This is a genomic window from Luteibacter sp. W1I16, assembly GCF_050434905.1.
Lineage (GTDB): Bacteria > Pseudomonadota > Gammaproteobacteria > Xanthomonadales > Rhodanobacteraceae > Luteibacter.
Genome location: NZ_JBNDJJ010000001.1, coordinates 57,672 through 114,865, shown reverse-complemented (window position 1 = coordinate 114,865; position 57,194 = coordinate 57,672). Strand labels below are relative to the sequence as shown.

General features: G+C 64.6%; 51 protein-coding genes (2 of these 51 cut by a window edge). 25 read left to right on the top strand and 26 right to left on the bottom strand.

The genetic code is table 11. The features are described 5' to 3' along the window. Nucleotides 1-345: the 3' end of a substrate-binding domain-containing protein gene (locus QFZ41_RS00500; protein WP_429196873.1), read on the top strand. The gene continues 471 nt to the left of window position 1, outside the view; the window shows 345 of its 816 coding nt (coding positions 472-816); the start codon falls outside the window, past its left edge; the stop codon is at nt 343-345. Here QFZ41_RS00500 and QFZ41_RS00495 read toward each other — a convergent pair. Beyond that, nucleotides 342-1,988, bottom strand: coding sequence for an ABC1 kinase family protein (locus QFZ41_RS00495; RefSeq protein WP_429196871.1), 1,647 nt, complete (start codon nt 1,986-1,988; stop codon nt 342-344). The two genes, QFZ41_RS00500 and QFZ41_RS00495, sit on opposite strands and share 4 nt — an antisense overlap. A gap of 207 nt (nt 1,989-2,195) precedes the next feature. Between QFZ41_RS00495 and QFZ41_RS00490 the strand changes: the two genes are divergently transcribed. The 4 genes from QFZ41_RS00490 (at nt 2,196) to QFZ41_RS00475 (ending at nt 4,436) form a co-directional block, all read left to right on the top strand. After that, complete coding sequence (locus tag QFZ41_RS00490; RefSeq protein WP_429196869.1) at nt 2,196-2,453, top strand: hypothetical protein; 258 nt, start codon at nt 2,196-2,198, stop codon at nt 2,451-2,453. An 89-nt stretch (nt 2,454-2,542) separates the two neighbouring features. Next, nucleotides 2,543-3,049 carry a ferritin-like domain-containing protein gene (locus tag QFZ41_RS00485; protein WP_429196867.1) on the top strand — a complete coding sequence of 169 codons (507 nt, stop codon included), beginning with the start codon at nt 2,543-2,545 and terminating at the stop codon, nt 3,047-3,049. 68 nt (nt 3,050-3,117) lie between these two features. Beyond that, a complete protein-coding gene (locus tag QFZ41_RS00480) occupies nt 3,118-4,110 on the top strand; it encodes a chemotaxis protein CheB (protein ID WP_429196865.1) in 993 nt (330 codons plus the stop codon). Nucleotides 4,111-4,127: 17 nt separating this feature from the next. After that, entirely contained in the window at nt 4,128-4,436 is a 309-nt protein-coding gene (locus QFZ41_RS00475) for a DUF3247 family protein (protein WP_429196863.1), read from the top strand. Between the two features lie 14 nt (nt 4,437-4,450). Here QFZ41_RS00475 and QFZ41_RS00470 read toward each other — a convergent pair whose 3' ends face one another. From QFZ41_RS00470 to QFZ41_RS00450, 5 genes are all read right to left on the bottom strand, one after another. Further along, complete coding sequence (locus QFZ41_RS00470; RefSeq protein ID WP_429196861.1) at nt 4,451-6,577, bottom strand: amylo-alpha-1,6-glucosidase; 2,127 nt, start codon at nt 6,575-6,577, stop codon at nt 4,451-4,453. Nucleotides 6,578-6,584: 7 nt separating this feature from the next. Further along, the gene (locus QFZ41_RS00465; protein ID WP_429196859.1) at nt 6,585-7,649 is read right to left on the bottom strand and encodes a glycosyltransferase family 4 protein; all 1,065 of its coding nucleotides are present in this window, start codon (nt 7,647-7,649) and stop codon (nt 6,585-6,587) included. Between the two features lie 22 nt (nt 7,650-7,671). Continuing rightward, on the bottom strand, nt 7,672-8,058 hold the full coding sequence (gene sdhD / locus QFZ41_RS00460) for a succinate dehydrogenase, hydrophobic membrane anchor protein (protein ID WP_429196857.1): 387 nt from the start codon (nt 8,056-8,058) through the stop codon (nt 7,672-7,674). 1 nt (nt 8,059) lies between these two features. After that, the gene (locus QFZ41_RS00455; RefSeq protein WP_429196855.1) at nt 8,060-8,614 is read right to left on the bottom strand and encodes a host attachment protein; all 555 of its coding nucleotides are present in this window, start codon (nt 8,612-8,614) and stop codon (nt 8,060-8,062) included. Between the two features lie 101 nt (nt 8,615-8,715). Then, complete coding sequence (locus tag QFZ41_RS00450; protein ID WP_429196853.1) at nt 8,716-9,102, bottom strand: hypothetical protein; 387 nt, start codon at nt 9,100-9,102, stop codon at nt 8,716-8,718. Nucleotides 9,103-9,328: 226 nt separating this feature from the next. On the opposite strand from QFZ41_RS00450, the gene QFZ41_RS00445 reads away from it, so the two are divergent. From QFZ41_RS00445 to QFZ41_RS00435, 3 genes are all read left to right on the top strand, one after another. Beyond that, complete coding sequence (locus tag QFZ41_RS00445) at nt 9,329-10,144, top strand: SAM-dependent methyltransferase (RefSeq protein ID WP_429196851.1); 816 nt, start codon at nt 9,329-9,331, stop codon at nt 10,142-10,144. A gap of 65 nt (nt 10,145-10,209) precedes the next feature. Continuing rightward, nucleotides 10,210-10,497 (top strand): hypothetical protein, encoded by a 288-nt coding sequence (locus QFZ41_RS00440; protein ID WP_429196849.1) that lies wholly within the window; start codon nt 10,210-10,212, stop codon nt 10,495-10,497. 10 nt (nt 10,498-10,507) lie between these two features. Beyond that, nucleotides 10,508-12,283, top strand: a complete 1,776-nt coding sequence (locus QFZ41_RS00435) for a GGDEF domain-containing protein (protein WP_429196847.1) — start codon at nt 10,508-10,510, stop codon at nt 12,281-12,283. Nucleotides 12,284-12,287: 4 nt separating this feature from the next. Here QFZ41_RS00435 and QFZ41_RS00430 read toward each other — a convergent pair whose 3' ends face one another. The 3 genes from QFZ41_RS00430 to QFZ41_RS00420 all read right to left on the bottom strand — a co-directional run bounded on the left by QFZ41_RS00430 (nt 12,288) and on the right by QFZ41_RS00420 (nt 17,748). Continuing rightward, nucleotides 12,288-14,498 (bottom strand): TonB-dependent receptor, encoded by a 2,211-nt coding sequence (locus QFZ41_RS00430; protein WP_429196845.1) that lies wholly within the window; start codon nt 14,496-14,498, stop codon nt 12,288-12,290. A gap of 231 nt (nt 14,499-14,729) precedes the next feature. Further along, nucleotides 14,730-15,503, bottom strand: coding sequence for a 3-keto-disaccharide hydrolase (locus QFZ41_RS00425; RefSeq protein ID WP_429196843.1), 774 nt, complete (start codon nt 15,501-15,503; stop codon nt 14,730-14,732). Nucleotides 15,504-15,585: 82 nt separating this feature from the next. Beyond that, nucleotides 15,586-17,748, bottom strand: coding sequence for a TonB-dependent siderophore receptor (locus tag QFZ41_RS00420; RefSeq protein WP_429196841.1), 2,163 nt, complete (start codon nt 17,746-17,748; stop codon nt 15,586-15,588). A 126-nt stretch (nt 17,749-17,874) separates the two neighbouring features. Between QFZ41_RS00420 and QFZ41_RS00415 the strand changes: the two genes are divergently transcribed. Together QFZ41_RS00415 and QFZ41_RS00410 are read left to right on the top strand one after the other, a co-directional pair. Beyond that, the gene (locus QFZ41_RS00415; RefSeq protein ID WP_426284614.1) at nt 17,875-18,411 is read left to right on the top strand and encodes a YaeQ family protein; all 537 of its coding nucleotides are present in this window, start codon (nt 17,875-17,877) and stop codon (nt 18,409-18,411) included. 199 nt (nt 18,412-18,610) lie between these two features. Next, on the top strand, nt 18,611-19,921 hold the full coding sequence (locus tag QFZ41_RS00410) for an epoxide hydrolase family protein (RefSeq protein WP_429196838.1): 1,311 nt from the start codon (nt 18,611-18,613) through the stop codon (nt 19,919-19,921). Here QFZ41_RS00410 and QFZ41_RS00405 read toward each other — a convergent pair. Both QFZ41_RS00405 and QFZ41_RS00400 read right to left on the bottom strand, forming a co-directional pair. Further along, nucleotides 19,890-20,297: a hypothetical protein gene (locus QFZ41_RS00405; protein ID WP_429196836.1), complete on the bottom strand. Its 408-nt coding sequence runs from the start codon at nt 20,295-20,297 to the stop codon at nt 19,890-19,892. The genes QFZ41_RS00410 and QFZ41_RS00405 overlap by 32 nt on opposite strands. Next, on the bottom strand, nt 20,294-20,893 hold the full coding sequence (locus QFZ41_RS00400; protein WP_429196834.1) for an RNA polymerase sigma factor: 600 nt from the start codon (nt 20,891-20,893) through the stop codon (nt 20,294-20,296). The genes QFZ41_RS00405 and QFZ41_RS00400 overlap by 4 nt, the downstream gene beginning before the upstream one ends. 110 nt (nt 20,894-21,003) lie before the next feature. Here QFZ41_RS00400 and QFZ41_RS00395 point away from each other — a divergent pair, with 110 nt between their 5' ends. Together QFZ41_RS00395 and QFZ41_RS00390 are read left to right on the top strand one after the other, a co-directional pair. After that, the gene (locus QFZ41_RS00395) at nt 21,004-21,342 is read left to right on the top strand and encodes a hypothetical protein (protein WP_429196832.1); all 339 of its coding nucleotides are present in this window, start codon (nt 21,004-21,006) and stop codon (nt 21,340-21,342) included. Further along, nucleotides 21,339-22,844: a serine hydrolase domain-containing protein gene (locus tag QFZ41_RS00390; RefSeq protein ID WP_429196830.1), complete on the top strand. Its 1,506-nt coding sequence runs from the start codon at nt 21,339-21,341 to the stop codon at nt 22,842-22,844. Before QFZ41_RS00395 ends, QFZ41_RS00390 begins: the two co-directional genes overlap by 4 nt. Nucleotides 22,845-22,849: 5 nt before the next feature. Here the strand turns inward: QFZ41_RS00390 and QFZ41_RS00385 are convergent, their stop codons facing one another. Beyond that, entirely contained in the window at nt 22,850-23,416 is a 567-nt protein-coding gene (locus QFZ41_RS00385; RefSeq protein ID WP_429196828.1) for a DUF924 family protein, read from the bottom strand. A 163-nt stretch (nt 23,417-23,579) separates the two neighbouring features. Between QFZ41_RS00385 and QFZ41_RS00380 the strand changes: the two genes are divergently transcribed. Continuing rightward, on the top strand, nt 23,580-23,846 hold the full coding sequence (locus tag QFZ41_RS00380; protein WP_429196826.1) for a hypothetical protein: 267 nt from the start codon (nt 23,580-23,582) through the stop codon (nt 23,844-23,846). Nucleotides 23,847-23,855: 9 nt separating this feature from the next. After that, the gene (locus QFZ41_RS00375; protein ID WP_429196824.1) at nt 23,856-24,782 is read left to right on the top strand and encodes a Dyp-type peroxidase; all 927 of its coding nucleotides are present in this window, start codon (nt 23,856-23,858) and stop codon (nt 24,780-24,782) included. 12 nt (nt 24,783-24,794) lie between these two features. On the opposite strand, the gene QFZ41_RS00370 is transcribed toward QFZ41_RS00375, so the two are convergent. From QFZ41_RS00370 to QFZ41_RS00355, 4 genes are read right to left on the bottom strand one after another with little or no spacing between them, the layout of a single operon-like run. Next, nucleotides 24,795-25,163: a DUF488 domain-containing protein gene (locus QFZ41_RS00370; RefSeq protein WP_429196822.1), complete on the bottom strand. Its 369-nt coding sequence runs from the start codon at nt 25,161-25,163 to the stop codon at nt 24,795-24,797. 21 nt (nt 25,164-25,184) lie between these two features. Beyond that, the gene (locus QFZ41_RS00365; protein WP_429196820.1) at nt 25,185-26,312 is read right to left on the bottom strand and encodes an ABC transporter substrate-binding protein; all 1,128 of its coding nucleotides are present in this window, start codon (nt 26,310-26,312) and stop codon (nt 25,185-25,187) included. Then, complete coding sequence (locus tag QFZ41_RS00360; RefSeq protein ID WP_429196818.1) at nt 26,309-27,697, bottom strand: sensor histidine kinase; 1,389 nt, start codon at nt 27,695-27,697, stop codon at nt 26,309-26,311. Before QFZ41_RS00360 ends, QFZ41_RS00365 begins: the two co-directional genes overlap by 4 nt. After that, a complete protein-coding gene (locus tag QFZ41_RS00355; protein ID WP_429196816.1) occupies nt 27,690-28,373 on the bottom strand; it encodes a response regulator transcription factor in 684 nt (227 codons plus the stop codon). Before QFZ41_RS00355 ends, QFZ41_RS00360 begins: the two co-directional genes overlap by 8 nt. A gap of 149 nt (nt 28,374-28,522) precedes the next feature. On the opposite strand from QFZ41_RS00355, the gene QFZ41_RS00350 reads away from it, so the two are divergent. The 3 genes from QFZ41_RS00350 to phbB are packed head-to-tail and all read left to right on the top strand — an operon-like array spanning nt 28,523 to nt 31,833. Continuing rightward, nucleotides 28,523-29,725 (top strand): OprO/OprP family phosphate-selective porin, encoded by a 1,203-nt coding sequence (locus QFZ41_RS00350; RefSeq protein ID WP_429196814.1) that lies wholly within the window; start codon nt 28,523-28,525, stop codon nt 29,723-29,725. A gap of 10 nt (nt 29,726-29,735) precedes the next feature. Beyond that, nucleotides 29,736-31,073, top strand: coding sequence for a CitMHS family transporter (locus tag QFZ41_RS00345; RefSeq protein ID WP_429196812.1), 1,338 nt, complete (start codon nt 29,736-29,738; stop codon nt 31,071-31,073). Between the two features lie 19 nt (nt 31,074-31,092). Next, nucleotides 31,093-31,833 (top strand): acetoacetyl-CoA reductase, encoded by a 741-nt coding sequence (gene phbB / locus QFZ41_RS00340; protein WP_429196810.1) that lies wholly within the window; start codon nt 31,093-31,095, stop codon nt 31,831-31,833. Nucleotides 31,834-31,845: 12 nt separating this feature from the next. Here phbB and QFZ41_RS00335 read toward each other — a convergent pair whose 3' ends face one another. After that, nucleotides 31,846-33,870 carry a M13 family metallopeptidase gene (locus QFZ41_RS00335; protein WP_429196808.1) on the bottom strand — a complete coding sequence of 675 codons (2,025 nt, stop codon included), beginning with the start codon at nt 33,868-33,870 and terminating at the stop codon, nt 31,846-31,848. A gap of 112 nt (nt 33,871-33,982) precedes the next feature. Here QFZ41_RS00335 and QFZ41_RS00330 point away from each other — a divergent pair, with 112 nt between their 5' ends. Beyond that, entirely contained in the window at nt 33,983-35,683 is a 1,701-nt protein-coding gene (locus QFZ41_RS00330) for a DUF3300 domain-containing protein (protein ID WP_429196806.1), read from the top strand. A gap of 78 nt (nt 35,684-35,761) precedes the next feature. On the opposite strand, the gene QFZ41_RS00325 is transcribed toward QFZ41_RS00330, so the two are convergent. Together QFZ41_RS00325 and QFZ41_RS00320 are read right to left on the bottom strand one after the other, a co-directional pair. Then, the gene (locus QFZ41_RS00325) at nt 35,762-36,763 is read right to left on the bottom strand and encodes an NADP-dependent oxidoreductase (RefSeq protein ID WP_429196804.1); all 1,002 of its coding nucleotides are present in this window, start codon (nt 36,761-36,763) and stop codon (nt 35,762-35,764) included. A gap of 125 nt (nt 36,764-36,888) precedes the next feature. Next, a complete protein-coding gene (locus QFZ41_RS00320; protein WP_429196802.1) occupies nt 36,889-37,839 on the bottom strand; it encodes a glycosyltransferase family 2 protein in 951 nt (316 codons plus the stop codon). 101 nt (nt 37,840-37,940) lie between these two features. Here QFZ41_RS00320 and QFZ41_RS00315 point away from each other — a divergent pair, with 101 nt between their 5' ends. Both QFZ41_RS00315 and QFZ41_RS00310 read left to right on the top strand, forming a co-directional pair. Next, nucleotides 37,941-38,765, top strand: a complete 825-nt coding sequence (locus QFZ41_RS00315; RefSeq protein ID WP_429196800.1) for an alpha/beta fold hydrolase — start codon at nt 37,941-37,943, stop codon at nt 38,763-38,765. 32 nt (nt 38,766-38,797) lie between these two features. Further along, nucleotides 38,798-39,448 (top strand): DsbA family oxidoreductase, encoded by a 651-nt coding sequence (locus tag QFZ41_RS00310; protein WP_429196798.1) that lies wholly within the window; start codon nt 38,798-38,800, stop codon nt 39,446-39,448. On the opposite strand, the gene QFZ41_RS00305 is transcribed toward QFZ41_RS00310, so the two are convergent. Then, nucleotides 39,438-40,979, bottom strand: coding sequence for an MGH1-like glycoside hydrolase domain-containing protein (locus QFZ41_RS00305; RefSeq protein ID WP_429196796.1), 1,542 nt, complete (start codon nt 40,977-40,979; stop codon nt 39,438-39,440). The two genes, QFZ41_RS00310 and QFZ41_RS00305, sit on opposite strands and share 11 nt — an antisense overlap. A 208-nt stretch (nt 40,980-41,187) precedes the next feature. Between QFZ41_RS00305 and QFZ41_RS00300 the strand changes: the two genes are divergently transcribed. Then, nucleotides 41,188-41,727, top strand: a complete 540-nt coding sequence (locus QFZ41_RS00300; RefSeq protein WP_429196794.1) for an energy transducer TonB — start codon at nt 41,188-41,190, stop codon at nt 41,725-41,727. Nucleotides 41,728-41,731: 4 nt separating this feature from the next. Here QFZ41_RS00300 and QFZ41_RS00295 read toward each other — a convergent pair whose 3' ends face one another. Next, a complete protein-coding gene (locus QFZ41_RS00295) occupies nt 41,732-42,868 on the bottom strand; it encodes an FAD-dependent monooxygenase (RefSeq protein ID WP_429196792.1) in 1,137 nt (378 codons plus the stop codon). An 89-nt stretch (nt 42,869-42,957) separates the two neighbouring features. Further along, complete coding sequence (locus QFZ41_RS00290; RefSeq protein WP_429196790.1) at nt 42,958-45,267, bottom strand: TonB-dependent receptor; 2,310 nt, start codon at nt 45,265-45,267, stop codon at nt 42,958-42,960. Between the two features lie 256 nt (nt 45,268-45,523). Between QFZ41_RS00290 and QFZ41_RS00285 the strand changes: the two genes are divergently transcribed. Then, nucleotides 45,524-45,973 (top strand): YybH family protein, encoded by a 450-nt coding sequence (locus QFZ41_RS00285; RefSeq protein ID WP_429196788.1) that lies wholly within the window; start codon nt 45,524-45,526, stop codon nt 45,971-45,973. Between the two features lie 2 nt (nt 45,974-45,975). Beyond that, nucleotides 45,976-46,554 (top strand): helix-turn-helix domain-containing protein, encoded by a 579-nt coding sequence (locus QFZ41_RS00280; RefSeq protein ID WP_429196786.1) that lies wholly within the window; start codon nt 45,976-45,978, stop codon nt 46,552-46,554. Between the two features lie 54 nt (nt 46,555-46,608). On the opposite strand, the gene QFZ41_RS00275 is transcribed toward QFZ41_RS00280, so the two are convergent. Next, nucleotides 46,609-48,399: a peptide-N4-asparagine amidase gene (locus tag QFZ41_RS00275; RefSeq protein WP_429196784.1), complete on the bottom strand. Its 1,791-nt coding sequence runs from the start codon at nt 48,397-48,399 to the stop codon at nt 46,609-46,611. Nucleotides 48,400-48,751: 352 nt separating this feature from the next. On the opposite strand from QFZ41_RS00275, the gene QFZ41_RS00270 reads away from it, so the two are divergent. Continuing rightward, complete coding sequence (locus QFZ41_RS00270; protein ID WP_429196782.1) at nt 48,752-51,712, top strand: TonB-dependent receptor domain-containing protein; 2,961 nt, start codon at nt 48,752-48,754, stop codon at nt 51,710-51,712. Nucleotides 51,713-51,987: 275 nt separating this feature from the next. Then, nucleotides 51,988-52,434 (top strand): hypothetical protein, encoded by a 447-nt coding sequence (locus QFZ41_RS00265; RefSeq protein WP_429196780.1) that lies wholly within the window; start codon nt 51,988-51,990, stop codon nt 52,432-52,434. Between the two features lie 66 nt (nt 52,435-52,500). Here the strand turns inward: QFZ41_RS00265 and QFZ41_RS00260 are convergent, their stop codons facing one another. From QFZ41_RS00260 to QFZ41_RS00250, 3 genes are all read right to left on the bottom strand, one after another. After that, entirely contained in the window at nt 52,501-53,319 is an 819-nt protein-coding gene (locus tag QFZ41_RS00260) for a hypothetical protein (RefSeq protein WP_429196778.1), read from the bottom strand. Nucleotides 53,320-53,376: 57 nt separating this feature from the next. Beyond that, complete coding sequence (locus tag QFZ41_RS00255; protein ID WP_429196776.1) at nt 53,377-56,259, bottom strand: beta-galactosidase; 2,883 nt, start codon at nt 56,257-56,259, stop codon at nt 53,377-53,379. A 65-nt stretch (nt 56,260-56,324) separates the two neighbouring features. Further along, nucleotides 56,325-57,194: the 3' portion of an MFS transporter gene (locus tag QFZ41_RS00250; RefSeq protein ID WP_429200155.1), read on the bottom strand. Its footprint extends 624 nt past the window's final position; only the last 870 of its 1,494 coding nucleotides appear in the window; its start codon lies beyond the right edge, outside the window; the stop codon is at nt 56,325-56,327.

The following is a 57,194-nucleotide window of genomic DNA, read 5'->3' as shown; positions in this document are numbered from 1 at the left end:
CGTGGTTACCCGGTCTACGGCAACTACGCGAACCCCAACCCGCCCGCGGCGATCGTCGACGCGGTGGCGCGCGGCGATATCGATGTCGCCGTGGCCTGGGGACCCATGGCGGGGTACTTCGCCCGACATGAAGCCGTGCCACTCCAGGTCGGGCCCGTGTCGCCCTGGCTGGACGGCCCGCAGTGGCCCATGGTGTTCGATATCTCCATGGGCGTGAGGAAGGACGATATCGACCTGCGCCGACGCCTCGACGACGCGCTGGAACGGCACCGCGCGGAGATCGATCGCCTGCTGCGTTCCTATGGCGTACCCCTGGTGGAGGAGCCGGGCGCGCCGTCGTCCTAGCTTCGGCCCGCACGCCGTATCGTGCCCTTGCGCGTCGCTACACGGTCGACCCGCCACGCGTTCACGATCAGCGCGAGGCCGAGCAGGGCGGCCAGGCCGAACAGCACCGCCGCCCATGTCGGCAGGTCGTGCGCGCCGTTGCGCGTGAGCAGCGCGGCGCCGATGATCAACGCGGAGGAGATCAGGCCGACGCTGATGCGGTTCGCGATCTTCTGCAGGTTTTCGATCAGGTGCGATTCCTCCAGCCCGTCGACGCGGATACGCAGGTCGTTGTCCGCCAGCGTATCGACGAAGCGGGACAGCTTCGAGGGCACTCCGTGACCCAGCGCGTAGACATCGAGCGCCATGGCGGCGACGCCGGTCCTGGAGGCATGGTCGCTGAACTGCTTCACGAGCAGCGACTCCAGTTGTTCCTCGACGATCCGCCGCGTCGGCAAGGAAGGATCGAGCGCGCAGAGTGTCGCTTCGAGGTTGATCAGCGTCTTTCCCAGCACGCTCAGTTCCGGTGGCGGCTGCAAGCCACATTCCGCGCCCCGGGAGGTGAGGTCCAGCAGCAGCGAGCCTTCGGCAAAGGCGCGGTCTTCGCCACGTGCCGCATAACGGCCGACCAGGCTGCGCACGGCGCGGCGGTAACGCTGCCGGTCATAGTCGGGAAGGCGCCTTCCCATCGACTCGCACAGGTCGGCCACGATGTCGCCGTCGCTGTTGATCGCATGCAGCATGATCCGCAGCAGGGTGACCCGTGCCGTCCGCGACAGATAGGTGATCATGCCGGCATCGATCACCGCGAGCCGCCCGTCGTCGTCGATCAGCACGTTGCCCGGATGCGGATCGGCATGGACGCGGCCCTGCGCGAACACCTGGTCGAGGTAGGCCCGCATCAATGCCTCGCCGAGCACGCGTCCCTGGTCGGCGCCCGCTGTCCCTGGCGCGACCTTGCGCCCGCTGATCAGGTCCATGGTGAGCACGCGGCGGGTACTGAGATGGCGGTGCGGCGTGGGTACCGTGAGGGAAGGGTAATCGGAGAAGACCCGGCCCAGTGCGTCGAGGTTGTCCGCCTCGGCGAGGAAATCCAGTTCCTCCGCCAGGGCGTCGCGCAGGGCGGCCACCCAGTCTTCGATGCCGAGCCGGCGGCCTGCGTCGGTATAGCCTTCTGCCAGCCGCGCGACCCTGGCCAGGAGGTCGAGGTCGGAGGCGACATCCGCCTCGATACCGGGGCGCTGCACCTTCACGGCGACACGGGTGCCGTCGCGCAGGCACGCGGCGTGGACCTGGGCAAGCGAACCGGCGGCGAGCGGCATCGCCTCGAAGCTCGCATATAGCGTGTCCACGGGCGCCCCCAGTTCCTGTTCGATCATCGCTTCGATGTCGCGCGTGGGGACTTCCACGACCGCGTCCTGTATGCGTTGCAAGGCGACCAGGTAGGGCGGGGCGACGAGGTCCGGCCGCGTGGACAGCGCTTGCGCCAGCTTGATGAAGGCCGGTCCCAGTGATTCGATGTCCCGGGCGAATTGCTCGGGAGAGGCATCGGCACGCTCGGGCTCCGTGGCGATGGGATCCGTCGGGGAGCGGAGCACGCCCGCGCGCCGGTACTTGAGGACGAAGGTAGCGATCTGCCGGTAGCGCCGGGTCGATGCCAGCATGGGAGTCTCCGCGAGGGCGCCGGGCCGCGCCGTGGAGTCCCATCTTCCGCGCCGCCGGTGATGCCACGGTGGACGCCGCCGCGTAAGAGTTACCAGCCAGCGCGGAAAGTCTTACCGCCACGGTTGCCGGGTCACCTGACTGAAGCGCGCTCCCCGGCGCTTTCAAGGGCCCGGGGGCCTTGGCACGAGGTTTGAATGCAAGGTGGCATGGACAACGAAACGCATACCCCCATCATGCTTTACCTCCCCCTTGCCCAGCGGAACAACGCGTTTCCCTGGGAGGTCTTCCACGACACCCATCGCATGGGTACCTTCGCCACGCAGGACGAAGGCTTCCGGCATGCCCTCCGGTTGGCCGACAGCCTCGGCCGTCGAACCGGCCGGCGCGTTCGACTGAAGGTCGAAGGTGACAATGGCGTGTGGGAAACGGTCGACGCCTTCGTTCCCGGAAGCGTGGAGGCGTAGCACGTATGCGAGGCATTCACGCGGCGCATCTGATCGCATGACATGCCCCTCCCTAGCATTGGTGCTTTCCAACCAGCGCGGAGACCACCATGGCGGTAAAAACGATCGAAGACCTCTTCATCCATGAGCTTTCGGATATCTACAGCGCCGAGAAGCAGTTGACCAAGGCACTGCCGCGCCTCGCCCGTGCCGCCACGGCGCCGGAGCTGAAACAGGCATTCGAAACGCACCTGGAGGAGACCCAGGGGCAGGTGGAACGCATCGACCAGATCGTCGAGGCGCTCGGCATCCGTCTCAAACGGATCAAGTGCGCGGCGATGGAAGGCCTTGTGGAGGAAGGCAAGGAAGTGATCGACGAGGTCGAAGCCGGCCCGTTGCGCGACGCGGCGTTGATCGGTGGTGCGCAGAAGGTCGAGCACTATGAGATCGCCTCGTACGGCACGCTGTCGGCCCTTGCCAAGCAGCTCGGCTACAAGGACGCGATTCCCCTTCTGCAGGCGACACTGAAGGAAGAAAAGGCGACCGACGAGAAGCTGACGATACTTGCCGAGCAAGCGGGCAACCAGCGCGCCGCCGAGAAGTCACGGGCCGCCTGATCCACCGAACCACATGTCACGCCCCGCGGTGCTCCGAGGAGAGGCCGCGGGGCCAACCGGAGAACCGCGTGGTTTCGCCTCCGCTCGTTGTGATGGGCGCGTCGACCGGAGGCGTCGAGGCCTTGAGGTCGGTCTGCGCCGGCCTTCCCGCCGGTTTTCCCGCCGCGGTGCTTGTCGTGCTCCACGTGGATGCCCATGCCAGCATCCTGCCGAGCATCCTTTCGCAACGGGCGGTGTTGCCGGTGGCGCACGCGTTCGACGGTGAACCCATCGAGGCGGGCCGGATCTATGTCGCTCCGCCGGACTATCACATGCTCGTCGACGGGGCGGCCATCGTCCTGGATCGCGGACCGAAGGAGCACCACACCCGTCCGGCCCTCGATCCCTTGTTTCGCAGCGCGGCCGAGCACGCCGGTGCGCGGGTGATCGCGGTGGTGCTCACCGGCGATCTCAATGACGGGACAGCAGGCGTGCACTACGTGAAACGCGCCGGTGGCACGGCGATCGTCCAGGACCCCGACGAAGCGGTGGCACCCGCCATGCCGCTAGGCGCGCTGCGCCACGCCAGGGTCGACCACCGGCTGCCCCTTACGGATATCCCGGTCTTTCTTTCTCGTTGGGCGGTCGAGCAGGGCCTTCCGGCAGTCGCCCCCGGGAGGGGGCATGCCATGGCCAAGCTTCCGCCAAGACCGGATGCCGATCCGCATTCGACCGACCGCACCCCCTTCGTCTGCCCTTCCTGCAAAGGTTCGTTGATGCGCGGGGACGATGACGGCCTGCAAGAGTTCCGCTGCTACGTGGGGCATCGGTTCACCCTGGAGACCCTGGCGCATGCCCAGGGCCAGTCCACGGATGAATCACTGTGGTCGTCGTACCGTGCGTTGTGCGAAAAGGCGATGCTCCTGCACTTGCTTGCCGAGGATGCGCGGAGCGTGGGCGAGGAAGAGCGCGCGGCGATGTACGCCGACAATGCCAGGGAAGCGGAGCGCCTGGCGGTCATCGCCCTGGAACTGACCCGGCGCGCCGCGGGAACGCTGGCCGAACCCGATCCGGAACGTTGACAGAGGAGTTGGAAACCATGGGACGCATCGCACGCACCGTGTTCACGCAACCAGGTGACATCCAGCGCATCGAGCGATGGGTGGAAGAACTCGCCATCAATGCGCGCGTTCGCGTACATGTCGCCGAAGGCGAGCCGGTGGAAGGCATCGTCGCGGTGACGCCGACGGTCCAGGTATTCAAGACGGCGGACGACGAGGAGGGCATCAATGGCACCGTAAAGCTCGAGGACCCGCGGCAACCCGGATGGAGCGGCCTGGTGTGGCTGGGCGACATCACCCGTGTGGAACACCTGGACTCCGTCACCATGGGGGCGACGAAGGCCTGACCCGCCCCCGGGGCTCAGGCGCGCATGTCGACCGTGACCGTCCGCGGGCCCTCCTGTTCTTCCACGAACGCGACGATGCGCGTATCGATGCGCCGGAAGGAGAGGTCGAGACGCTGTCCGCCGACGTCGAGGCCACGCAGCCGCAGGCGGTCGATGCCAGAGGGCAGCGCGGGCCGCTCCACCAGGACACGACCCCGTTTGCCGTCGATGCGCAAGCCGAGGCACGCCTGGAGCAGCATGAACACCGAGCCCGAGGCCCACGCTTGCGGCAGGCACGCGACGGGATAGGCGACGGGCGGCTGCCCCGCGCTGCGTTCGAAACCGCAGAACAACTCCGGCAGGCGCATGCCGAAATGCGAGGCCGCCTCGAACAGGTCCGAGAGCAACCGCACCACGCCTTCGCGCTCCCCGTAGCGCGACATGCCCGACGCGCAGACGGCGACATCGTGCGGCCATACCGACCCGTTGTGGTACGACATCGGGTTGAAGCGGACGGTATCGACGGCGAGCGTGCGCACGCCCCAGCCGCTGTCGAGCGGACGCGACAGCAGCTGCCGCGCGACGGCCTCCGCGCGATGCCGGCGGGGCAGGCCCACGAAAAGGAGGTGACCCGCATTGGAACTGCGCACCGCGCATGGACGTCCCGTGCCGTCGAGGGCGAGCGCGTAGAAGCTCGCGTCCTCCATCCAGAACATCCGTTCCACCGTCCTGCGCATCGTCTGCGCACGCTGTCGCCAGTGCGGGACCGCTGCCGCGTCGTCCATCCATTCCGCCAGTTCGGCCATGTCGCGATAGGCGCGATAGGCGTAGCCCTGCACCTCGACGAGAGCGATCGGTCCCTCCACGTGCGACCCGTCCGCGTGGAATACCGAGTCGTGGCTGTCCTTCCAGCCCTGGTTCACCAGGCCGGTGGCTTCGCCGCGCGCATACGCGATGAGCCCGTGGGGATGCGCGGCCGCGCGGGCTTCGAGCCAGCCCGCGGCCGCGTTCAGCGCGGGCCATACCGACTGGATGAATGCCTTGTCGCCTGTGCGCCGCGCATAGGCACCGGCCAGCATGACGAACAGCGGTGTCGTATCGACGCCGCCGTAGTACCGGCCGAAAGGCAGTTCGTTGGCGGCGGCCATCTCGCCTTTGCGCGTCTCGTGCATGATCTTGCCCGGCTCGGAATCGCGGAAAGCCGAGGTTTCGTGCGCCTGGTTTTCGGCCAGGTACGCGAGCACGCCCCTGGCCAGCCCCGGGTCGAACCAGAGCGTCTGCATCGACGTGATGATCGCGTCCCGGCCGAACGGCGTGGAGAACCAGGGAATCCCGGCATAGGGGTAGGGACCGGTAGGCATGTCCGTGGTGAGCAGGGCGAGGTCCGCCCGGGATTTGTCCAGCCACGACTGGAACGGACGTCCCGACGTCAGCAGGCGTGCACCGCGCTGCCGTCGTAGCCGCAGGCTTCGCCACGCACGGGCCGCGGATTGTCGAAAGCGCGCGCGCGAGGGTTCGGCGTGATCCGGCCCGACTTCCATGTAGAGCGTCCACCCGCCGCGCGGTGCGAGCGCGATATCGAACTCGGCGCAGCGCTCGTCGAGCCGGTGTGGCGGTTCGGAGTAGTCGATCGATACCGACCGCGTCACGTCGTCGAGTCCGCGATAGCGAAGGCCGACGCCGCGCTCGTGCAGGTCGGGCGTCATGCCTTCCCCGCGCCTGGCGCGCCGTTGGCCACGCACCTCGAACATGTCCCGGAAGTCCGCGCCAAAACCGAGCCGCAGCGTGGCGCCGGCGGCCAGGTCGCTGTAGTTCGCGAGTTGGATCCGTTCGAAGATCCGGCCAGCCCAGATGAAGCGCTTGCGCTCGATGTGCATGACCGCTTTCGGTGTGGGATTCTCGCCCAGCGACGGTAGCGGCTCGTTGGTCATGTGGGCCGTGAAGTAAAGGTTGTCCTGGCTCACGCCGCTGGACAGAAGCGAAGGCCGTTCGCCCGCCAGGGTGAGGGTGAGTTCGGAGAGCACGCGCGTGTCTTCGCGAAAGAGGCCGTCCGCGGCGCCGGAGACGTCGCCACGGGCATCGGCCACGAGGAAGGTATCGCCTTCCTTCAGCGCGAACTGGGAGAGCGGAGCGGGCTCCTTTTCTTTTACCGAAGTGTCCATGGGATCCTCAGGCACGTTGCAGGAGGGTGTCTTTGCGCGCCGGTCCATCGAGCAGCCTTTCGTACAGATCGACGTAGCGGAGCGCCATGGCGCGTGCGGTGAAGCGCCGTTCGAAAACCTGCCGGATGTGGCGACGGTCCAGCGATGCGGCGCGGAAGACGGCTTCGACGGCTTCGTCCCTGCCGTCGACGACGAAACCGGTCACCCCCTCGTCCACCACCTCGGGGACCGCGCCGAACGGTGTCGCGATGACCGGCGTTCCGCAGGCCATGGCTTCGATCATCACCAATCCGAACGGTTCCGGCCAGTCGATGGGAAAAAGGAGGGCGCGGGCGTTGCCGAGGAAGGCCGGCTTCTCCGCATCGCCGATCTCGCCGATGAAGTCGATGCCCGGCAGTCCCAGCAAGGGGCGGATCGACTGCTCGAAATAGTCGCGGTCGGCATGGTCGACCTTGGCGGCGATCTTCAGCGGCATGTTCGCTGCGCGGGCGATGGCCACGGCGCGATCCAGGCCTTTTTCGGGCGAGGCCCTGCCGAGGAAAGCGAGGTAATCGCCGGCGGGTTCGTCCACGAAGCGGTACGGCGCCGGGTCCAGTCCATGCGGAACGTTGCCGGCCCAATGGGCCGATGCGATGGGCGCACGTTGCGAGAGGGAGATCGACGCCAGCGGGTACATCGTCCACCGGGCATACGCACCCGTGAGGTCGTCGATGTCCAGCCGCCCATGCACGGTCGTCAGGGTGCGCTCCGCGAGCGCCTCGAACAAGGGAAAGTGCAGCAGTTCCAGGTGAAAATGCAGGATGTCGAATTCGTCGCCGCGCGAACGCACGTGATCCAGCATGCACAGGTGAGACGCCAGTTCCGACTTCAGTGGCGCGGGATCGAGACGTACCGCGCAGGTCCGGCCGGGAACCAGGCGGGCGCGCGTCATGGCATCCGCCGCGGCGAACAGGGTCACGTCATGGCCGAGTTCGACGAGTGCGTTGCAAAGATGCGCCACGACGCGCTCGGTGCCGCCATAAAGCCGTGGGGGAACGGCTTCCGTCAATGGCGATATCTGCGCGATTTTCATCGGCCACCGGTCGATGTACCGCCTACCGCGCGATCGCGATGCGGACGATCGACAGGACCGAAAGGACCGCCACGAGGAGCAGCACCAGCCGGGTCAGGATCACCGACCAGAAACCCAGCCAGTGGGTGTGGATATAGTCTTCGTAGATGTTGCGCAGGCCCAGTTCGGTATGCCAGCAGACGAGGATGATGAAGCTCGCCATCAGGGTGGCATTCACCGGATGGCCGATCGACGCGCGCACGGTCGCGTAATCGGAGCGGAGCAGGGTCAGCACGAGGATCACGAACCAGACCGATAGCGCGGCCAGCGCGATCGAGGTGAACTGCATTGCCATCCAGGCGCCGGCGCCCGACTTCGCCGATCCGATGTTCCGTGCACGTTTGAGCGGATTGCGCAGATCGCTCGTCATGTCAGTGCCGTATGTCGTCGTTGCCGGAGCGCACTTCCTGCGCGGCACGCGGTTCCAGCTTGCGCGGCGCGCCTTCGCGTTCGGGGAAGAGGCGGCGGGTCAGTTCCGTGGTGTTGAGATGGGTCAGGTCCTTGGCGAGGTCGTCGACCTGGGTGTCGGCCACCGCGGCATCCAGCTGCGCGCGGATCAGCCCGAGGAAACGTGGTGCGGCCACGATGCGGAGCTGGGCGAAGCGCTTTTGCTGGCGTCGTTCGGTGAGCGTGGCGGCCACACGCCGTGCGAAACGCTCGGCCTCCAGGTGAAGTTCTGACTCCCCGGCCGAGGCGGTGACCGTGCCGGTACCCAGGGCGGGCGCACCGCCGGCTCCGCCGGCGATGCTGGGAGCGCGGCGGCCGTGGGCATCGTCGCGTAAGGCCGCTTCGCGATTGGGGGCGTCGTCGCGCAGCGTTTCCACTTCGTGAAGGAGTCCTTGCCCGGGCAGCTCTAAGAATCGCGCGGTCTTCTCGTCCGCTACGACGACCCAGGTAGTGTCCTTCGACGAGGAACGGTTGTTCATGGTGTCTCCAAACGTTTTCGAAGTCGCCGGACGATGCTGATACTTGGCCGGCGGAGGGCGCGCGCACGATGCCTAAGCCCGGCTTCACGTCGCTGAACGGGTCAGCTGGCCAGGCTGTGTTCGGCGAGGACGAGGGCCCGGTCGACCGCCAGCAAGAGTTCGCCGCGCGTGAACGGCTTCAGCAGCCGGGAGGCATAGCAGGGCGCGCCCGTCAGATCGGCCTGGGCATCCGACAGCATCAGGACCGTCGGCAGCATGCCGAGCATGTCGCGGCAATCCGCAAGATAGGAGCCGACGGCATCCTGGGCATGGGCGGGGACGCAGGCGACCAGCAGTTGCGGGCAGCGACTCTCCGACAGGCGCGCGGCGCCGAGGTGGGTCGTGGCGACCACCGCCTCATAGCCCATCTCGACCAATGCCTCCTTCACCACCCAGGCGAGGTCGGCCATCGGTTCGATGATCACGGCGAGCGGACGGCCGCCGCTCAAGAAAAACGCTCCGCCGCAGCGGGTACGAAGAGATGCACGTCGGGACCCCTATAGGAACGTGGCCCTTCGATGGACCACCGGTTCAGCGTGCACTTCACTTTGCAGCGGATTTGCCTAGGAAGATCACCGCGATGCTGATGTTGCTGAACGGGCATCGCGTCGCCTGGAGGCCGGGGAAGGGCGGAACGGAAGTACCGCCGCTCACGAATTGGCCTACTATCGCGCGATGAACACATCGCCTTCACCCCGCGGCAGGCTCGCATGCGTCGGCATGGGCATGACCCTGGGCTCGCATCTGACACCGCTGGCCCGCAGTCATATCGAGCAGGCGGATGTGGTGTTCGCGGCGCTATCCGACGGCATCGTCGAGGCATGGCTGCGGCGCATGCATGAGGACGTGCGCAGCCTTCAGCCCTATTACGAGGAAGGCAAGTCACGCATGACGACCTACCGCCAGTGGGTCGACGTGATGATGACCGAAGTGCGCTCCGGCAAGCAGGTTTGCGGCGTCTTCTACGGCCATCCGGGTATCTTCGCCTGGTCGCCGCACAAGGCGGTCGAGGTCGCCCGTTCAGAAGGATTCGTGGCACACATGGAGCCTGGCATTTCGGCCGAGGATTGCCTGTACGCCGACCTCGGCATCGATCCGGGCCGCTTCGGTTGCCAGCACTTCGAAGCCAGCCAGTTGCTGTTCTACGAGCGCCGCATCGACCCAACGGGTTACCTGGTGCTATGGCAGGTCGGCGTCGTCGGCGACCGGTCGCTGGCACGGCTGCACACCGGAGGTGCTTACCGCCAGGTGCTCGTGGACGTGCTGAGCCGCGACTATCCCCTGGATCACGAGATCATCGTCTACCGCGGGGCGACGCTACCGATCCAGAAGCCGGGCATACGCTGCATTCTCCTGCGGGACCTTCCCCATGTATCCCTGACGCCCGAGGAAACGGTGGTGCTTCCGCCCGCATCCGTCCTGAAGGCGAACCTGGCCGTTCGCGAGAGGCTGGCCACCCTCGACGCGATGCAGGCACCGGGTCATCCGTAAAGAAGTAGGGGTGGCTGCCGTCACAGTGCTCAATCGCAGCGCTGGCGGCATGGCAGGGATATGAGATGAAGGACACGATCGAGTTGCTGGAAGCCATCGGGTGCGATGCATCACTGCGCCATGCGCCCACGGACGAGCTGGTGGGGGTTCTCGAACGTGCCGGGGCGTCCACCGCCCTGAGCGCCGCCGTGGCGACCGGTGACAGCGCACGGCTGGCCGACGAGTTCGGGCACCTGCTGATGCACATGCCACAGATATCGCAAGTTCCAGGCTGCGAGGACGACGAGGTCGAGGAGCAGGTGCCCCACGATGACGGCCCGGACGACCGCGAAGCACCTTCGCAGGACGTATAGGCTGAAACGCATGCCCAGCACGAGCGGTCGCGTCCGGTACTGGCCCCTGAGGTGGGGCCTGCTGGCGTGCGCGCTCTGGCACCTTCCGGTCGTCGCCGCGACGCCTCCGGGCGATCCCGCGGCCTTCCTGATCGAGACCGAAAGCCTGCGCACGAAGGACCATCCGCAGTTCGTGCGGCGGCTCGCTGAGATCCGGCCCGAAGTGCCGCGACTTGCCCCTGCGGCGCTATGGCATTTTCGCTATCTGGATGCATGGGAAACCATGTTCGAGGGCGATTACGCCAAGTCGGAGGCGCTGCTGCACGAGGTCATCGACCAGTCCGGCGATGCGACGCTCGCTGCCAAGTCGTCGGCCTTGCTATTGACCAACCTCGGCGCGAACCGTCGCTACGAGGAAGCCTTCGCCTTGGCCAACCGGCTGACGACAGGCCTGCCGGCGGTGAAGGATTCACTGGCGCGGTCGATGCTGCTGATGAACCTGTCGCAGATGTTCAACCTGGCCGGGCAGACCGACCTCGCCATCCAGTACGCCGACATGATGGAGCGTGCGACGCCAGCGGGCGACTCGCTGTGCTATCCGCGCTCGCTCCGCGTGGCCGCGCTGAACGACGGCAAGCGCCTCGGTTCGTCCAGCCCCGAGTTGTCGCGGGCGATCGACACGTGTGCCACCGCGGGGCAGCAGGTGATCGCCAACACCATGCGCCTGGTGCTTATCGACCGGCTGCTCGACGAACACCAGGCGCGCAAGGCTCTTGCGCTGCTCGATACCATCGCACCGCGCATCCGCGAAAATCAGTATTACCCACACATTCTCTCGTCGCAGGTGCAGCGCGCGAAGGCCTACGAGGAACTCGGCGACGACCCGCGAGCAAAGACCGCCGCGCTCGCCGCCGTGGCCCTGGTCGCCCCCAGCGATCTGAGCGAGTGGGCGAGGGATGCCTATGGCGTGCTTTACGGCGTCGCGAAGCGCCAGGGGGACAGCGCGGCAGCGCTTTCGTACTACGAGCAGTACGTCATCCAGGACAAGGGCTACCTCAACGACATCACTGCGAGGGGGCTCGCATTCGAGTTGAGCAAGCAGCACCTTCTCGTTCAGAAACTGGAGACGGAACGGCTGGCCAGGCAGAACAGCATCCTGCGCCTGCAGAAGGCCTTGGAGACCAAGGCCGTGGAGACCAGCCGGCTCTATATCGTCCTGCTGCTGTTGTTCCTGGCGTCGGTCGTGTTCTGGCTGTTGCGGATCAAGCGCTCGCAGCTTCGGTTCCGCAAGCTGTCATGGCACGACGGCCTGACCGGCATCTTCAATCGCCAGCATTTCATGAACGAGGCCGGGCGCAACCTGCGTTTGCTGGAGAAGCGTAAGTGGGATGCCTGCCTGGTCTTCATCGACCTGGATCATTTCAAGCAGATCAACGACACGCATGGCCATGCCATGGGCGATCTCGTGCTGAAGCATGCCGTGGCCATCTGCCAGCAACAGTTGCGTCCGGGTGACGTGTTCGGCCGCTTGGGCGGCGAGGAATTCGGCATGCTGCTGGTGGGCTGTCCGGCCGAGCGGGGCCTGCCCATCGTCGAGCGCCTACGCATGGCCATCGAGGCATCGCCGGTCACCGAGGAGGGAACCGTGATCCCGTTCTCCACGAGTGCCGGCCTGGCCGCCACGGCGACCTCGGGCTACGACCTGCAACGGCTATGCAGGGAGGCCGACATCGCGCTGTACAAAGCCAAGCGCGGCGGGCGCAACCGCGTGGTGGCGGGGGCGCCCGACAGCGTCGCCGAATCCTAGGCGATCAGAGGTCGAACGAAGCCGAGACGTAAAACGTGCGCGGCGTGCCCTGGGTCAGGTAACCGCCGTTCGCCGATACCCAATAGCCCTTGTTGGTCACGTTCTGCACGGTGAGGCGGAAGGTCACCGGCACGCCTTCGAGGTGCGCCGTGGTGCGGGCGCCGATGTCGTAGGTGGTCCAGGCCGGTACGTCCAGCGTGTTGGCCGTATCGAGGTATTGCTTGCCGGTGCGCACGGCGCGGGCGCTGAGGGTGACGTCCGGGGTATGCGGGACATCCCACTCCACGCCCGCATTGGCCTGGAAGCGCGGCACGCCGATGCCGTCGTTGCCATCGTTCAGGCCGCCCTGGGTCTTCACGAGTTCCGGTTTGATGTAGTTGGCACCACCCAGCACGCGCACGCCGTCGACTGGCTGGCCGAAGAAGCTCCACTCGATGCCGCGATTACGCTGCTCGCCATCCACCACGAAGGTGTTCCCTGCGTTGACATACGCGCTGGGCTGTTTGATCTGGAACAGGCCGAGGCTGCTGCCGATCGTGCCCGCGTCCCACTTCACGCCGATCTCGTTCTGCTTGGATTTATAGGGGGCGAAGACCTGGCCCGCATTGGTGACCGGCCGGTTGTTGAAGGTTTCCGGCGCCTGGTCGCCCTGGGTCAGCGCCTCGATGTGGTTGGCGTAGATCGACCACTGGTCGGCAAGACGGAAGTTCACGCCGGCGACGGGGCTGGTCGTGTACTGCTGGTATTCCGAATTCTTCGCGCCCTCGACGCCGTCGACCGCATAGGCATAGCCGATGGTGTGCAGTTTCTGGCGGCGGGCGCCCAGCGTCACCTGCAGGCGGTCGTCCATGAAGCCGAGCGTGTCGGACACGGCGAGGCTGCGAAGCTGCGTGCGGCCGGTGATACCGGGATCGCTGATGGGGCCGACGTTGTACGCGAAGTCCGGCACCGGAGCATAGGTGGGCGAATAGATATTGGTACGGATCGGATCGAGCGATCCGGCATAGGCCGCCTTCTTGCGGAAGCTCAACGCCGAGAAACCGACGTTCACGCGGTGGGTGACCTCGCCGGTGTCGAAATGCGCGTTGAAACCCGCTTCGCCCGTGGCCGTGTCCGCGATATACGGCACGGTGAACCGCGTTTCGGTCGCGTTGCCGGCGGTGTCCACGAGAGTGGGGCTCACATAGTCGCCGAACTCGTTGCCATGGTGCGCACCCGCGGCCACGTAGCCCGTGAGCCAGGGCGTGAAGTCGTATTCGGCGCGGACGACGCCGAAGGTGTCTTCCAGCGAGGAGTTGGACCAGGGCTGGGCGTAATTGGTTTTCGCCGAGGGCGCACGCGGCACGCGGTCGAGACCACTGGCGAAGACGACGGCGCGGCCCCCCGTGATCACCTGTTTCTGATAGCCGAGATCGGTGGTGATGCGCAATTTCTCGCCCTGGTAATCGAAGGCGACCGAAGCGGCCGTGACGCGGCGCTGCTCCCCGTCGATGGCGGTGTTGCCGTCACGATGTACGGCATTCACGCGCACGCCGAAGGCATCGCCAGCGCCGAAGCGGCGGCCGATATCCACGCTGCCGCCCACCTGGCTGTCGCTGCCCCAATCCAGGCCGACGCGGGTGACCGGCTGCGCTTCCGCGCGCTTCGGCGCGATGTTGATGCTTCCGCCGACGCCGGAACCGGACGGGCTGATGCCGTTGAGGAAGGCGCTGGCACCCTTGAACACTTCCACGCGGCTGACCAGTTCCGGCGCGAGCAGCTGGCGGGGCAGCAGGCCGTAAAGACCATCGAACGCGATGTCGTCGCTATAGACCTGGAAACCACGGATGGTGAAGGTCTGCGAGAAATTGCCATAACCGAAACCGGTGCGCACGGCGGGATCGTTGGAGACCACGTCGCCGAGGGTGCGCGCCTGCTGGTTGCGGATCAGCGTGTCCGTGTAACTGGTGATCGCAAAGGGCACGTTCATCGAGTCCTGGTTGCCCAGCACGCCGAACCGTCCACCGCGCGCTACCTGGCCACCGGCGTATTCCGCGGTGGGCGCCGCGACATTGGCCTCCACCTGCACACCCGAGAGGGTGGTGCTGTTGTCGCGGGCTTTCTGCTGCGCATCGGTATCGTCGGCGGCATGCGCCGACGTGGCGAGCAGGACGCCGGCGAGGGCGGCCGAAACGGAGAGGGTGAGGACGTGGCGGCGGAAGGGGACGGCGGACATGGAACTCCCAGCGAGCATCGATGGCGTGAATGCGAATGTAAATGCGAACCAATCGCAATTATCGCGCACTCTCGACGTGCTGCATAGCAGGTGGGAAGCGGGCTGGCCCGCGATTCGTCACCCACGGGCGGACGAGCGAGGGGCGATAAGCTTCGCCCAATCGAGCCAAGGCTTCCTTCGCCAGCAAGAAGGTCGAGGCATCGCGGGCGAGCCCGCTTCCCACCCCTTTATTCAGTTCAGCGGGCGAACCCATATGTTGCGAAAGCTCAGGGGCGGCGAAGGGTCGCCGTGAGCCTGTAGCTTGATCGCAGCCTCGGCGTAGGGCGTGTACCTGGGCTTGCCGACGTGGAAGGTTTCGCCAGCGAGTCGCACATGGTTCTGCACCAGCACGCCGTTATGGAAAAGTGTCACATAGGCGGGCGATTCGACGGCACCGCCGGCGCTGAAAACGGGCGCCGTCCAGATCAGGTCATAGGTCTGCCACTCACCGGGCGGACGCATCGCGTTGACCAGGGGAGCGGCCTGCTTGTAGATGCTCGCCGCTTGTCCGTTGACGTAGGTCGCGTTCTTCCATGAATCCATGATCTGGATCTCGTAGCCCTCGTCGCCGGGCCCCGTGGAGGCGAGGAATACGCCGCTGTTGCCGCGCTCCTGGCCCTCGCCGGTGATGTCCTTGGGCACCTGCCATTCCAGGTGCAACTGGTAGTTTCTGAACCGTCGCCGGGTCTGGATGTTGCCGGACGCCTTATCGACCGTCACCACGCCGTCGTGCACCTTCCAGCGCGCGGCCGAATGGTCCTTCGATGATTCCCATTGGCTCAGGTCGCGGCCATCGAACAGCACGATGGCGTCGGACGGTGGCGCGCCGGCCGGTCCGGGCGTCACCACCTTCGGTACGGGCTCCCACTGCTCGGTCGCCTTGGGATCGGTCTGTGCCGGTGAGGACGAGGGAAGGGCCGCCGCCAGCACGAAGAGCAGCGGGACAGTAGCGCTTTGCCAATTCACGGGATTAGTCCTCCGGGCGGATAGGGAGCCAGCCGTCGATCATGACGGCTGGCGGCGCGCGGGGGAAGATCGCCTCGTGACGTCAGAAGAACCGGTAGTTGAAGCTCACCGTGAAGCTGCTCGGCGGTGCGTAGTAGAGGTTGCTGAATTCATCGAGCACGAAGTACTTCCGGTTCAGGAGATTGTCCGCGTTCACCTGCACCGAAGCCTGCTTGCCGATCGCGTAGCGGGCCATCGCACCGAGCAGCATCACCGAGGATTGATCGAGCCGTTGCGGACCGTTCGGACCATCGACCTGGGCGTGGCTGGCCGATTGCCAGTTGGCGCCCCCGCCGATCGTCAAGCCGTTCCATGCGCCGGGCAGGCGATACGTGGTGAACAGGCGGATCAAGGTCCGCGGCAACGCCGTACGCAACGCGCCACCATTCCGCGGCGCTTTCACGTTGAAGTGTGACCAGCCGAACGTGCCGTTCCAGGATTCCGACATATCGCCCGAGACTTCGAATTCATAGCCACGTGACTTCGTCCCGTTCACCGCGTTGTATGCCTGCGTCCGCCCGTCAGGCAGGTACTCGCCCACCGCGGCCTCCGCCACGTTGTCCTGGCGCGTCTCGAACAGGGTCAACGAGGTGTTCAAGGCACCATCGAAATGACGGCCCTTGAGGCCGACCTCGCGGCTGCTGCCAAGCACGGGGTCGAGGAAGCTGCCGTCGGCGCGGCGGTTGCTCTGCGGATCGAATATCTGCGTGTAGCTCGCGAACGCGGAGTAGGTGCCGTCGATGTCGTAGATCAGGCCGGCATACGGCACCGTCTTCGTATGCTCGTGGTGATACACGCCACTGGTGCTGTCGTTGGTGTCGTTCTTCCAGCGGCTGTAACGGGCGCCCAGGATGAGTTTCAGCGGGTCGGCCAGGGAGAGGCGAGCCGCCGTGTAGATGCCGCCCTGATCGGTATGCGTGGCGCTGTAAGGCGTCTTGTCGACGGCGAAGTCGGGATAGGGATAGCTGCCGTTCCATTGCAGGAAGTTGCCGACGCCCGGCAGGTCGCCATGTTCACGTTCCCACGAATCCTGCGTGTAGTGCGACCCGCTGACGCCGACCACCAGTTCGTGCTCCCGGCCCCATGCCTGGAACGGCCCGGACGCGTAGACGTCGAGCAGGTTCTGTCGGCCGGCATCGGTGCCCCGGTAGGCAAAGGGCGCGATGCCTTCACCAGTCCCACGGTTGGGAAACCCGTAGACATAGAACAGCGCATCGTCGCCGTCGGTTTCGCGGCGGCTCGCCATGACCCGCAACTGCCAGCCGTTGTCGAAGCTGTGCTTGAGGTCGGCGAAGGCGGTGCGGGTCGTGTTGTCCCAGTAGGTCCAGTCGGCCGCGCTAGTGAACCCGCGCGGCCATTCGATGAAGCCACCGGTGTCGTCGAAGACGGGATACGAACCCCAGGTGACACCTTTCGGCGTGGTGCGCTGATAGTCGTAGCCGAGGCTGAGCACGGTATCGGTGCCCAAGTCGGCATCGACCACGCCATAGAACACGCTCTTCTTGGTGCTGTAGCGGTCGAGGTACGAATCGCCGTCCTCGTAGGCCGCCACCACGCGGCCACGCACGCTGCCGGAGGCGTTCAGCGGCGAGGAGATGTCGAACGTGCCGCGGCGCGTATCCCACGACCCATAGCTGAGGGAAGCGTCCGCCTGGAGCGTGCGGCTGTCGGCACGCTTGCGAACGAAGTTGATCATGGCGGACGGACTGCCCGCGCCGCTCATGAGGCCGGTGGCACCGCGTACCACCTCGACGCGTTCGTAGATGGCGGTATCCAGGCTGCCGTCGGCGGAGCTGGAGTTGAGGCCGGCGGCGATGGGCACGCCATCGTAGGCCATGTTCTCGATCTGAAAGCCGCGTGCGTAGAACACCACGCGTTCGGTGTCGTAGGCGCTCGACGAAACGCCCGTGGTGTTATCCAGCACCTCGCGCACGTTGGTCAGGTTCTGGTCTTCGATGCGTTGCTCGGTGACGACGCTGATCGATTGCGGCGTGTCCTGCGGCGTCAACGACAGACGGGTGGCGGCGGAACTCTGTTCGGCGGCATAGGAGGGTGCACGCTGGCCCTTGACGGCGACGGCATCGAGCGTGGTGGCGGCATCCGGGGCGTTGGTCGCCGATTGCGCGAACGCCCCGAGAGGCAATGCCGTGGACAGGCAAAAAGCGAGCACGGCCGGCCGCGTCCGGTGGAAGTGGGTCGGGAACATGAGGGAGCCCCTAGGCATTGGACGAAGGGCACCGATGGGGCCCGCGTGGTTCAGTCGACTGGCTCGCTAGGGGCTGGCTGGTCGTATCGCGGTGGTATTCTACATAATTCCTACAGGCTTCAACCCATGGCACTCAAATCCACGGTCTTCAAGGCCGACCTGCAGGTCAGCGACATGGACCGGCATTACTACCAGGCCCATGCGTTGACCATCGCCCAGCATCCGTCCGAGACCGACGAGCGGATGATGGTCCGGGTGCTCGCGTTCGCGTTGAACGCGGACGACGCCCTGGTCTTCGGCAAGGGGCTCAGTTCGGACGACGAGCCCGACCTGTGGCGCAAGGAGCTGACTGGCGAGGTCGACCTGTGGATCGAGATCGGCCAGCCTGACGAACAGCGCATCCGACGTGCCGCGGGCCGTTCGAAGCGCGTGATCGTCTATACCTACAGCGGGCGCAGTGCAGAGGTGTGGTGGAAGAAGACCTCAGCCGCCGTCGCACGCACGAAGAACGTCTCGGTGATCGACGTCGCGCCGTCCACCGTGGAAGCGCTGGCCGCGTTGACACAGCGCTCGATGCAGATCCAGTTCATGGTGCAGGATGGCCAGGCCCAGGTCATCGGCGGCGATGCCGTGGTTCCGGTGGAACTGACGACGCTGGCCTGACGCCGTGCGCCGCGTCGAGCGGCCCGCACCCGGTATGACGCGCTAATACCTTTAGATGTAGTGCTTCGTCAAGGGGCGCTTGCTAAGCTCGCGAGCGCCGGCTACCGCCGCTCACGGACCAGCGGATCTCGAACCACGGAACCTGTCCATTCCCATTGCGTTCCCGCCCATCGCGCGGAACCGTCGGAGGAGTGTTGTCATGTCGTCAGAGTTCGCTTCATTCGGTCGTTGGCATTTCCTCACCGCGTCAGCCATTCTCGGCGCGGCAAGCATCATCCTTCCTTCCGCGGCGCACGCCGCCACGCCGCCCGGGGAAAGCGCCTCGATCCGGCCCTTTCCGAAGGTGCATATCCCCGATGAAACCCTCGCGGACCTGCGCCGGCGGATCGCCGCGACCAAGTGGCCCAAGAAGGAGACGGTGACCGACGCGACCCAGGGCGTGCAGTTGGCCACCATGCAGAAGCTGGCCGCGTACTGGCAGTCCGATTACGACTGGCGCAAGGTAGAGGCGAGGTTGAACGCCTTGCCGCAATTCGTGACCACCATCGACGGCGTGGACATCCATTTCATCCATGTCCGCTCGAAGAACAAGAACGCGTTGCCGGTCATCATCACGCACGGATGGCCGGGCTCGATCATCGAGCAGCTGAAGGTCATCGATCCGTTGACCAACCCGACGGCGCATGGCGGCAGCGCGTCGGACGCGTTCGACGTGGTGATCCCCTCCTTGCCTGGCTATGGCTTTTCGGGGCAGCCCGCCACGACCGGCTGGGATCCCCAGCACATCGCCCGGGCATGGACCGTGCTGATGAAACGCCTCGGCTATAAGCACTTCGTCGCCCAGGGCGGCGACTGGGGCGACGCGGTGTCCGAGCAGATGGCGGTTCAGGCGCCACCCGAGCTCCTGGCGATCCACACCAACATGCCCGCCACCGTGCCGGACGATATCGCCAAGGCGCTCTCGGCGGGAGGACCGCCGCCGGCCGGCCTGTCCGCCGATGAAAAGAACGCGTACGAACAACTCGATTTCTTCTACAAGCATGGCCTCGGCTACGCCCAGGAGATGACGAACCGGCCGCAAACCCTGTACGCCATCGAGGATTCTCCGGTGGGTCTCGCCGCCTGGATGCTCGACCACGACGCGCGCAGCTATGAGTTGATCACCCGCGTGTTCGACGGGCAGACCGAAGGCCTGTCGCGTGACGACATCCTCGACAACGTGACGCTCTACTGGGTCACGAACACGGCCGTCTCATCGGCGCGGTTGTATTGGGAAAACAAGCTCGCCTTCTTCGAGCCGAAGCACCTGACGATACCGGTCGCGGTAAGCGTCTTCCCCGACGAGATCTACGCGGCGCCGAAGAGCTGGGCGGAAAAGGCGTTCCCGAAGCTCATTCACTTCAACCGGCTGCCCAAGGGCGGGCACTTCGCGGCCTGGGAACAACCGGCGATGTTCGTCCAGGAGCTGAGGACGTCGTTCAAGTCGGTCCGTCAGGACGGCGCGCGATAACGGCCAGCTGGCGGGACAGCCAGGACAACGCCACGCAGGCGAGTCCCGCCAGCACCCAGCCCGATGCCGGTCCGCCGGCTTGCTGGAATACCTGCCAGTAACGCGTGCCGTAGATCACGGCCGCGGCGACCAGGGCGACGGCGAACACGGCCACAAGCACGCGTGAGAGCGGTCGCTCGATGCCGCCTTCATAGCGCGCGATGCGAGCCGCGGCCCTTGCGACGAAGTCGCCTGGCGGGGCGCCGACGGGGTGCGAAAGCACGGCGCGGGCCACCTTGCGGTACTCCAGGGCGAGCGGGTCGAGGTCGATGGGGGCCTGGCCGCGCGCCGCGCGCAGGCCGCGTTCCTGGGCTTCCCACTCTCGTTCGTCGTTCATGCTCGTATTCCCATGCGTGATTCCAGTATCTCCCGCAGCATCCGGCGGCTGCGGAAAAGATGACTCTTGATGGTGCCGTCGGCCATGCCGGTCACCCGGGCGATCTCGCCGATCGGCATTTCTTCCAGATGGTAAAGCGTCAGCAGCGTCCGTTGCACCGGCGGCAGGGATTCAATGGCCGCATGCAGCCGGGTGCCCATTTCCTCGTCCGCTACGGTGGCTTCGAGGTCGAAGCCGTCGCCGACCCGTTCCGCCAGCGGGACCCCTTCCTCATCGCCCGACGCCTCGACCAAGGGAATGCGCTTGCGCTCGAGGTGCCGCTTGGCCACGGAGTACGCCACCTGGGCGATCCAAGACTTCAAGGCACTGTCGCCGCGGTACTGGTGCAGCGATTGGTGGATGCGAAGGAAGACCTCCTGGCAAAGCTCGCGGGTGTCGTCCGGGTGCCTGACCATGCGGTCCACCACATGCCAGCAGAGGTTCTGGTACTCGCGCACCAGCCGTTCGAACGCCCCGGGCTTGCCGGACAGGACATCGCCGACCAGGGCGAGGTCGGTGGCGATCGCGTCGGCGAGGGGAGGGGGCTGGATGGTCATTCCCTAATAGGGATACGTCGTGCAGGCCTCCGGTTGCAATCGAATCCTGCAACCGGAGGCGGCCGGGCCGTATCTCCTTGGGTGTACCCATCCCACAGGAACACCGTCCCATGGACTTCACGCTCCTCATCCCGATCACCATGTTCGTCTGCATCGCCTATTCGGTGAAGGTCGTCGTCGATGCCTATACCCGCCGCCGGATCGTCGAATCGCGCGGATCGGAAGACATGGTGCGTTCGTTGCTCGAAGGCGAAGCCATGCGGCGGCGCCAGGCTTCGTTGCACTGGGGCTGCGTCCTCGTCGCCCTGGCACTCGGCTTCGGCCTCGTCGAAGTGACTGGTGTGGATCACGCGACGCCGGGCGTCATCGGTTTGCTGCTGGGGGCGACGGGCCTGGGCAACCTCGCCTATTACGTGTTCGAGCGCCGCGGGGCCAAGGCCAGCGCATGAACCGCTTCCTCGCGCTCGGAACCCTGGTGCTGGCGGCGATGCCGATCGTTTCGCGGGCCAGCCCGCCGCCCGATTTCGCTCCGCTAGCGGCGCTCATCCAGCAGACGAAAGGCGCGACCGCCTTGCCCTCGGGAACGGCCATCGCCGTCATCAGGCATGGCAAGGTCATCTACGAAGGCTATTTCGGATACGCGGATATCGCGGCGCGGACGCCGGTCACCCGCGACACGGCGTTCTACATCGCTTCGGCGACCAAGCCGTTCTTCGCCCTGAACGCGCTGCTCCAGGAGGACGCCGGCCAGCTGGACATGCGCATGTCGTTGCACGACATGTTTCCCGAAGCACGCTTCGCAGGCTTCGACGCCAGCGCGGTGACCGTGAAGGATCTCCTGGTACATACCTCGGGAGTGGACAACCAACCGCTGGTTTGGGCGACGGCATACAGCGGTATCCACGACGCGAAGTCGCTACGGGGCCTGGTTTCCGTTTCGTATCCCGACGAAAAAGCGGCTCGTGGAACCTTCAAGTACACCAACGTGGGATACAACATCCTCAGTGTCTGGCTCGACGGCCACATGGCGGAGCCGTGGCAGGACCAACTGGAACGGAACCTCCTGCATCCGCTCGGCATGCGGCGAACGTCGGCCCATATCTCCAGGGCCCGGGCCGCGGGCTGGACGCTGGCGAAGCCCTATTCGTTCGCCAGTGCCAAGCCGGACCAGCCCTTGTACATCGCCAAGTCGGACACGACCATGCACGCGGCGGGTGGGCTGGTGTCCACGGCGCCGGACCTCGCGACGTTCCTGATCGCCCAGCTCGGCTCGGGACAGCGGCAGGCCGTGCCGCGCCGGGTCATTCGCCGGTCGCACGAGCCCCAGGCCGCCTTGACGGCGAAGTACATGGACTTCCCGCGCACCGGCTACGCGTGGGGCTGGTACACGGGCGAGTACAAGGGAAGGACGATGCTGCACCACTTCGGCGGATTCGCGGGTTTCCACGCGCACCTGTCGTTCATGCCGGACGAAGGCATCGCATTGGTCGTGCTGAACAACGAGGATGTTCTCGGCGCGCAGGTGACCAGCCTCATCGCCGATTATGTCTACGGAACCCTGCTGGGCGAGCCGGATGTCACGGCGACGGTGTCGCGGCGGTTCGATGCCTTGCGGACGAAGGCCGCGGAGGTATCCCTCACGGCAGCCCGGCAGAGGGCGGCGATCCAGGCGCGCGCCTGGGCGCTGTCCCGGCCACGCGCGGAATATGCTGGCACCTATTCCAACGACCTGCTGGGCGACATGACTGTCCAGGTCGACGAGGACCGCGGGATGGTCATCCGCTGGGGCAACGTGCAGGCGGTCGCCGCCGGGGGTGAAGCACCGGACCGGGTGCGCGTGGAGTTCGCGCCGAACTCGGGCGACTTCCTCGACTTCCGTACGGAGAACGGTGCGGTGACCGGAATCTCTTTCGAGCGAATGGTTTTCAGGAAGTCGCCTGCGGAAGGCTGACCGCGCTATCCGGCAAACCCGCCACCGTCGAGGAAGGCCTGTTCTTCCGGCGTCGTCTCGCGCCCCAACTCATGATTGCGATGCGGAAAGCGGCCGAAGCGCTCGATGATGTCGTGGTGAACCTGCGCATAGGACAGGTAGTTTCCGCCCAGCTTGGCGAACAACCGCACGGAGAGCCGCTGGTCGGCCATGTCTTCGGAATGCTCGAAGGGCAGGTAGCAGAAGGCCCGCAGTTCGGCGTCGACCTGGTCATCGAAGCCATGCTGAATCATGTGCCGCGCAACGAATCGTGCGAGCGGGTCGGTGGCGTACATGTGCGCGCAAGCGCGGAAGGCGTTGCGGGGAAACTGGTCGAGGAGGATCACCAGGGCGAAGCAGCCGTCGGCGCTTTCCAACCACGCGTCGAGCTCACGCCGTGCCGCGGCCATGTGCGCGGCGAGGAAGTGATCGCGAAAGATCCGGTCGAAGGCGGCATCGCTGGCGAACCATCGGTCGTAACCGGCGTCGCGCCAGAAACCCAGGACACGTTCCGGTGTTTCCGGTGGCGCGAGGACGGGAAGGGTGTCGGTCATGTCGGTCACCTGCTCATGGATGAGAGAAGCTTACCGGCAAATGCGCGGGTGGGGCTGTCGACTGTTGCGCCGCGAGCAACGCGATGTATACGTTGCCGGATATACCGTGCCGGCCGCAAACGACTTAACATCCCGGGGCCATGAGCACGCACCGGAGAGACCGATGAACGAGTCGTTCGCCAAAGATATCGCACCACTTTTCACCGACGGCGACGCCCGCTGCATGGGAGGCATGGGCGTCAGGCTGCGCGAGTTCGACTATATGGCCGACCCGAAGGGCGATGCGGTGTATCCGGATCATGCCAATGCCCGCCATGTGCTCGCCCGTCTGAATGGCGCCGAGACGCCGCGGATGCCGCCTGGGGGTGAACCGTGGGACGAGGAGAAGATCGGGCGGTTCGAGTCCTGGATGCGCGCATGGTTGCCGTGAGGCGGGCCGGTGGCTGATACGGTCGTTTCCCAGCCTGTCGCCGCGAAGCTCACCCACGCCGCGATCTTCCTCGTCGTGACGCTGGGCCCCGACCCGCGCGGTGACGAGGCCGTCCGCGAACTCTGCGGTGACATGGCGTCCCTGCTGCGCGGGATCGGTTTCCGCCATCCCGATCGCCGTCTTTCCTGCGTCATGGGCTTCGGCTCGGCGGCGTGGGACCGGCTGTTCGGCACGCCTCGCCCGGCCTCCTTGCATCCGTTCCGGGAACTACAGGGCGTGCACCACGCACCGTCGACACCTGGCGATCTGCTGTTTCATATCCGGGCGACGCACATGGATCTGTGCTTCGAACTGGCCAGCGAGATCATGTCGAGGATCGGTTCCCACGTGACCACGATGGACGAGGTGCATGGCTTCAAGTACTTCGACGAGCGCGACCTGCTGGGCTTCGTCGACGGCACGGAAAACCCCGTGGGCCACGATGCGGCCAACGCGACCATGATCGGCGAGGAAGATCCGGCGTTCACCGGCGGCAGCTATGTCATCGTGCAGAAATACCTGCACGACCTGAAGGCATGGAATGCGATTCCCGTGGAGCAACAGGAGAAGATCATCGGCCGCCGCAAGCTTTCCGATGTCGAGTTGCGAGAGGCCGACAAGCCGTCCTACGCGCACAACGTGTTGACGAACATCGAGGAAAACGGCGAGCAGTTGCAGATCGTGCGCGACAACATGCCCTTCGGCGAGGTGGGCAAGGGCGAGTTCGGCACCTATTTCATCGGCTACGCGCGTTCGCCCGCCCGCATCGAACGGATGCTTGTCAACATGTTCATCGGCGATCCGCCCGGCAACTACGACCGCATCCTGGATGTGAGCAAGGCCGTGACGGGCACGCTGTTCTTCGTGCCCTCGGCGACATTCCTGGCAGGCGTCTAGACCTGCTTCTCGCTACGACAGGGTCTTGAGGTAGGCGGCGAGCACCACGGCGTGGTTGATGGCGGGATCGTGCGCGCCGTAGAGCAGGGTGGCATGACGGCCGTGCAATTCCGCCAGCAAGGCCGCCGGCGCCGGACTGGCCGCCAGCTCCTTCCGATAGGCTTCGGCGAACGCGTCGAAACGCTCCGGTTCGTGATCGAACCACTTCCGCAGGTCCGGGCTAGGCGCGACGTCCTTGGCCCAGATGTCGATCGCGGCGCGCTCTTTGGTCATGCCACGTGGCCATAGCCGGTCGACCAGCACACGGACGCCATCGGCTTCGGCGGGGGCGTCGTAGACGCGCTTTACGTTGAGTCTGGGATGCCGCGTGGTCTTCGTCATGGCTGTGGTCGGTCCGTGTGGTCAGGGCTTCGCCTTGTCTGCGCCAATGCTATTACCACGAACCGCGGGACCCTGGATTGGATCGGACGATCCGGTCGTTTCACGGCGCATCGCATCGTCCCAGTCCTTAAGAAAAGCGGCGCGTTTCATCTGGTCCAGGTACACCAGCAATTCGGGACCCAGTGGAATTGGCCGCGTCGGTCCCAGCCGCTCCAGCGAGCCCGCCGGGCTGGGGATGTCGATGCGTATGGGCAGGATGCCGCTGTGTTGCGCCAGGACAGCCTGGCCCCGGCGGGACAGCAGGTAATCGACGAAATGGGCCGCCTCACGAGGCTGGCGTGCCGTCTTCGAAATAAGGACGGTGCGCGAAATCGCGAGGGTGTAATCCTGGGGCTGGACGATCGCGAGCGGCGCGCCATGCTCGATACGCACTTGCGCGTAAGAACCGAGCAGGTTGTAGCCGAGCGTGAGTTCGCCACGCTCGATGCGGTCCAGCAGGGCGGTGGTCCCATCGTCCGTGTGGGCGGCGCTGTGACCGAGCGCCGTCGACAGCGCCGCGGCCATCTGGCCGACGCGCGCGTCCTGCGTCGCAAGAAAGTAGCCGACGCTGCTCGATCGTGCGTCGTAGATGCCGATGCGGCCGAGCAGCGGCGAGGACGGGTCCAGCAACATCGCCAGAAGCGCCTTGTGCGAAGCCGGCGCCTGGTCGCTCCGCATCAGGCGTGTGTTGTAGACCATCACCACCGGCTCGTAACTGAAGCCGTAGATCTCATGCCGCCATTGCGCCCACGCCGGAATCGCCACCGCCTCGGGCGATTCGTACGCCAGCGCGTGCCCGTCGTTGACCAGCTTGCTTTGCAGGTCCATGGCGCTGCTGATCACCAGGTCGGGGCTCGTGTTCGTGGCCTGTGCCGCGAGATACTCCGTGTAGAGCTCCTGTGCGCCGCGCTCGCGATAACGAATGGCGGTGGACGGATGAAGCGTGCGGTAGTCCTCAATAAGCGCATCGAACACTCCGGTATCGGTCGAGCCCAGGATATCGAGCGTCACGCCCCCGGGCCGCCGCGCCGGATAGACGGATACGTGATCCTTCGCGGCATGCAGCGGGCCGATGACAAGGAGGAGAAAGAGCGCCAACCAACGATTCATGGCCACCTTCCCGGCAAGTCGAGGATGACCTTCAGGCCTCCTTCGACTCGATTGCTCAAGGTGATCTCGCCACCGTGACTTCGCACGACGCGGCGAACGATCGCGAGCCCCAGGCCCGCGCCGCCTTCGCCGGACGTGGCGCCCCGGTGGAACCGCTCGAACAATCGCTCGGCATCGACCGACGCGATGCCGGGCCCATGATCGGTGAGGACCACCCGCAGTCCGCCGTCGATACGAAGCAAGGCGATCTGCAACGGTCCCCGCTGGGGTGCACCGTACTTCAACGCGTTGTCCACGAGGTTCTTGATCGCTTCGCGCAACATCAGCGCGTCGCCGCGCATCGGCGCAACCGAGTCCAGGCCTTCGGTCAGCACGACCGGACGAGGTTCGAGGTGAGGCACGCTCTCATGCAAGGCCTGCCGGATGACGTGGGCGAAATCGATCGGCTCGAAACGTCGCAGGTGCTCCCGATGAAGGACACTGGCATCGCTGAGCAACTGGTTGGTCAGACGGGTGAGCACGCGAGCATTGCGTTCGATGGCAAGGAGGCTTCGTTTCTGCTCTTGCGGATCGTCTTCGTCGACGGCCAGTTGGGCCTGCGCGTGCAGGGCTGCGAGCGGCGTCCGCAACTGGTGGGCCGCATCGCCAACGAAGGCGCGCAAGGTGTCCAGGTTCTCGCCGAGCCGCGCCATGAAGCGGTTCAGCGCGCCGAGCATCTGGCGCATTTCCTGGGGCATGTCGTCCTGCAGCGGTCGCAGGTCCGATGGATCGCGGGCGCGCAACTCACGCTCGAGGCGCACCAGGGGGCGGAGTGCGCGGTTGACGACGAACCACAGGACAGCGAGGGCCGCGACGGTGAGCAGGCCGATGGCCAGGGTGGCGCGCCAGGCCATGTCGGAGATCAGCGATTCGCGCGCGCGCCGGGTCTGGCCGACTTCGATCGTCACCACGCCGACACGGTCAGGGCTGGAGACACGGCGGTCGAGGCTGATGAAGCGCACGCGCTCGCCGCTGTAGTCGGCGTCGAAGAACGTGATGCCGTCCTTCTTCTTCGCCGGCGCACGGGGCACGTCATCGTAGCCCGTCAAGGTCTGTCCGCCGGGCGCGGCTACGCGATAGAAGACCCGGTCCTCGGGTGCCATCGCCAGCAGGTTCAGGGCGACGTAGGGCAGGTCGACCTGCCACTGCCCGTGGTCGAAGGTGACCCGGTCGGCGATGGCTAGCGCCGAGGCGTTGAGCAGATGGTCGTAGGCGTCATCGGCGGCGCGACGGCCATAACCGCGGGCGGCGAGGAAGAGCAAGAGCATGCCGGCCACGAATAGGGCACCCAGGGAGAGCAGCAGGGTTCGCCGGATGGAGCCACGTGCGGCCGGCAAGTCATCCATGGCCAGGAGTCACCGCCGCTTCGGCCATGTAACCGACGCCGCGCACCGTGCTGATGCGGATGACGTCACTGCCGAGCCGCTTGCGCAGCCGTCCCACGTAGAGTTCCACCGCGTTCGGCCCGCCACTGTCGTCGAAACCGAACAGACGGCTGGCGAGTTCCTGCTTTTCGACCACGTGCCCCAAGTGGCCCACGAGGATCTCGAGGAGGCTGTATTCGCGGCGGGGCAGTTCCACCGGCTCGCCATGCAGGAAAAGGCGGCGGGCGGCATGGTCGAGGGTCAACGCGCCGACATGCACGGTGCTTGTGGAATGCACCTGCCTGCGACGAATCAAGGCCCTGCACCGCGCCTCGAACTCGCGGAAATCGAAAGGCTTGCCCATGTAATCGTCGGCACCCACGTCGAGCGCGTTGACGCGGTCTTCGATGTCGGCGCGTGCGGTGAGCATGAGGGTAGGGGTGTCGTCGCCACGTTCGCGCATCCGTTCGAGGATCGAGATGCCGTCCATCCGGGGCAGGCCAATGTCGAGTACCACCAGGTCGTAGCGTTCGTATTCCAGGAGACCGCTCGCGGTGAGTCCGTCGGCTTGCCAGTCGACCGTGTGTCCACTGCGTCGCAGACGGCGAATCACGGCATCCGCGAGATCCGCGTTGTCTTCGATCAACAGTATGCGCACAAGTGATTCCGCGTGTTTTCCGGTCGGAGGACAAGGATATGCCGAATCAGCGAGCGCGTGTTTTCACGGTGCGGTGCACCATGCGATGACAGGTCTTCGACAGCCGCGATTCCCTACCGTTCGATCTCGATCCAGGGAGAGAGAACGACATGACCGAGCTATGGCGACGCGCCTGTGGGTGCCTGTTAGCGGCAGGGATGGTGAATCCGGCGATGGCGCAAACGAGCGTGCCGCCCGAAACGGAAGGCTGGCATCTTCCTGCGCTGCGGTCGGATGATGGTGATGTCACGGGGCGACTCGGCGGACGCCTGCACTTCGACCTGGTGAAGTTCGACGACGACAGCCGCATGCGGGACAACGCCAGTGGCTGGCAGGTTCGGCGCGCCTGGGTGAACCTGATCGGTGAAATATACGGCTTCGACTATCGCATCTCGGTCGATAACGCCGACGACGAGCACTCCTATAAGAGCTTCTATATCCGTCACAAGCTCGGTCCCGGCGTCCTGACCGTCGGGCAGTTCAAGCCGGCTTTCTCATTGGACGACAGCATCAGCTCGGACGACATCAGCCTCATGGATCGCGCGTATGTGGGGACGCAACTCGCGCCGCTGTTCCGTCTCGGCGTGGCTTACATGGGCAGCACGGCGGGAAAGGACGCCACCTACGCGGCGTCCCTGTACAGCCTCAACGACATCGACGGCGTACGTGCGAACGGTGACGGCAAGACGCTGCGTCTCACATGGGCACCGGTGCATGACGAGGAAAGGGTGCTGCACGTCGGACTGTCGCTAGCGAAAGAGCATTATGCGAGCAGCAGCAACGCTGACCTGCCGCCGTCGATGACCGCCTTGCCGGCTGGCCCCAAGTCCAGGCGCAGCCGCCTTCGCCTCTTTCGCATCCAGGACGGCCTGCCGGTGGACGCGGACAAGTACGACCTGGAGCTGGCGGGACGCGTGGGGCCATGGTCGTTACAGGGCGAGTACGGCGGCGCCGTCTATGGCGACGGCGTGCAGCGCGCCGTGGTGCACGCCTCGTACCTCCAGCTCAGCTACTTCCTGAGCGGCGAAGGGCGTCCCTACAATGCGGATACCGCGCGTTTCGATACCGTCCAGGCTCCCGCCTGGGAGCTGGCCGTGCGCTACGACCATGTCGACGCCAACCAGCGTCAATGGGGAATGTCGCCGTCGAGCGACCTCGCCGTCGACAACTGGACGATGGGCGTCAACTGGTATGTCAACGCCAATCTGCGCCTGATGATCAATCTCATCGACGGCCATGAGCGCAACCAGCTCAACGATGCCGTGCTCGACCACACCAGGGCCCTCACCGGGCGGCTGCAGTTCATTTTCTAGGAGTACGCCCGTGTTGACCCTGCTCGGTTTCGGGATGGTATGCACCTTCATGGGGCTGATCATGTATAAGCGGCTTTCGCCGCTCGTGGCCCTGATCGCCGTCCCCATCCTGTTCGCCCTCCTCGGCGGCTTCGGCGAGGGCATCGGCAAGATGATGCTCGACGGCATCGAGGCGATCGCGCCGACGGGCGTGATGCTCATGTTCGCGATCCTCTACTTCGGCGTGATGATCGACGCCGGCTTGTTCGACCCCGTCGTGGCGCTCGTGCTGAAGCTGGTGAAGGGCGATCCGTTGAAGATCGTGATGGGCACGGCCTTGCTGGCCATGGCGATCTCGATGGACGGCGATGGCTCGACCACGTACATGATCACGGTATCGGCGATGCTCCCGCTGTATCGCCGACTGCGCATGAACGCGCTCAACCTGACCTGCGTCACCATCCTGGCGGGCGGCGTGATGAACCTGACGCCCTGGGGCGGGCCGACCGCCCGCGCGGCCAGTGCGTTGCACGTGGACCCGGCGGACATCTTCGTGCCGATGTTGCCGGCCATGGCCGTGGCGCTACTGGGTGTCCTCGCGCTGGCCTGGAAACTGGGCCTGGCCGAGCGGCGCCGCCTTGGCGTGTTGAACATGCCAGGGCAGGGCGCTCATCCCGCGGGGGACGACGACGATTATTCGCAGCTACCCATCCTTGAGCAGGCGGAGGATGCACGGCGTCCCAGGTTGATCTGGATCAATGCCGCGCTCACCCTGGCCCTGATGGTCTCGCTGGTCGTGGGGCTCTTGCCGCTGCCCGTGCTGTTCATGATCGGCTTCGCGCTGGCGTTGACGATCAATTATCCCCAGCTCGCCGAGCAGAGGAGGCGGCTGGCCAGTCATGCGGGCAACGTGCTTGCGGTGGTGGCCCTGATTTTCGCGGCCGGCATATTCACCGGCATCCTTTCCGGCACCGGCATGGTCGAAGCGATGGCCAAGGGCTTGCTGGCGGTCATTCCCGAACGTCTTGGACCGCACCTGGCGGTGATCACCGCCTTGCTCAGCATGCCGCTGACCTTCTTCGTGTCCAACGACGCCTTCTATTACGGCGTCATGCCCATCCTGAGCCACGGTGCCTCCGCCTACGGCATCACCGCCGCGGAGATGGCGCGTGCCTCCCTGGTCGGGCAACCCGTTCACTTGTTGAGCCCCCTGGTGCCCTCGACGTACCTGCTGGTCGGCATGGCGGGTGTCGATTTCGCCGACCACCAGCGTTTCACCCTGAAGTGGGCCGTGCTGATCGGATTGCTGATGCTGGCCGCCTGCCTGCTGCTCGCCTTGTTTCCATTTGCCGGCGCCGCCGCGCCGTGAACCCGAAGAGGATGTGTCGATGAGCCTGCGAATCGCGTATGTCACCAGTGGCATGGGAAGCCTGGGCACCGCCATCTGCCAACAGCTCGCTCGCAGTGGGCACACGGTGGTGGCCGGCTGCGGTCCCGATTCGCCACGCCGTCTGGGCTGGCTGCGCGAGCAGCGGGCGGCGGGTTTCGATTTCATCGCGTCGGAGGGAAACGCCCGTGACTGGGACTCCACGGTGGCCGCGTTCGAGAAGGTGCGCGGCGAGGTGGGCGAGGTGGACGTGCTGGTGAACAATGCCGGCAGCGCGCGCGACATGCTGTTCCGCCACATGACGCCGGCCGACTGGTCGGCGGTGATCGCCAGCAACATCGATTCCCTGTTCAACGTGACCAAGCAGGTCGTCGACGGCATGGCCTCGCGTGGTTGGGGCCGCATCGTGAACGTGGCCTCGGTGAGCGCGCAAAAAGGCCAGATCGGCCAGATCAATTACGCCACGGCGAAGGGTGCGGTGCAGGGGTTCACGCGGGCCCTCGCTGCCGAGATCGCTTCGAGCGGCGTCACCGTCAACACCGTGTCGCCCGGTTATATCGCGGGCTCCGCGCTAGGGTCGTTCCCGCCGGACATGCTCGACCGCCTCGCGACGAGCGTCCCTGTACGGCGGCTGGGCACGCCCGATGAGGTCGCCGCCGTGTGCGGATGGCTGGCCTCGGACGCGGCGGCATTCATCACGGGCGCGGACTATGCCGTCAACGGGGGCTCGTACATGGGCTGACGCGACGACGCGTCACCATATCCTGACTCGTTGTTCCGGCGCGAGATACAACGCCTGGCCCGGCTTCACATCGAAAGCCTCGTACCACGCGTCGATATTGCGCGACGTCCACACGCGTTGCGCCGCCGGTGCGTGCGGGTTGGTCAACAGCCGTTTGCGCAAGTCGGCGTCACGGTAGTTCAGCCGCCATATCTGGGCCCAGCCAAGGAAGAAGCGCTGGTCGCCGCTGAAGCCTTCGAGCGTGGGTGCCGGCTTTCCCTGCAACGAGAGCCGCCAGGCGTCGTAGGCGATGACGAGCCCGCCGAGATCGGCGATGTTCTCGCCAAGGGTCAGGGCGCCGTTGACATTCAGGTCCGGCAGCGGTCGATAGGCGTCGTACTGGCGCGCGAGCGCCTTCGTCCGATCTTCGAACCCTTTCAGGTCCGACGGGGTCCACCACGTCGCCAGGCGCCCGTGCTCGTCGTATTTCGAGCCCTGGTCATCGAACTGATGCGTGATCTCGTGAGCGATGGATGCGCCGATCCCGCCGTAGTTGATGGCGGCATCGGCACCGGCATCGAAGAACGGAGGTTGCAGGATCGCTGCCGGAATGACGATTTCCACAGCGGAAAAATTGGCGAAGGCATCGACGGTCATGGGGGTGACGCGCCATTCGTCGCGATCGAAGGGACGGCCGAGCTTGTTCATTTCGCGGTCGAACGCGAAAGAGCGGGCCCTGAGCTGGTCGCCGAACGCATCGTCGGCGCGCATGTCGAGCCCGGCGTAGTCGCGCCAACGGTCGGGGTAGCCGACCTTGGGGTGGAACGCGGCGAGCTTGGCGCGCGCGCGTGCCTTGGTTCGTGGCGTCATCCAGTCGAGCGCCTGGATCCGCCGGTCCATGGCGGCGAGCAGGTTACGCACCAAGGCTTCGGCAGCGACCTTGTGGTCCGTCGGGAAGTAACGCGCGACATAGGCCTTGCCGACCTCGTCAGGGACGGCATCCACGGCGAAAGCCACGGCGCGTTTCCAACGCGGCTCCGGCTGTTCGGCACCACTCAGGAGACGATCGTGGAACGCGAAGCGTTCCTCCGCGAACGCATGCGGCAAGACATCGCCATAGGCGTCGAGCACCGCGACGCGCATGGCGTCCTTCAGTACAGGCAAGGGCGTGGCGCGGACCACGCGGGCGATGCCGATGACGGCGCCCGGCTGCACGACGACCAGTTCGTTCGTCCTTGCACCGATCCCTTCGAGGAAGGTATTCATGTCGAAGCCCGCCGCCAGGGACGCAAGCTGGGCGCGTGTCCGGCGGTTGTACGTCTTGCCGGCGTCGCGGCTGTCCACCCGGTTCCAGCTGACCTTCGCGATATCGGTTTCCATGCGTAGCAGCGCATCGGCCCGGCGCGAGGCGTCCTGGGTGGTGACCCCCGAAAGAACCAGCAAGCGCGCCACGTGGTCGCGATAGGCGATGCGTGCCTGGACCATCGCCGCGTCCGGCCGCAGGTAGTAATCGCGATCGGGCAAGCCCAGCCCGGCCTGCCCGAGCTTCAACACGTACGCGTCCGGATCGCGGTCATCCTGGGTGACGACGACGTCGAAGGGCGTGGCCACACCTTCGCGCACGGCCTGCGCGGCAACGCGCGCGTAATCGCCGCGCGTGGCGACCGCGTCGATGCGGTCCAGCCAGGGGCGGGCAGGTGCCAGCCCCCTCGTGTCGAGGGCCGCTTCGTCGAGGAAGGCGGTGTAGGCGGCGCCGGCCTTGCTGTGCGGGTCCTTGCGCGCCGATTCCAGAATGTCCTTGACGCGCTCGTGGTTGAGGTCGTCCAGGCGCGTGAACATGCCGTAGTTGGGCTTGTCCGCGGGAACGGGCGTGGAGCGCGCCCATGCGCCATTGGCATAACGGTAGAAGTCGATACCCGGAGCGACCGTGCGGTCCATGCCTGCGATGTCGAAGCCGAACGGCTCGATCGCAGGCTTTCCGTGGGTCTGCGCGTGAAGCGAAAACATCGCGCAACACGCAAGCGATGCGATGAAAACAGCGGCGTGGATTCTCGTCATGGGAGCCCCGGGTTCAGCCTCTGGTGGGTTATCGAGCACGTGCGAAAGCGATGGGAAAGGCAAGTCCAGCGTAATCGGGCGCAACACAGGGTGCCACCATGGAGCGATTTCCTTGAGCAAGCAACGCTTTACCACCATGACACTCAGCGCGACCCTCTGTATCACCACGCTGGCCGCGTGCAGCCAGCAGCAGCCCGATAACGCGCCCGTTGCGTCGTCGAGCGCACCAGCCCCCGCGGAAACCATCGCACAGCGACCGCAAGCTCCCGCGTATACTCCACCGAGTGCGGACCAGCTCTACCAGTTGGTGGCACCGATCGCGCTGTTCCCGGACAAGCTCGTCGCGCAGGTCCTGGCCGGCTCAACATATCCGGATCAGATCGCCGCGGCCGATAACGTCGTCACGCAGAACCCGAAGCTCAAGGGCGCCTTGCTGCAGACGGCGGTGGAGCCGCAGCCATGGGATGCAAGCGTGAAAGGACTTACCGCCTTTCCGTCGGTGCTGGACCAGATGGCGAAGAATCCCGACTGGACCACCGCGCTCGGCCAGGCCTACGTCAACGATCCCACGGATGTGCTGAATGCGATCCAGGTGATGCGCGAGCGTGCGGCGCAGCGTGGCAGCCTGCGTACGTCGCCGCAGCAACGCGTAACCACGCAAACCGTCACCACGACCGAGGTCCAGCAAGACGACGACGACCGGACGGTCGTCCCGCCGCCACGCCAGGTCATCGAGATCGAACCGGCTCAGGAAGACACGGTGTATGTGCCCAGCTATGACCCCGGCGTGGTCTACGGCGAAGAAGCCGTCTATCCCCGCTACACGTATGTCAGGTCGTCCTATAGCACCGGTAACATGGTCGCCGTGGGCGCGGTCAGCTTCGGCGTGGGTGTCCTGGTCGGTGCCTTGCTCGACCACCACGACGGCGGATGGCATTCGTGGGGCATGAACTGGCACGGCGGTTACCAAGGCGGCGGTTACAACGGCGGTGGCTGGCATCGCCCCGCCGTGATCTACAACAACCAGACGTATGTGTCGCATTCCACGACCGTGGTGAATCGCTATACGACGAACAACATCCATAGCGGCACCATCGTGAACAATCGTGATTCGTTCAACCGCGCGACGGCGACGGTGAACAACATCCACGACGGCCGTAACGTCACGAACAATGTCGATAACCGTCGTTTCGACAGTCACGACAACGCGCGTCCCGCGCCCGGGCAGATGAGCGTTCCGGACTTCGCCCGCGCCGGTTACCGAAGTGCGGTGCCACCTCCGGCACGGCAACCCGAGGGGGCAGGAGCAGCCGCACGGCCGCAAGGCTTGGGCGCACCCGCACAGGCGAATGCCGGTTCGCGCTTTGCCGATCACGCCGCCGCGGAGCGGCGGCCCCAGCCTGAAGCGCCGTCCGGATCATCCCACGCGTTCGATAGCCACCCTGAGGAGACACCGCGCGCAAGGCCGGCCGACGCGCCGCCGCAACACACCGAGGAAATGCGGCGTGCCGAGGAAACGCAGCATGCCGAGCAAATGCAGCACGCCGTAAGGGAGCAACCGCCGCAGGTCCGTCCGGAGGTGCCGCAACACCCGGTTGCACAACCGCGCGAGGTTCAGGCGCGGCCCGAAGCCGAATCGCGTCAGCCTCCGTTCGAGGAACATCCGCCGCGCGAAGAACGCCCGCGTCCCGAAGAACATGACATGCCGAGGGAAGCCCGCCCCGCACCGCAGGCGCATCCCCAGGCACACCGCCCCGCGGCACCACCACCGCATCGTCCCGAGCCGAAGAAAGACAAGGACAGCGACCGGTGAGAGCGCTTGCGTCGAGGAGGGGCGAACATGTGGGAGCCGACCCTGTCGGCGATGGGTGCTTGCAACGAACCGACGAACTTATCTGACCTTGACGACGACCTTGCCCTTCGCACGGCCGGATTCGACGTAAGCCAGCGCTTCCTTGGTCGAGTCGAACGGAAAGACGCGATCGACGACGGGACGGATGACGCCCGCTTCGACCAGCGTGGCGATCTCGCGCAGCTGTGTTCCGTTGGCTCGCATGAACAGGAAGGTGTAGTCGAGGCGGCGATGGGCCGCTTTCTTCCTGACGCCTGCGCTGAGCAGCCGGATGATGAGCTTGACGAACCACGGCATGCCGATCTCCCGCGCGAAGGCGGGGTCGGGCGGGCCGGAGATCGAGACGAGGGTGCCGCCCGGCTTGAGGACGCCTAGCGATTTCTCCAGCTCCGCCGCCCCCTGGCTGTGTAGCACGGCGTCGTAGCCGTGCAAGAGCTTGCCGAAATCGTCTTTCTTGTAGTCGACGACGATGTCCGCACCGAGACGCTTCACGAGGTCCGTATTGGCGCCACTCGTCGTGGTGGCTACCGTGGCGCCGAAGTGCCTGGCCAACTGGATGGCGAAGGTGCCGACGCCCCCCGATCCCGCCTGGATGAAAACCTTCGCACCCTTGTTCAATTGCATGCGTTCTACCAGCGCCTGCCATGCCGTCAAACCCACCAGCGGCAACGATGCCGCTTCTTCCATCGTCGTGTTTCCGGGTTTGAGCGCGACGTCGCTTTCATTGACGGCGATGAATTCGGCGAACGTGCCGATGCGGTGGTCCGGTGGCCGCGAATAGACTTCGTCGCCGACTTTGAACTGTCGGACGCGCGATCCTACCTTGGTCACGACGCCGGCCACGTCGTGGCCGAGCACGAGCGGAAGGTGATAAGGGAGGATCAGCTTGAACTCGCCGCTCTTGATCTTGGAGTCCAGCAGGTTCACGCCAGCGGCATGGACCTCGATCAGCACCTCGTTCTCCCGCGGCACGGGTCGCGGCACGTCGCTGAGCCGCATGGAAGCTTTCTTGCCGTACCGGTCGATGAGGAACGCTTTCATGGTGGGCTCTGTGGGGGCGAGGCGTTTCAACCACTCCCCAGGTGGGGTGACTTTCTTTATGATACCCATCATATGTCATCCGGCCGAAAGGGCAAGTACGGGCATCGCGGAAAGCACGATCCTGGTCAATCTCGCCGTTTCCTCATCCGGAGCCCCGCGCCAACGACCACTCTGGCGGCGCGCCAACCCCACGACGGGTACGCCAACACGGAGTGGGGCGTGCCATGCAACAGCGTGCGCCAGGCGTTCTTCGTCTGGCCCGCCTTTGCGTACAGGCGTGCCAGCACAAGCAGGCTTTCGGCTCGCCGACGCCGTGCGATGGCGCGTAGCCGCCGGGTGGGGAGCAGCCGCGCGTATCGCGCATACAACTGGACCCACCCCAGGTAAGCGTGAATGCGATTCGCGCTGTAGTTGACGCCATCACTGGCCCGGACCACGGCCAAGGGCTCGTCGATGACGTGCACGGGGCTTCGCATCGCGAGGCGCACGTAGAGGTCGTAGTCTTCGCCGAATCGCTGTCCTTCATCGAAGCCCCCCACCTCCATGAGCAGGTGCCGGTCCACCATGACCGAATCGATCGCGATGATCGCCTCGATCTTCAGGATATGCTCCGTGATGTCGCCTGCGTGCGGCAACCATGGCGCGAAACCGGATCGATCGACGGGTTCCCCATCGGGATGGATCAGATCCACCGCGGTGTAACTCCAACCGCAGCCGGGCGACGCAAGCAACGCCTCGACTTGTCTTGCGAGCTTCGCAGGCGCCCACAGATCGTCCGAATCCAGGAAAGCGATGAATCGTCCGCGCGCCTGCCGGATGGCCGCGTTGCGCGAGATCGACGGCACGCCGCTGTGCGGCAACCAGAGTACGGTCACGCGAGGATCTTCGATGCCACGTAGCCAGGCCCGTGTCTCCTCCGACGAACCATCGTCGGCGATGATCAGTTCCCAGTCGTCGTAGGACTGTGCGAAAACCGACGCGACCGCTTCGCACAAGTAAGCGGGCCGGTCGTATGTCGGCAGGAGGATGGACACGGTGGGCCCGCCATCGTGGATGTCGTCGCGGTGAAGCGCCATGGATATCCCCTTGAACCGCGAGGCGGCCGTTGGTGCCTGAGTGCCGGTGGCGGCCTCGAAGGTTGCTACCGCCGCGCTGGCTGTACGGCTATCCTCCCGCCATGGCCGACCCCTTTCACGACGACGACCTGGCTCACCTCGCAGTCCACGGTGTTCCGCCCCTTCCCGCGGTTGCCAACAGCGGCTATATCGACAACGAGGGCGCCCGTATCTGGTACGCCAGCGTCGGCGCTGGGCCGCCGGTGGTCCTGCTCCACGGCGGCCTCGGGAACTCGGGTAACTGGGGTTATCAGGTCATGGCGTTGATCGGCGCGGGGTACACGGCCATCCTTATCGACAGCCGCGGCCAAGGCCGGTCGACCCGCGACTCGCGGCCCTATAGCTACGAACTCATGGCCTCGGACACGCGCGCCGTCATGGATGCGTTCGGCATATCCCGTGCCGCCTTCGTTGGCTGGAGCGACGGCGCCGACACCGCGCTCGTCCTGTCGCGGGAAACACCTGGCCGCTCCATGGGCGTGTTCTTCTTCGCCTGCAACGTGGACAGCACCGGTGCCAGGCCGTTCCAGCCGACGCCGGTGATCGATCGTATCTATCATCATCACGTGAAGGAGCACGCAGCACTGTCGCCGCTTGCCGGCCGGTTCGAAGCGATGCGCGACGACCTGGGTGCGATGCAGGCGAACCAGCCGGACTACGGTCCCGACGAACTTCGGGAAATCACCGTGCCGGTCTGGAGCGTTCTTGGCGAGCACGACGAATTCATCGAACGCGAGCATGCCGAGTACATCGCGCGCACCGTCCCGGCGGGCAAGTTCGTCCTGCTGCCTTCCGTCAGCCATTTCGCCCCCCTTCAACGGCCGGATGCGTTCAACCGCGTGATGCTCGACTTCCTGCGGGAGGTAACGCGCCCTTGGCAGGTGTAGGATGGCGGCAGACCTTTAAAGACGCCTTCCCCATGTCCCAGAAAATGAAGATCGATTTTGTATCCGATATCGCGTGCCCGTGGTGCGCGATCGGACTAGGCGGCCTCGAACGCGCGTTGGAGCGCTTGCACGACGTGATCGAGGCGGAGATCGTTTTCCATCCGTTCGAGCTGAACCCCTCGATGCAGCCCGGCGGCGAAAACACGCTGGAACACGTCGTCGCCAAATACCGCATTCCGGCCGACGAGGCGCGGCAGAATCGCGAGCGCATCAGGGCACGCGCCGCCGCGGTAGGGGTCACCATGAACACCTCGGACGCGAGCCGCATCTACAACACGTTCGATGCGCATCGCCTGATCGCCTGGGCAGCGAAGGACGGGAAACAACGCGAGCTGACCCAGCAGCTGTTCGGCGTGTATTTCACCGACCAGACCGATCCTGGCGACCACGACGCACTCGTCGCCGCGGCGGAGCGGGTAGGGCTGAATCCGGAGGAGGCGCGTGCGGTGCTCGAATCCGGTCGCTACGCCGATGAGGTGCGCCGGGACGAAGCCCTCTGGCAGGGCCGGGGCATCACGGGCGTACCCGCCGTCATCGTCAACGACCAGTACCTGATTTCCGGAGGCCAGCCGCCCGAGGAGTTCGAACGGCAGCTGCGTGGCATAGCCAACGCTACCGCTTGACCGGATCCGTCGCGGACAGGGTGATCTCGATGCGATGATCGCCCTGGGTGCCGGGTGGGATGGCCAGCGGGCACGCGCCGCCGTCGAAGCGACAAGAGACCACGTGCCCGCCTCGGCCGCGAAGGGCGATGGTCAGCGTGGCTCCGCGGTAGTGGACACCTTCCAGCGTGACGGCCCCGATGCCGGCGGGAAGCAAGGGATCCACATGCAGGCCATCCTCCTCGGCATGAAGCCCGAATAGCCCATTGTCGACAAGGCGAAGATAGGCGGTGGCGGACCAGGTCTGGTCCTTCTCGGCAGGCCACTGATGGCCAGCCTGCCAGCCACCGTCCACGGCGCCGCTGCGGGCGTTGTAGATCTCCCAGAATCCACCGCTGCGAATCGGCAGCTCGGCCTGTTGGCGGAGCAGGGCGCCGAAGCCGTCGATGTCGCGTCGCATCGCGATCGCACTGCCCCAGAAGCCCTGGGTCATCGGCCACATGATGTTGTTATGCCTGCCCGGGCGTTCGTCGCTGTATCGCTGGAAGGCGGGCGAGACGTCTTCGATGCCCCAGGGGGCCACCGTCGCGCCGCGGATGATCGCGTCTGAGCGCGACCCGTCGGCAACGCCGAACAGTATGGCGAACGACAGGCCCAGGCCTTCCTGGCTATCGGCGGTCTCGAGTTCGAGGCCCGGGGCATGCAGGTACCGGTATCGGCCTGTCGCGGCGTTCCAGAAGTGCCGGTCGATCGCCGTCTTCAGCGCGTCCGCTTGGGCTTGCAGTGCCACGGCGTTCGCATTGCCGAGGACGCGGGCCATCCGTGCGGCGCTGAGATACGCCGCGTAGTGAATGGCGTTGGTGCTCAAGGCGGCGATACGCGCGCTGGCGGGGTAATCGCCGACGAAGCTGCCTTTGCTTTCCGTGGCGTCGGTTACCGGCTGCGGGTAGCCGGATATGCCGTCGTTGATGACCGAGGGGCCGAGGAACAGTCCCGACGCCGGATCGAAGGCCTTGGCGCGATGCGTGGCAAGCGTTCGTGTGGCGGCGTCGAAGGCGATGGAAAGGAAGGCGTGGTCGCCGGTGACGAGGTAATGGTGCCATGCGGCCACTACCCAGATCGCCTGGTCCCACTGCTGATTGTCCTGGCGCACGATGTAGCCGTCATCGCTGCGATCGACCACGGCGAACAGCGTGTTCCGCGCCAGGCCGGGAGCGAGCAGGCTCAGCGCGTTCCAACTGTTGATCGACGCGTCGCGTGTCCATGCGGCGGCGTATCCACCGCCGGCGCGCACCATGCGTGCCGGCGAGCCCGTGAGCAGGCCGCTTTGCTGGTGAGCCTGGTCGGCATCCACCTGGTTGATGCGCAGCACGTTGTCCAGCGCCATGCGGTAGGCCCGTCCATAGAGCGCGTCGCTTTCGGGGCGGGCGAAGGTGATGCTCGGTCCATCGACGGGATGTGTCGTCGCGGGAGGTGCGGTGTGCCGTGGGGAAGCGCATGCACCGAGAAGAGCCGACAAGGCGAGTGTGGAAAGGCGGCGAAGCGGGGACAAGACGATCTCCAGCGTCAAGGCATCCGGCTGAGCGTAGCGTCTTGCCGCCTTGACGGAAAGATTCGGACCCCGAGCTGAAGATAGGGATGACCCGCATACTCCATTCAGTCGCTGCTCTCAGGAAAGGTGACCGGCGTCGTTGCCCGGCCTGAAGATCGCCGCTACGATCACGGCCAGTTCCATCCTGCCGACGAATCGGGATCTCCACATGATCGATCGCCTCAAGTCGCGACTGGCGTGTTACGCCATGATCGCAGGCGCCGCCTTGGCAGCCGGTTGCGCCACGATCCCTTCGCCGTCGAAGCACGACGATGCGACGAAGCGCGAAGGCGCGGTCAGTTATTCACGGATCGAGGCCAGCGCGAACGAGCAATACAAACTCACGCAGAGCGAACATGCGTTCGGCGCCCAGCCCATCACGAACGATCCTCCTGTCTATCCCGAGAGCCTGGTCGGAAAAGCGCTGCCGCCGGCGACGGTCGGGGTCAAGGCCATCGTCGACGAGGCCGGGCATGTCACGGACGTGAGGGATCTCGATACCTCGCCGGACCCCGGCCACCAGGCGTTGTTCCAGGCGTGCAGGACCGCCGTGATGGGATGGACATTCACTCCCATGACCGTCGTGCAGGAATCGGACGATGGCCGTGGAAACATCAGCCAGGTGAAGAAGAACGCCGCCTTCAGTCTCGACTACGCTTTCCGCTTCGAACTCGTCGATGGACGACCGCGCGTGACCGCCACGAACTAGTGCCTCAACTCGCTTGAAACTGCTTCAGCGGCTCATAGGTGGCGCGGTAGCTGCGCGGCGTGATGAACGGCATGAGCAAGGTACGAAGGGCGTGGGGCAGGCGGGCCGCCTTCGATAGCCGATCCGTCATCGCCTGCACGTGGGCGACGCGGTCCCGCCGGGCATGCTCGAAGCGCCGGCCGATCGCCGTCACGTCATCGCTCTCGGCGACGATGGCGGCGAGAGCGAGCGCGTCTTCCATCGCCAGTGCCGCACCTTCCGCCCAAACCGGGGCCGTGGCGTGCGCCGCGTCACCGATGAGGATCACCCTGTCCTTCGTCCAACTCGTGAGCCTCACTTCCTCGATGGGCGAATGGTAGACATCTTCCGGATGCGCCAGGGCCCAATTCAACGCCTTGCGTACGCGCTCGGGGAACCCTCGGAAAGCATCGCCCAGATGGCGATGGTCGTTGCCGGAAACGCCTGTCGACCTCACGGAGACCCAACCGTAAACCGTGGCATCGTCGACGGGAAGCAGCAGGATCATGCCGTGCTCGCCGGTCCATAGCGTCCAGCCGTCGATGCCGCCGGGGTTGGGCGCCATGAAGCGCCAACTCGCCGAGGCGAGCCTGGCCGTCGTGGCGCCCTGCGATCCCATCGTCATCTCCCGCACGGTGGAACGCACGCCATCGGCACCGACGAGCAGGCGGCCGGAGACCGATTCCCCACCCGTCAGGCTCACCTGCACAGCAGCTGCGTCCTGCTGAATGGCTGTGATGGTGGCGCCGAAACGGACGGCCGAGGCCGGGAGGCCGGAGCCCAGCATCGCCATGAGATCCGCGCGGCGCACGGCTCGCGGCCGCATGGTTTCGCCCCAGAACGCGTCTTCGTCGATGGCGGCCAGAAGACGGTCGCTGCCCGTACGATATTCACGCTTGCGCACGGGGTGCCCGAGCCGCTCGATGGCATCGGTCAGGCCCAGCCGGCGGAGCGCGGCGATGGCGTTACCAGGAAGATTGATGGCAAGGCCACCGTCGGCCGCCTGCGCACTCCGTTCGAGCACCAGGGAATCGACCCCTCGCTGCCTGAGGGCACGCGAGGTGGCCAGACCGGCGATGCCACCACCTACGATGACGATGGGATGCGAATCGTTGGACGCCATGGGAGGCTGCTTGCTGGGGACGGCTCGCGATTCTCTCCCATGCGTGTGTCGCGGCACACACCCCTTTTGGGGCTGGACAAACGGCAATATCAGTACTGGTACTGCAAGGTCACCCCGATCGTCCGCGGCTGGTTGAGCGCCACGCGCCGCGTGGTCGGCAGGTCGGCGGAGATGGCGACCGGCAGATCGGTCTCGCCGCGTTTGTCGAACAGGTTGGTGGCGTAGAACGAGATATCGAATCCGTTACGGCCTTCCACGCCTACGCGGATGTTCGTGGTGGCGAACCCCTTGCGGCGATAGAACGGGCTCTCCCGGTCGTACAGGAAGTTCGAATCCCCCACATAACTCAGGTCCGCGCGCATGAACCCGTCGTACTGCGCGTTGACGCGACGGCGGTACTCGGCCGCGAGCGAGCCGGTGAAGCGAGGCACGTTCACGAGGCGGTCGCCGTCCTTCGCCGAGGTACCCGGCACGTCATTCTTGAGATGGGCATCGTTGTAGCTGAAGCCGGCGCTCAACGTCACCGCGTTGACGGGCAGGAACTTCATCTCCAGTTCCGCGCCCTGGCTGACGGCCTTGCCGAAGTTCGCGGTGATGTTATAGCCGCAACCAAGCACGATCTGCTGCTGAACGTGGTCCCAGTCGATGTGGTAGACGGACGCGTCGATGAGCAGGCGGCGATCCAGCCATGAGCTCTTGAAACCCAACTCGTAGTTCCACAGGGTGTCCGGGTTGTACTTGTTCAGCTGCGACTGGCTCAGACCCAGCCCGGCCACTTCCGAACCGCACAGGGCTGCAGGTGCCGGGTTGTTCGGGCCACCCGGCCGGTAGCCTTCCGACGCCGTCACGTAGACCATGTTGTCCGGACTGACCTGGTACTGCAGCGTGAACTTCGGCGTGCTGCCGTAATCCTTCGAGCTGCTGCGCACGGTGCTCGGGCCGCCATTGAGCAGGCCGTCACCGCTCTGCGAGAAGCCTTGCTTGACCTCGAAGGCGCGGATGCCCGCGCTGGCCTTCAGCTTATCGGTGATGTTCCAGGAGAGCTCCCCGAACACGGCGTATTCCTTGAGCGTCGCGTTACGCGCACCCTGGTATATCGTCGAGTACGCAGGGAAGGGCGTGTCGAAGGCTTGGTTGAACCCGCCGGGGTAGGGAATCGACGAGGCCAGCGGCGCGCGGACATCGTGATAGAACGCGCCCAGGATCGCCTGCACCGGACCATCGAACTTGCTGGTCGCCCGCACTTCCTCGGTGAATTCCTTGTTCTTGTAGCTGCCGTACATCGTGGTCGGGTAGACGCTGGGCAGGCCGAAGAAGTAGTTGATGACCTTCGAGCTGTCGTCGCGAATATTGACGTTGCGCGTGAAGTACGAGCTCGACGACATCAGTTCGAACGCATCGAACTGCTTGTGGATCGCGATATTGGAAATCGTCGACTCCTGCACGTTGGCTTCGTTGACGTCACGCACCTGGTACGGGTTGTCGAGCGTCGCGGGGATCTTGTCGTAGGTGAATGGCGAGCCCAGCTTGGAATACTGGTAGATGACGCTGGGCGTGATCGTGAGCGTGTCGTCCGGCTTGATCAGCATCGCCACGCGTGCGCCATACGTCTTGTATGTGTTGACGTTGTCTTTCTTCCTGCCGTCCGGGTCGGCTTCGAGGTAGTTCGACGGGGAGATCGGGTAGCGATCGATATAACCGTCGTCGTGGCGGTAGTACGCGGACACGCGCAGGGCTACCTTGTCCTTGAGCAGGGGGACGTTCAACACGCCATTGACGTTGGCGTTGGGGCCGCCATGGTACGTACCGGAGACATCCGTCCTGATGCGCGCTTCGACGAAATCCAGATCCGGCTGATTGGTCACGTACTTGACCGTGCCGCCCATGGAACTCGAACCGTAGATCGTGCCCTGCGGACCGCGCAGCACCTCGACGCGCTCGATGTCGAACACCGATGGATCGATGACGCCACGCGTCGACAGCAGCGCGGCGTTGCTCGACGCCGCGATGGGAACATCGTCGAGGTAGTAGCCGACCGTGGCGGCGGAGCCCGCGCTCGACGAGATGCCACGGATGATCAGGTTGTTCGAGCCGGGGCCGGAGGACGCGACAGTCAACGAGGGCGCGATACGGGCCAGGTCGACGAGACTGGTGACGCCCTGGCGTTCGAGTTGTTCGCCGGTCAGTGCCGTCATGCTGATCGGCACCTTCTGGATGTCCTGCTCTCGCTTGGCGGCGGTGACCGTGATGCCTTCGAGGGTCTGCGGCGTATCGGAGGCCTGCGCCTTCTTCTTTTCACTGGCCGGCGCGGACGCGTTCTGCGCGCTGACCAGACCCGGGGCCAGGGCGACCGACAGCAGGGCCGTGTAGAGAAGGGTACGCTTGAGATCGTGGTTCATGGAATTCCCCGTTAAACGTGCAGCCTTTCGCGCACGCCCTTCGACAGGGCGTGTTCTATGGTTGGTGTGTCGTACCCCTGACATCCTCTGATACGGATGTATAGCCATCTGAACCGCATTTGCTGCGGTGCACGCTTCCTGGTTTCGATCAGATCAAAAAGTTTTGATGGCGTCAAGCTTTTACGTTACGATCGAATCGCACCACAAGATGGCCGCCTGAAAGGGTCCCACTCGAATCTCATGCTCCAGGGGTGTCATGAAAACCATGTCCGTGCTTTTCTGCGCCGTGGGCGCAGTGGTGGCGACCGCCGCCGTGTCGGCTGAAACACCGGCCGTGTCGGCCGCCCAGGCCATCAAGCAAACGCTCGACGCCAGCGCCGCCGCCTGGTCGGCCGGTGACCTGAAGACGTTCATGGAGTGCTACGAACGCGCGCCGGGTACCCGCTATGTCAGCGCGAGTGGCGTCATCGAGGGCTACGAGGCGATCGAAGCGATGTATGCCTCGCGTTTCCAGAAGCCAGGTGCCAGCCTGGGCAAGCTCACCCTTGAGCTGATCGACGTCAAGCCACTCGGTTCCCAGTACGCCTTCGTCATCGGCCGCTATCACCTCAAGCCCGACTCGGGCGCCGAGGTCTCGGGACTCACGACGCTGCTGTTCCACAAGGTCGGCTCGCGCTGGCTTATCAGTAGCGACCACAGCTCGTAACCATGGCGGGCGCACAAGCGACGCCGGACAAGGCCGCGGGGCTAAGCATCGGTTCTGCGATCCGCGACCGGCGACGCGGTCTGGGCCTCACCCTGCAAGCGCTTGCCAATAGCTCCGGGCTTTCCATCCCGTTCCTGTCGCAGGTCGAGCGGAACCTCGCGCACCCGTCGCTGCTGTCCCTTGAAGCGATCGCCAAGGCGCTCGACGTGGACGTCGACTATTTCGTCGGCGTGCCCACACCGGGGCAGATCGTCTGCCGGGCGGGTGAGCACGAGAGGATCGACCTGGAATCGCCGGTGGTCTACGAACGGTTGAGTGGCCGCCATGCCGAACGCAAGATGGAGGCACTCCGGCTGATTGTTCCGCCCGGTCTCGCGGCCCCGACCATCCATCGCGAAGGCGAGGGGTTCTGGTACATCCTGAGCGGCACGCTCGAAATGACGGTTGGCAGGAAGAAGCTTGTACTGAACACTGGCGATAGCGCGCATTTCGACCAGAGGCATCCCTACAGCATGCGCAACGTCGGCAAGTCGGAAGTGCGCATGATCTGGGTGGGAACCCCGGCGATCTTCAAGGACTGAATGAAAGGCGCCACCGTCGTAACGGCGGCGCCATGATGCGTTACATCCTCTGACTCAGAAGATGCCCGGATCCTCCGTCCGTGACGTGTCGGGTGAACCGTCAGGATGGGTGAACCACAGCAGCAGGTTGCGATTGCCCGCGCAGCCGTCACCATCGGTCGCCGAGGTCAGCAGGCCAGCGCTCGTGCTGACGTCACGACCATAGCAGCTACCCAGGTTGTCCTTGAAGCGGAAGACCTGCGTGCTGCGCTGTCCGCTGTGCCCCGTGACCGCGCCGCCGGTGAAGGCCAGCGTGTCGGCCGTATCGATGTTGTTGTCGACGTCGCTTCGATAGAGCACGAAATTGCCCAGCTTCTTCGAGAACTGCCGAGAGAAGCCCTGGGTGACGGCGCTCGGTGCGGAAACGATGTTGCCTGCCTCGTCGAAGGCGTACTTGAAGCTGGCCACCAGCGGGAAGTCGTAGTGCGCTTCCGTCGTCACTGCGAGCCCGAACGGGCCCTGCCGGGTCTTCGTCGTGCTGTCCACCGTCGTCAGCTGATCGATTGCCTGCTCATAGCGGGTGGCATCGATGGCGAAGGTCTGCGTGTTACGGAAGGCGACGGTCTGCGCGACATCGGTGGCGATGCGTCCATGCGACGTGTCGACGTATCCGCTGGTACGGAAGCTGCGTGAGGCATGGGTCCCGACCGTACCGGTGACAACGCCGGACACGTCGGTCAGCGTATTATCCACGGTGGCGCTGGCAGGCTGGTCCTTCAGCGTGTTGGCGGTCACCGCGCCGCTCAGCACCTTGCGGCCATGGTCCAGATAGACGAAGAGGTTACCGGTGGCGGAGAAATAGCCGTTCGCCCCGGTCACGCTGATCGACACCGCATGGGGTTGGCCATCGTTGAGCAAGGCGGCGAACGGCGTGATGTCGACGCGGTAGGGCAGGAAGTTAAGCGTCTGCACGCCCGGCGTCGGTCGCCACATGTAGGGATCGATGCCGCCGGTGAATATCCAGGGATACACCGGCGCGACACCGGCGGGTTGTCCATCGATCGACACCTGCACTTCGCGGTACGACCCGCCACCGCAACTCTGCGCTTCGTTGGCGACTTCATCGGGGACGCACGAATACCAGAATTCGTCGCCGCCCTGGCCTTGCGCGAACACGTCGAGATAGGCGCGCTCGATGTTGGTCGGCAGCGTGAAAGTGCGGCTGAGCACGTCGGTTCCCGTGTTGAGCGTCACCGTGCCGCCGCCGGTTCCATCGGACAGTGGATAGACCGCATCCGGCGCATCGGCCTTCGCCGCGAGCACGTTGGCGGGATAGAAGACCAGGCGGGCAGAACCGCTGATCACGCCCGTGTACGTCTCGTTGACGACGTTGCCGAGAATGGCCTGACCCGTTTGCGGGTTACCCAGCAGGCTGGCGAAGTCGCTGACGTCGCGCTCGACATGCCAGCTCGGCGACACGGCGGAGGAGGGTTCCTGCGTCGTGCCGAAGTAGATGTTGGCGCCGCCCAGCCAGAGCGATGCCGTGCGATCGAACTGACGTCCGGTCGTGACCGAAAAGTCCGCTTCGAGCACCACCTTGGACCACGACTTGCCGCAGCCCACCGGCGGCGCATACGTGTAGGGATGATTCGAGAAATCGGTGAAGGTGAAACCGTTGAACAATTCGATCACGCAGGACTTCCCCGGCGGCCGGGGAACGGCAGGATCGGCCACCGCGACATTCGCGGAACCTACGTCGAAACCTGGTGCTGTTGTCGAGAACGCCCCCTGAGCGGCGCACGCCGCGACACAGCCAAGCAAACCCATCCGCAATTTCTTGCGGCCCACCCCATCGATGAAAGCCATGCGCACGTTCTCCCGCGACGTACTGCCCCCTGCGGAACGGAACGTAGCATGACAATGGCAGGCTGCAAGAAGATCGTGCGGGTCAGAAATATTTTTGTCGCTCGGTCATTCAAACCAGCGGTTGCCTCGGTCATGTTTTCCATAGCAAACCCCCTCCGCAGAAAGCTCCCCGAAAGCCTGAATTCGTATTTCTGACACGCGCGCACGTCCAGGAGCGGCCTTTGGTGCAGCGCAACTTGCATCGATCTTAATTCGGTTTATAAGGCTCTTCGTGACATATGTGAACTCTGTGTTCGCATATGCACTTTCTTGCGAATCAGCACCTAACGCTCCCGTGGGGGGAGAAACACTCATGAACAGAATCCGTTTTCGGCGCGGAATAATCGCCAGTTCCATCGCGCTCGCGCTTGTCGCGCCACAGGTCTACGCGCAGTCCACACCGCCGGGGAGCGCCGACAAGGCGGTCGACCTGAAGGAGGTCACAGTCACCGGCTCGATGATCCCGCGCGTGGAAGTCGAGGGACCCGCGCCAGTGATTTCCATCACGGGCGAGCAGATCAAACAGCAGGGTTTCACTACGCTGTGGGAATTCCTCGATTCGCTGCCGCAGGTGGGCCAGCAGATATCCGATTCCGCTGCCTGGGGTTCCAGTTCGGTCAACGCGCGCTCGGTCAACCTGCGCGGCCTGGGCCCCGGCTTCAGCCTCTTGATGATCGACGGACATCGCATCGTCGATTACCCGCAACCGTTGAACAAGCAGAGCAACTTCCAGAACTACAACAATCTTCCCACCGGCATGATCGACCATGTCGAGATCCTCGCCTCCGGTGCTTCGTCGATCTACGGATCGGACGCGGTGGCGGGCGTGGTGAACGTGATCCTGAAAAAGAACTACCAGGGTGACGACCTGCAGGTGACCGGTGGCGGCGCCACGCGCGGTGGCCGCGCGTACGGCGACATCAACTTCTTCGGTGGCAAGTCGGGCAGCAACTGGCATGTCGTCTACAACCTGGAAAAGTCCAACCGCACCGCCTTGTGGGGCATGGACCGTCCGTACCAGGATTCGGTATCCGACGCCGGTTACGGCGCCTGGGGCCCCGCCGCGCGCCTGTTCGGCTACCAGTACGACGCGGCCGGCGCCGTGGCGCTGTCGGCGATGAATGGCAACGGCCAGTACATCACCCCGCCGGCGGGCACCTGCGGCAAGTTCACGAACTCGCAGTTGAGCCAGTCGCATACCGTCACCACCAATGGCACGCAGATCGCCAGCGTGACGAACAACGGCTATTACTGTTCGCAGCCCGCCTTGTTCCAGAACTGGGTGCTGACACCCGGCAGCCGCAGCAACAACGGTTACGTGTCCGGTGAGTACGACTTCAAGAATGGCTTGCAGCTCTATGGTTCAGCGGCGATGTACCAGACGGTGGGCATTTCCAATACGCAGTTGAACGTCTTCGGCACCGGCCAGTTCTACGATCAATCGACGGGGCAGGTGATCAACCAGGCCATCCGCCAGCTGACCGCGCAGGAGATCGGCACATCGGCCAATACCCACGACCGCGAGCAGAACTGGAACCTTCAGGCCGGCTTGCGCGGCACCGTGTTCGACGGCGCCTTCCATTGGGACCTGAACCTCAATAGCCAGAAGTACACCGTCCGCGAAGATTTCACGGGCTACAACGCCCAGGCGATGAACAACTTCTTCCTCGGCAAGCAGCAAGGCACCACCGCCGACGGCTTGCCCATCTACGCCATGAACTGGCAGCAGTGGTGGAATCCCATCACGCCGCAGCAGTACAGCCAGTTCGCGGTGAATGGCGAGAACACCTCGTCCTCATGGCTGGACCAGGCGCAACTGCGCCTCAATGGCGACCTGTTCAAGTTCCCATGGGTGGATGAGCCGGTGGGCTGGGCGTCGGTGCTGGAAGCGGCGCACAATGGTTTCAAGCTGTCACCCGATCCGCGTGGCGCCGATCCCGCGACGTTCCAGAATCCGTTTGGCGCCTACCTCACCGGCGGTGGCACCCGTCAGCGCTATTCGCTCGGCACCGAGTTCCGCGTGCCTTTGCTCAACACGGTGACCTGGACCATCTCCGGCCGCCTGGACAAGTACGATGACGCCAGCAGCGCCGACGTCGCCCGTACCTGGGGCTCGGGTATCGAATGGCGCCCGTACGATGGTCTTCTGCTCCGTGGCAGCTACGGCACCAACTTCAAGGCGCCGGACATGCAGGCCATCTACCTGACCGGTTCCACGTCGCCAGTGGGTGACTACATCGATCCGTTGCAGTGCGTGAACGCCATCAAGGGTGGCCAGAGCAACAATACGTGGTGCAACCAGGTCCAGCGCCCCACGTCGCAGTACTACACGCTATACACGAACGGCAGCCGTCTGTTGCTGCCGCAGACCGGCCATTCGTGGACCTATGGTTTCGTATGGCAAGTGCCGGGCGTGCAAGGGCTCTCCGTGTCGGCCGATTACTGGCACATGGGCGTGGACAACGCCATTCAGTACCTCGACCAGAACACCGTGCTGAACGACGAGGCCGGCTGCCTCACTGGCGTCAAGCCGAACGGCACCTCGGGATTGTCGCCGTATACGGCGCATGTGCCGAACTCGGCTTATTGCCAGATGGTTACCCAGATGGTGAAGCGTAACGCTGCAGGCCAGATCATCTCGGTGCAGTCCGGGCCGATCAACGAGGCCTCGCTCTACGTGGGCGGTATCGATGCGTCCCTGGATTACAAGTTCCACACCGACACGCACGGCGACTTCCGGGCGGGTATCAATTACACCGACAACCTCTCGTACAAGCAGCGCGTGCTGGCATCCGATGAACTGCAGAACACGCGTTACCAGAACGTGGCGAGCCGCGTCACCTGGATCGGCGACTGGAGCAAGGGCCCGTGGAACGTGTCGATCTCCGGCGTGCGCGAGGGAAGCATGCGTGCCCCGAACTATGACGGCTGCAACGTACTGCCGAACGGCATCCAGCCGGGCATGGTCACGGTACCCAACGGCGGCCAGACGCTCGCCACCGGCATCTGCCAGGTGACGCTCGACGGCAACCAGGTCAACGTCGCCGATACGACGTACAAGGGCAGGACACCGGTGTGGATCACCTGGAACGGCTCGGTCGGCTTGCAGATCAACCCGGAAACCCACCTGAAGTTCACGGTGTCGAACATCTTCAATAAGGTCGGGGCGATTCCTTATTATGCCGGTGGGTTCGAGTTCGTCACGACGGGACAGACCGCCGATGAATACAACGGGCGGGAGATGTTCATTACGTTCGACTATAAGCTGGATTGAGAGCCGGCTTGCCGGAAGACGGTCCGGACCTGAATCACGATCGAGTTAGAGATACTCCGATATCTCGATCAGGTTCAGCTCCGGATCGCGTACATATACCGAGCGGATGGGGCCATTTGCTCCCGTGCGATCCACGGGGCCACTGAAGTTCTCATTCCTCACCCTCCTTGATGACATTTGGACCCATGGTGAATAAGCTCTTGGCAGAGCAAGGGTGTGTGCCCAATCTATGAGGGCTACCAGGGTATTTGGTGGTTGGTTGTCAAGGAAAAAACATGGGCTACGAAATTCACATCACTCGCAAGACGGAATGGTTTGACAAAGATGGCCCGAATATCTCATTGGAAGATTGGAAAGCCTATATATCTTCCGACCCTGATATGCGTCTAGACGGTTATGCAGAAGCCATCACGGGAAATGGAGACGTCCTTCGAGTAGAAAATGAAGGGCTTGCTGTCTGGACCGCTTACCCTGGACATGGCGTCAACGGCAACAAGGCATGGCTCTACCCCGGCTCAGGCGGAATAGTTGCCAAGAATCCGGACGAAGAAATCCTTCGGAAATTGTTTGAGATAGCCCAAGCACTCGGTGCGCGCGTCGTTGGAGACGACGGCGAGGAATACGGGGCGGACGGCGAGATAGTTGCACAGGAAGATGGCACCCCAGCGGACAATGCGCCGAAGATCAATCCCCAAAAGCGCTCCTGGTGGAAAGTTTTTTGACAGCTTGCAATTCATTCGAGCTGACATTGCGTCTGCGCGTCGCCGTAAACCCACGCATGGTCTTGGCTACGCATCGCAAGCGGAGAGAACTGTGGGTCGCGGTTGGGATATGTAATAGCGGGCGAACATGGCATGCGCCCACTCATCGGCTTTCCCAATCTCTTCTGGCTGTAAACGGTCGGACAGGATACTGATCGATAAGTCGAGATTCTTTGCGTCATCGCTGTTGGGCGCGACTCCGAGATGCAGAAGCTTCGAGTAACGCAACTGTGCTGCAGTGTCGTCGCTTTGGATGTACGCAGCGTATCCGGTGCGCAAACCGGGTGCCGACGCGATTATCATCGCTTGAACAAAGTTCCAGTCGCCTTTTTCGATCATGTGGGTTGCAAGATATTCTGCTGCACCCTTGTATTGCACGGCCTTTGTCCTGTCCACGTCGGACTTTGAAACCTGCCAGAACGACGCCATGAAACACGCACTCGCCGGGACATCGCCCAATCGTGCAGCGGTAAGCGCGATATCGTAAATAGTGCTCGTCGTGACTTTGCTTTCGGACCCCTGGCACATGGCCCTCGATGCTTCGGCGTGCCGCTGGGCAGCCTTTGATTTTTCGAGATGCGCGCCCTCCAGGATGCCATTCCTTTGTGTCGTATTCAGACTTTGTATCCATGTCATGTGCGAGTCGATACGGCGAACAAGGAGGCATTCCCGCGATTTCTGGAAAAGCTCAGATGCGGCAGCTAAGTCACCCTGGTTCGCCGCGGCCGAATATTCGTCGAATACACTTACCAGCGGGACTTTCGAGCTGATTGTCGACTGCGCATTTGCGCAACCGATCGATGCGACAAGGCACAGTGCCCGTAGTCCGTGCTTCATGAATCTCATGCTCGTCCCCTTCCTTGTTCGTTAAACATGGATGCCACAAAGGTTTTCGAGGACATCCTACTTCGGAAGAGCGCCCGTCTGCACCTGCATCACCTCACGATAACCCGGTGCCTTCACCGCTCGCTGTCCCAGTGACGTGCGGTAATTGCTCTGCATCACCAACGAGACTTCGCCGAGGCCCCCGTCGTGCGCAGTGCTCCAGGCGGCGATGGCGATGGTGTTGTCGCCGTGCTGGTTCAACAGGCCGGGCGGTAGCTCGAAATCGGTCTGTGGCCCAACGTCGCTGATATAGCGGCCGATCTGCCAGCCGTTGATAAAGACGATGGCGCGGTAGTGGTGTGGGGCGAGGTCGTGGATGCGCAGCGCGATCGGCACGTCCTGTCCGGCGGGCAGGTCGAGACGGAAGGTCGTGCGGTACCAGTCGAGCCCGGGTTTGTCGGTGCTGTGCGGAAGCGTGGTGGCCTTCCACTTGCCATCGACGAAGCCGGGCAACTGCCAGCCCATGCGCTCGCCGTATAAGCCGCCAGCATTGAATGGGCCTCGCACGGGGTCGGGAAGATTTTCCCCGCCCGCATTGCCCTGGATCTTCCAACGGATCTCGGTGGGGCCACCGGCGGAGATCGCCGAGAGGAGCCCGCGCGGTTCACGGAAGGCACCGTTGTGCTCCTCCTGCAGGTGGCCGTGGTTGTCGACCAGCACCGAGATGACGTTGTCGCCGTCTTTCTTCAGCCAGGTCGGATCGATGGCGAACTGCTGCGCGCCGCTGGGGTTGTTGCCGAGGAAATGGCCATTGAGCCAGGCGGTGAAGATGCCGTGGTTGCCCAGGTGCACGCCGGTGTTGGCGGACAGGCGAATGCCGGTCTCCTTGCCGGTGGCGCGGAAATGCCCGCGATACCACACGTTGCCGTGATGGAAGCCGTAGGCATCGCTGTCGAGGATCGGCAGCTGGTGGTTCCAGTAAGGGTTCGGTGAACTAGTGCGGTCGGTGGCGAGCCAGCCGCTGTCGTCGAAGGACGGCGCGATCTCAGGTGCACCATCAGTGACACGCCAGTTATCGAGCCGGGGAAGCGATACCGGTACGGGGCCATCGACGTGAGCGAGCAGGCTGGCGGAAGGTGTCGCCACCGCGTCGACCGGCGCGTTATTCCAGGAGAATCCGCGTGTGCCGGGAAAGCCGAACAGTTCCACTTCGCTCGTCTTGTCGGTGTCGCCGGTGAGCGCGACCTTGTCGCCCGAGCGAACGGCGTTCCGTACGAGGTAGGGACCGCGAACCAACACCGGGCCGTCCACCGTATCCAGCTGCCAGAAGCGGGTCGCAGCCGCGTTGTCGCCGATCAGCAAGAGCAGTGAGGTATCGCCCTGGTCGATCGCCACCCGCGCCAGACCATCGTGGCGGTAGTTGAGCCGCAGCGAATGCGTGGCGGCGTCCCAGTGCGTGGCGACGTCGCCTTCGATCACCCGCGTCTTCGGCTCGACCGGGTAGCGCAACACGGTCTCACCGTCCTCGCCATGACGGCCGTAGAACAAGGCGAGGTCGCGCTCACCCAGATGCAGCCGGGTCATCAGCTCCGACGTCGAATAAGCGAGGCTCTGCTTTCCGAAACGATAGTTGGCGAGCAAGACCTTGGCATCGCGCCCGTCGATATGGATCGCCGTGCCGTGCTGCTGTGGGATCGTAGTCTCACCCGTGCCGTCAAGCGTGATCTTCAGATGCGTGGCATCGTCGGTCGTATCCTTGGCCTCGGCGTGACGCAGGAAATAGAAGCGCGTGCCGTCGTCCGGATTGATACGTCCGTTGACCTGCAGACGCCGGTTGTCCGGCACCGACGTACCCATCGCGTCGGTGCGGGCCAGTGGCGCCACAGCACGCGCCATATAGCCGATGAGCTTCTGCTGGTCGTACTTGGCCGTGAGTTGGCGGCTGGCGGTGATCGCGGCGCCATAGTCGTACGACGTATACACGCCCGGTGACGACAACCAGCCCCAGTTGATGCCGCCATAGGTCATGTAGAAGTTCTGCATCGTCGAGCCTGCCGCCATGACCGACTCGTAGAACACGCGCTCGAACGCCGGACCGGTGAATTGACGACAGGCCTCGTAACCCGGACCGCCCCATACGTCGAACGCGCCGCCCTGGTATTCGGGAAAGAACAGGGGCGTGCGCGTCAGCTCGCGGCGCTCGGCGCTGAAGTCGTAGATGGCGTTCCAGCGTTCCGAACGCGTGCAGTCGAAGTCCAGCGGATAGGAGTCCTGACCGGGGATATCGGTGGCACCCAGGCCCTCGACGAAATTACTGTTGTGATTACCGGTGAGCGGCACCGTGATGCCGTCCGCACGTGCCTTGTCCTCGAGGTCCTGCATGTAACGGCGAGTGTCGTCGGACTCGTCGTAAAGTTCGTTTTCGACCTGGTAGAGAAGCACGCTGCCGCGGCCATCGGTGACCTGATGCCTGGCGATGATCCTGTTGATCTGCGTCATCCATTCGCGGTACGCGGCGGTGTATTCAGGTGAGTCGGAACGTGGTTTCCCCGACGTGGTCACCAGCCAGCCGGGGAAACCACCTGCGTCGGTTTCCGCGTTGATGTACGGGCCCGGGCGCGCGATGACATAGATGCCCACGTCACGTGCCATGTCGAGCAGCCGATCCACGTCGCGGATGCCGGAGAAGTCGTAGACGCCGCGTTTGGGTGAGTGGTAGCCCCAGTCGAAGTAGATCTCCACGGCGTTGAAACCCGCCGCCTTCATCTTCTGCAGTACGTCGAGCCACGAATCGGGGGAGGGCAGTCGCCAGTAGTGGAACGAGCCCGACCAGAGGTACGTGGGCTTCCCGTCGATGACGAGCGAGTAGCGGTCATACGTGACCGTATGCGAAGGTGCCGCCACGGCGCTCGACGCGCCCCATACCGCCAGCGCAAGGCCGGCCCAGCGAAACGAGAACATGCCCACCCCTTCATCGACGACGGCGCGCCTCACGGCACCCACGAAGAATGGGTGAGTTTGGGTAGTTATGCAACTTTGGGTGATTTATGCCTGAGGTGGCCCTCTGGCTCCGGTACGTACAGCGTGCAAAGCCCAGCGATCAGCAAGCTGGCCCCACCCATGCCAAGCGCCCAGATCGGCTGATTGTGAAAGCACAGTCGCAACAGCAGGCCGAGGACGCTGGCGGCGAGCACCTGCGGGATCACGATGAAGAAGTTGAAGATGCCCATATAGACGCCCATCTTCGCCGTCGGAAGGTGGTCCGACAGCAGCGCATACGGTAGCGACAAGATCGAGGCCCAGGCAAAGCCGACGCCCACCATCGACGCGAGCAGCCAGCGCGGATCGCGGATGTAGAGGAAAGACAGCAGGCCCAGTCCGCCAAGGCACAGGTTCACCACATGGCTGACGCGCAGGCCCCATCGGCGCACCATCAGCGGAATCACCACGGCGGCCAGCGCGCCGAACCCGTTGTATGCGGCGAACAGCACACCGACCCAGTTGGCCCCCTCGTTATACGCGGATGAGCTGGTATCGGCGGTGGCGTACATCGTCTGCGTCACGCCTGCGGTAGTGTAGATCCACATCGCGAACAGTGCGAACCACGAGAACAACTGCACCCCGGCCAGGCGCCGCATCGACATCGGCATGCCATACAGGTCGCCCATCACTTCGCGAAGCATTCCGTGGCTGCCGGTGCGGCTAAGCCAGGTGAGCAGAAGGCCGAAAGTGATCAGGCCGCCGGCGAGGAGGTAAACCTCCTTCTCCAGCACGAAATGCCTGATCGCGAACAGCACCGCCGCCCCCGCCAACAGTAGTAGCAACCCCGGGCGCCCGGCGCGCGAGACGTCCACGGTCGGCCCCTCGGGGACCGCATCGGTGAACGATCGCAGCTG

Bases quoted from the DNA above. Each gene is read 5' to 3' on its own strand.
- QFZ41_RS00495 (WP_429196871.1), bottom strand. From the start codon at position 1,988: ATGCTGGCATCGACCCGGCGCTACCGGCAGATCGCTACCTTCGTCCTC.
- QFZ41_RS00490 (WP_429196869.1), top strand. From the start codon at position 2,196: ATGGACAACGAAACGCATACCCCCATCATGCTTTACCTCCCCCTTGCC.
- QFZ41_RS00485 (WP_429196867.1), top strand. From the start codon at position 2,543: ATGGCGGTAAAAACGATCGAAGACCTCTTCATCCATGAGCTTTCGGAT.
- QFZ41_RS00475 (WP_429196863.1), top strand. From the start codon at position 4,128: ATGGGACGCATCGCACGCACCGTGTTCACGCAACCAGGTGACATCCAG.
- QFZ41_RS00470 (WP_429196861.1), bottom strand. From the start codon at position 6,577: ATGGACACTTCGGTAAAAGAAAAGGAGCCCGCTCCGCTCTCCCAGTTC.
- QFZ41_RS00465 (WP_429196859.1), bottom strand. From the start codon at position 7,649: ATGAAAATCGCGCAGATATCGCCATTGACGGAAGCCGTTCCCCCACGG.
- sdhD (WP_429196857.1), bottom strand. From the start codon at position 8,058: ATGACGAGCGATCTGCGCAATCCGCTCAAACGTGCACGGAACATCGGA.
- QFZ41_RS00455 (WP_429196855.1), bottom strand. From the start codon at position 8,614: ATGAACAACCGTTCCTCGTCGAAGGACACTACCTGGGTCGTCGTAGCG.
- QFZ41_RS00445 (WP_429196851.1), top strand. From the start codon at position 9,329: ATGAACACATCGCCTTCACCCCGCGGCAGGCTCGCATGCGTCGGCATG.
- QFZ41_RS00440 (WP_429196849.1), top strand. From the start codon at position 10,210: ATGAAGGACACGATCGAGTTGCTGGAAGCCATCGGGTGCGATGCATCA.
- QFZ41_RS00435 (WP_429196847.1), top strand. From the start codon at position 10,508: ATGCCCAGCACGAGCGGTCGCGTCCGGTACTGGCCCCTGAGGTGGGGC.
- QFZ41_RS00430 (WP_429196845.1), bottom strand. From the start codon at position 14,498: ATGTCCGCCGTCCCCTTCCGCCGCCACGTCCTCACCCTCTCCGTTTCG.
- QFZ41_RS00420 (WP_429196841.1), bottom strand. From the start codon at position 17,748: ATGTTCCCGACCCACTTCCACCGGACGCGGCCGGCCGTGCTCGCTTTT.
- QFZ41_RS00415 (WP_426284614.1), top strand. From the start codon at position 17,875: ATGGCACTCAAATCCACGGTCTTCAAGGCCGACCTGCAGGTCAGCGAC.
- QFZ41_RS00410 (WP_429196838.1), top strand. From the start codon at position 18,611: ATGTCGTCAGAGTTCGCTTCATTCGGTCGTTGGCATTTCCTCACCGCG.
- QFZ41_RS00405 (WP_429196836.1), bottom strand. From the start codon at position 20,297: ATGAACGACGAACGAGAGTGGGAAGCCCAGGAACGCGGCCTGCGCGCG.
- QFZ41_RS00400 (WP_429196834.1), bottom strand. From the start codon at position 20,893: ATGACCATCCAGCCCCCTCCCCTCGCCGACGCGATCGCCACCGACCTC.
- QFZ41_RS00395 (WP_429196832.1), top strand. From the start codon at position 21,004: ATGGACTTCACGCTCCTCATCCCGATCACCATGTTCGTCTGCATCGCC.
- QFZ41_RS00390 (WP_429196830.1), top strand. From the start codon at position 21,339: ATGAACCGCTTCCTCGCGCTCGGAACCCTGGTGCTGGCGGCGATGCCG.
- QFZ41_RS00385 (WP_429196828.1), bottom strand. From the start codon at position 23,416: ATGACCGACACCCTTCCCGTCCTCGCGCCACCGGAAACACCGGAACGT.
- QFZ41_RS00380 (WP_429196826.1), top strand. From the start codon at position 23,580: ATGAACGAGTCGTTCGCCAAAGATATCGCACCACTTTTCACCGACGGC.
- QFZ41_RS00370 (WP_429196822.1), bottom strand. From the start codon at position 25,163: ATGACGAAGACCACGCGGCATCCCAGACTCAACGTAAAGCGCGTCTAC.
- QFZ41_RS00365 (WP_429196820.1), bottom strand. From the start codon at position 26,312: ATGAATCGTTGGTTGGCGCTCTTTCTCCTCCTTGTCATCGGCCCGCTG.
- QFZ41_RS00360 (WP_429196818.1), bottom strand. From the start codon at position 27,697: ATGGATGACTTGCCGGCCGCACGTGGCTCCATCCGGCGAACCCTGCTG.
- QFZ41_RS00350 (WP_429196814.1), top strand. From the start codon at position 28,523: ATGACCGAGCTATGGCGACGCGCCTGTGGGTGCCTGTTAGCGGCAGGG.
- phbB (WP_429196810.1), top strand. From the start codon at position 31,093: ATGAGCCTGCGAATCGCGTATGTCACCAGTGGCATGGGAAGCCTGGGC.
- QFZ41_RS00335 (WP_429196808.1), bottom strand. From the start codon at position 33,870: ATGACGAGAATCCACGCCGCTGTTTTCATCGCATCGCTTGCGTGTTGC.
- QFZ41_RS00325 (WP_429196804.1), bottom strand. From the start codon at position 36,763: ATGAAAGCGTTCCTCATCGACCGGTACGGCAAGAAAGCTTCCATGCGG.
- QFZ41_RS00320 (WP_429196802.1), bottom strand. From the start codon at position 37,839: ATGGCGCTTCACCGCGACGACATCCACGATGGCGGGCCCACCGTGTCC.
- QFZ41_RS00315 (WP_429196800.1), top strand. From the start codon at position 37,941: ATGGCCGACCCCTTTCACGACGACGACCTGGCTCACCTCGCAGTCCAC.
- QFZ41_RS00310 (WP_429196798.1), top strand. From the start codon at position 38,798: ATGTCCCAGAAAATGAAGATCGATTTTGTATCCGATATCGCGTGCCCG.
- QFZ41_RS00300 (WP_429196794.1), top strand. From the start codon at position 41,188: ATGATCGATCGCCTCAAGTCGCGACTGGCGTGTTACGCCATGATCGCA.
- QFZ41_RS00295 (WP_429196792.1), bottom strand. From the start codon at position 42,868: ATGGCGTCCAACGATTCGCATCCCATCGTCATCGTAGGTGGTGGCATC.
- QFZ41_RS00290 (WP_429196790.1), bottom strand. From the start codon at position 45,267: ATGAACCACGATCTCAAGCGTACCCTTCTCTACACGGCCCTGCTGTCG.
- QFZ41_RS00285 (WP_429196788.1), top strand. From the start codon at position 45,524: ATGAAAACCATGTCCGTGCTTTTCTGCGCCGTGGGCGCAGTGGTGGCG.
- QFZ41_RS00280 (WP_429196786.1), top strand. From the start codon at position 45,976: ATGGCGGGCGCACAAGCGACGCCGGACAAGGCCGCGGGGCTAAGCATC.
- QFZ41_RS00275 (WP_429196784.1), bottom strand. From the start codon at position 48,399: ATGGCTTTCATCGATGGGGTGGGCCGCAAGAAATTGCGGATGGGTTTG.
- QFZ41_RS00270 (WP_429196782.1), top strand. From the start codon at position 48,752: ATGAACAGAATCCGTTTTCGGCGCGGAATAATCGCCAGTTCCATCGCG.
- QFZ41_RS00265 (WP_429196780.1), top strand. From the start codon at position 51,988: ATGGGCTACGAAATTCACATCACTCGCAAGACGGAATGGTTTGACAAA.
- QFZ41_RS00260 (WP_429196778.1), bottom strand. From the start codon at position 53,319: ATGAGATTCATGAAGCACGGACTACGGGCACTGTGCCTTGTCGCATCG.
- QFZ41_RS00255 (WP_429196776.1), bottom strand. From the start codon at position 56,259: ATGTTCTCGTTTCGCTGGGCCGGCCTTGCGCTGGCGGTATGGGGCGCG.